The 55,552-nt window shown below is 71.4% G+C and carries 55 protein-coding genes, 3 pseudogenes and 2 riboswitches (1 of these 60 cut by a window edge); of the genes and pseudogenes, 30 read left to right on the top strand and 28 right to left on the bottom strand.

Going from position 1 to position 55,552, the window contains the following annotated elements; translation table 11 throughout:
- A protein-coding gene (locus Q2K20_RS03525) for an NAD-dependent epimerase/dehydratase family protein (RefSeq protein ID WP_269502056.1) crosses the window boundary here: on the top strand, positions 1-1,049 show its 3' portion. Its footprint begins 76 nt before the window's first position; the window shows 1,049 of its 1,125 coding nt (coding positions 77-1,125); its start codon lies beyond the left edge, outside the window; its stop codon occupies positions 1,047-1,049.
- Between the two features lie 10 nt (positions 1,050-1,059).
- Here the strand turns inward: Q2K20_RS03525 and Q2K20_RS03520 are convergent, their stop codons facing one another.
- On the bottom strand, positions 1,060-1,887 hold the full coding sequence (locus Q2K20_RS03520) for a 3'(2'),5'-bisphosphate nucleotidase CysQ (RefSeq protein ID WP_269502058.1): 828 nt from the start codon (positions 1,885-1,887) through the stop codon (positions 1,060-1,062).
- 507 nt (positions 1,888-2,394) lie between these two features.
- Between Q2K20_RS03520 and Q2K20_RS03515 the strand changes: the two genes are divergently transcribed.
- Both Q2K20_RS03515 and Q2K20_RS03510 read left to right on the top strand, forming a co-directional pair.
- Positions 2,395-3,321, top strand: a complete 927-nt coding sequence (locus Q2K20_RS03515) for a sulfite exporter TauE/SafE family protein (protein ID WP_269502060.1) — start codon at positions 2,395-2,397, stop codon at positions 3,319-3,321.
- Between the two features lie 46 nt (positions 3,322-3,367).
- Positions 3,368-3,850 carry an RrF2 family transcriptional regulator gene (locus tag Q2K20_RS03510; RefSeq protein WP_163375533.1) on the top strand — a complete coding sequence of 161 codons (483 nt, stop codon included), beginning with the start codon at positions 3,368-3,370 and terminating at the stop codon, positions 3,848-3,850.
- A 40-nt stretch (positions 3,851-3,890) separates the two neighbouring features.
- Here the strand turns inward: Q2K20_RS03510 and Q2K20_RS03505 are convergent, their stop codons facing one another.
- The 4 genes from Q2K20_RS03505 to cysD form a co-directional block, all read right to left on the bottom strand.
- Positions 3,891-5,153, bottom strand: a complete 1,263-nt coding sequence (locus Q2K20_RS03505; RefSeq protein ID WP_269502064.1) for a cation:proton antiporter — start codon at positions 5,151-5,153, stop codon at positions 3,891-3,893.
- Positions 5,154-5,242: 89 nt separating this feature from the next.
- Positions 5,243-6,160 (bottom strand): sulfite exporter TauE/SafE family protein, encoded by a 918-nt coding sequence (locus Q2K20_RS03500; protein WP_269502065.1) that lies wholly within the window; start codon positions 6,158-6,160, stop codon positions 5,243-5,245.
- 4 nt (positions 6,161-6,164) lie between these two features.
- Positions 6,165-8,105 carry an adenylyl-sulfate kinase gene (gene cysC, locus Q2K20_RS03495; protein WP_269502067.1) on the bottom strand — a complete coding sequence of 647 codons (1,941 nt, stop codon included), beginning with the start codon at positions 8,103-8,105 and terminating at the stop codon, positions 6,165-6,167.
- Positions 8,105-9,022 carry a sulfate adenylyltransferase subunit CysD gene (gene cysD / locus Q2K20_RS03490; RefSeq protein ID WP_067716962.1) on the bottom strand — a complete coding sequence of 306 codons (918 nt, stop codon included), beginning with the start codon at positions 9,020-9,022 and terminating at the stop codon, positions 8,105-8,107. The genes cysC and cysD overlap by 1 nt, the downstream gene beginning before the upstream one ends.
- A gap of 166 nt (positions 9,023-9,188) precedes the next feature.
- Here cysD and Q2K20_RS03485 point away from each other — a divergent pair, with 166 nt between their 5' ends.
- From Q2K20_RS03485 to Q2K20_RS03470, 4 genes are all read left to right on the top strand, one after another.
- Positions 9,189-10,127, top strand: coding sequence for an IclR family transcriptional regulator (locus Q2K20_RS03485; protein ID WP_067716965.1), 939 nt, complete (start codon positions 9,189-9,191; stop codon positions 10,125-10,127).
- A gap of 161 nt (positions 10,128-10,288) precedes the next feature.
- A complete protein-coding gene (locus Q2K20_RS03480; RefSeq protein WP_269502071.1) occupies positions 10,289-11,995 on the top strand; it encodes a helix-turn-helix domain-containing protein in 1,707 nt (568 codons plus the stop codon).
- Positions 11,996-12,116: 121 nt separating this feature from the next.
- Complete coding sequence (locus tag Q2K20_RS03475; protein ID WP_253695621.1) at positions 12,117-13,658, top strand: aldehyde dehydrogenase family protein; 1,542 nt, start codon at positions 12,117-12,119, stop codon at positions 13,656-13,658.
- 148 nt (positions 13,659-13,806) lie between these two features.
- Positions 13,807-14,919, top strand: coding sequence for an NDMA-dependent alcohol dehydrogenase (locus Q2K20_RS03470; protein WP_069389247.1), 1,113 nt, complete (start codon positions 13,807-13,809; stop codon positions 14,917-14,919).
- A 352-nt stretch (positions 14,920-15,271) separates the two neighbouring features.
- Here the strand turns inward: Q2K20_RS03470 and Q2K20_RS03465 are convergent, their stop codons facing one another.
- Entirely contained in the window at positions 15,272-16,171 is a 900-nt protein-coding gene (locus tag Q2K20_RS03465; protein WP_069389416.1) for an SDR family oxidoreductase, read from the bottom strand.
- A complete protein-coding gene (locus Q2K20_RS03460; protein WP_069389415.1) occupies positions 16,161-16,760 on the bottom strand; it encodes a hypothetical protein in 600 nt (199 codons plus the stop codon). Before Q2K20_RS03460 ends, Q2K20_RS03465 begins: the two co-directional genes overlap by 11 nt.
- A gap of 108 nt (positions 16,761-16,868) precedes the next feature.
- On the opposite strand from Q2K20_RS03460, the gene Q2K20_RS03455 reads away from it, so the two are divergent.
- Positions 16,869-18,476: an alpha/beta hydrolase gene (locus Q2K20_RS03455; RefSeq protein ID WP_187701599.1), complete on the top strand. Its 1,608-nt coding sequence runs from the start codon at positions 16,869-16,871 to the stop codon at positions 18,474-18,476.
- Between the two features lie 147 nt (positions 18,477-18,623).
- Positions 18,624-18,848, top strand: a complete 225-nt coding sequence (locus tag Q2K20_RS03450; RefSeq protein ID WP_007627087.1) for a hypothetical protein — start codon at positions 18,624-18,626, stop codon at positions 18,846-18,848.
- Between the two features lie 105 nt (positions 18,849-18,953).
- Here Q2K20_RS03450 and Q2K20_RS03445 read toward each other — a convergent pair whose 3' ends face one another.
- The 7 genes from Q2K20_RS03445 to Q2K20_RS03415 form a co-directional block, all read right to left on the bottom strand.
- Complete coding sequence (locus Q2K20_RS03445; RefSeq protein ID WP_096907512.1) at positions 18,954-19,598, bottom strand: response regulator transcription factor; 645 nt, start codon at positions 19,596-19,598, stop codon at positions 18,954-18,956.
- A complete protein-coding gene (locus Q2K20_RS03440) occupies positions 19,595-20,920 on the bottom strand; it encodes a sensor histidine kinase (RefSeq protein ID WP_268092444.1) in 1,326 nt (441 codons plus the stop codon). Before Q2K20_RS03440 ends, Q2K20_RS03445 begins: the two co-directional genes overlap by 4 nt.
- Positions 20,921-20,943: 23 nt before the next feature.
- A complete protein-coding gene (locus Q2K20_RS03435) occupies positions 20,944-21,690 on the bottom strand; it encodes an ABC transporter (protein WP_067716973.1) in 747 nt (248 codons plus the stop codon).
- The gene (locus Q2K20_RS03430) at positions 21,687-22,718 is read right to left on the bottom strand and encodes an ABC transporter ATP-binding protein (RefSeq protein WP_083249812.1); all 1,032 of its coding nucleotides are present in this window, start codon (positions 22,716-22,718) and stop codon (positions 21,687-21,689) included. Before Q2K20_RS03430 ends, Q2K20_RS03435 begins: the two co-directional genes overlap by 4 nt.
- A gap of 116 nt (positions 22,719-22,834) precedes the next feature.
- Positions 22,835-23,599 carry a 3-oxoacyl-ACP reductase gene (locus tag Q2K20_RS03425; RefSeq protein WP_069390117.1) on the bottom strand — a complete coding sequence of 255 codons (765 nt, stop codon included), beginning with the start codon at positions 23,597-23,599 and terminating at the stop codon, positions 22,835-22,837.
- A 128-nt stretch (positions 23,600-23,727) separates the two neighbouring features.
- Positions 23,728-23,825: riboswitch (TPP riboswitch) on the bottom strand.
- 81 nt (positions 23,826-23,906) lie between these two features.
- Positions 23,907-24,383, bottom strand: coding sequence for an SRPBCC family protein (locus Q2K20_RS03420; protein WP_069390105.1), 477 nt, complete (start codon positions 24,381-24,383; stop codon positions 23,907-23,909).
- A 127-nt stretch (positions 24,384-24,510) separates the two neighbouring features.
- The gene (locus Q2K20_RS03415; protein WP_069390106.1) at positions 24,511-24,825 is read right to left on the bottom strand and encodes a DMT family transporter; all 315 of its coding nucleotides are present in this window, start codon (positions 24,823-24,825) and stop codon (positions 24,511-24,513) included.
- Positions 24,826-24,835: 10 nt separating this feature from the next.
- Positions 24,836-24,902, bottom strand: a riboswitch (guanidine-III (ykkC-III) riboswitch).
- Between the two features lie 81 nt (positions 24,903-24,983).
- Here Q2K20_RS03415 and Q2K20_RS03410 point away from each other — a divergent pair.
- The 4 genes from Q2K20_RS03410 (at position 24,984) to Q2K20_RS03395 (ending at position 28,238) form a co-directional block, all read left to right on the top strand.
- Positions 24,984-25,847 (top strand): MOSC domain-containing protein, encoded by an 864-nt coding sequence (locus Q2K20_RS03410; RefSeq protein WP_269502095.1) that lies wholly within the window; start codon positions 24,984-24,986, stop codon positions 25,845-25,847.
- Positions 25,848-25,949: 102 nt separating this feature from the next.
- Positions 25,950-26,750: an aspartate dehydrogenase domain-containing protein gene (locus Q2K20_RS03405; RefSeq protein WP_269502097.1), complete on the top strand. Its 801-nt coding sequence runs from the start codon at positions 25,950-25,952 to the stop codon at positions 26,748-26,750.
- A 32-nt stretch (positions 26,751-26,782) separates the two neighbouring features.
- Positions 26,783-27,049 carry a DUF6480 family protein gene (locus tag Q2K20_RS03400; protein WP_069390108.1) on the top strand — a complete coding sequence of 89 codons (267 nt, stop codon included), beginning with the start codon at positions 26,783-26,785 and terminating at the stop codon, positions 27,047-27,049.
- A gap of 4 nt (positions 27,050-27,053) precedes the next feature.
- Entirely contained in the window at positions 27,054-28,238 is a 1,185-nt protein-coding gene (locus tag Q2K20_RS03395) for an NAD(P)/FAD-dependent oxidoreductase (protein WP_069390109.1), read from the top strand.
- Between the two features lie 125 nt (positions 28,239-28,363).
- On the opposite strand, the gene Q2K20_RS03390 is transcribed toward Q2K20_RS03395, so the two are convergent.
- Complete coding sequence (locus Q2K20_RS03390; RefSeq protein WP_269502100.1) at positions 28,364-29,263, bottom strand: TauD/TfdA dioxygenase family protein; 900 nt, start codon at positions 29,261-29,263, stop codon at positions 28,364-28,366.
- 116 nt (positions 29,264-29,379) lie between these two features.
- On the opposite strand from Q2K20_RS03390, the gene Q2K20_RS03385 reads away from it, so the two are divergent.
- From Q2K20_RS03385 to Q2K20_RS03375, 3 genes and pseudogenes are all read left to right on the top strand, one after another.
- On the top strand, positions 29,380-29,964 hold the full coding sequence (locus tag Q2K20_RS03385; RefSeq protein ID WP_269502101.1) for a TetR/AcrR family transcriptional regulator: 585 nt from the start codon (positions 29,380-29,382) through the stop codon (positions 29,962-29,964).
- Positions 29,965-30,010: 46 nt separating this feature from the next.
- A pseudogene (locus tag Q2K20_RS03380) lies at positions 30,011-30,157 on the top strand (formylglycine-generating enzyme family protein); the annotation flags it as partial.
- Positions 30,158-30,165: 8 nt separating this feature from the next.
- The gene (locus tag Q2K20_RS03375) at positions 30,166-30,339 is read left to right on the top strand and encodes an SUMF1/EgtB/PvdO family nonheme iron enzyme (protein ID WP_308203075.1); all 174 of its coding nucleotides are present in this window, start codon (positions 30,166-30,168) and stop codon (positions 30,337-30,339) included.
- Here Q2K20_RS03375 and Q2K20_RS03370 read toward each other — a convergent pair.
- The 3 genes from Q2K20_RS03370 to Q2K20_RS03360 form a co-directional block, all read right to left on the bottom strand.
- A complete protein-coding gene (locus Q2K20_RS03370) occupies positions 30,295-31,047 on the bottom strand; it encodes a TetR/AcrR family transcriptional regulator (RefSeq protein ID WP_069390111.1) in 753 nt (250 codons plus the stop codon). The two genes, Q2K20_RS03375 and Q2K20_RS03370, sit on opposite strands and share 45 nt — an antisense overlap.
- Before the next feature lie 82 nt (positions 31,048-31,129).
- Positions 31,130-32,047: an ABC transporter permease gene (locus Q2K20_RS03365; protein WP_269502102.1), complete on the bottom strand. Its 918-nt coding sequence runs from the start codon at positions 32,045-32,047 to the stop codon at positions 31,130-31,132.
- Positions 32,040-33,158 (bottom strand): ABC transporter permease, encoded by a 1,119-nt coding sequence (locus Q2K20_RS03360; RefSeq protein ID WP_069390113.1) that lies wholly within the window; start codon positions 33,156-33,158, stop codon positions 32,040-32,042. The genes Q2K20_RS03365 and Q2K20_RS03360 overlap by 8 nt, the downstream gene beginning before the upstream one ends.
- Before the next feature lie 242 nt (positions 33,159-33,400).
- On the opposite strand from Q2K20_RS03360, the gene Q2K20_RS03355 reads away from it, so the two are divergent.
- The 5 genes and pseudogenes from Q2K20_RS03355 (at position 33,401) to Q2K20_RS03330 (ending at position 38,754) form a co-directional block, all read left to right on the top strand.
- Positions 33,401-34,363, top strand: coding sequence for an ABC transporter ATP-binding protein (locus Q2K20_RS03355; RefSeq protein ID WP_269502104.1), 963 nt, complete (start codon positions 33,401-33,403; stop codon positions 34,361-34,363).
- Complete coding sequence (locus Q2K20_RS03350; protein ID WP_269502107.1) at positions 34,360-35,397, top strand: ABC transporter ATP-binding protein; 1,038 nt, start codon at positions 34,360-34,362, stop codon at positions 35,395-35,397. Before Q2K20_RS03355 ends, Q2K20_RS03350 begins: the two co-directional genes overlap by 4 nt.
- Complete coding sequence (locus Q2K20_RS03345; protein ID WP_269502110.1) at positions 35,394-36,998, top strand: ABC transporter substrate-binding protein; 1,605 nt, start codon at positions 35,394-35,396, stop codon at positions 36,996-36,998. The genes Q2K20_RS03350 and Q2K20_RS03345 overlap by 4 nt, the downstream gene beginning before the upstream one ends.
- Positions 36,999-37,151: 153 nt before the next feature.
- Positions 37,152-38,277 (top strand): annotated as a pseudogene (locus Q2K20_RS03340) (ABC transporter substrate-binding protein).
- 21 nt (positions 38,278-38,298) lie between these two features.
- A complete protein-coding gene (locus Q2K20_RS03330) occupies positions 38,299-38,754 on the top strand; it encodes a hypothetical protein (RefSeq protein WP_235027899.1) in 456 nt (151 codons plus the stop codon).
- Between the two features lie 444 nt (positions 38,755-39,198).
- Here Q2K20_RS03330 and Q2K20_RS03325 read toward each other — a convergent pair whose 3' ends face one another.
- The 4 genes from Q2K20_RS03325 to Q2K20_RS03310 form a co-directional block, all read right to left on the bottom strand.
- Positions 39,199-40,653 carry an amidase gene (locus Q2K20_RS03325; RefSeq protein ID WP_269502115.1) on the bottom strand — a complete coding sequence of 485 codons (1,455 nt, stop codon included), beginning with the start codon at positions 40,651-40,653 and terminating at the stop codon, positions 39,199-39,201.
- A gap of 70 nt (positions 40,654-40,723) precedes the next feature.
- On the bottom strand, positions 40,724-41,563 hold the full coding sequence (locus Q2K20_RS03320) for an SDR family NAD(P)-dependent oxidoreductase (RefSeq protein ID WP_082923918.1): 840 nt from the start codon (positions 41,561-41,563) through the stop codon (positions 40,724-40,726).
- 40 nt (positions 41,564-41,603) lie between these two features.
- Entirely contained in the window at positions 41,604-42,332 is a 729-nt protein-coding gene (locus tag Q2K20_RS03315) for a sulfite exporter TauE/SafE family protein (RefSeq protein WP_269502118.1), read from the bottom strand.
- A gap of 37 nt (positions 42,333-42,369) precedes the next feature.
- On the bottom strand, positions 42,370-42,846 hold the full coding sequence (locus Q2K20_RS03310) for a nuclear transport factor 2 family protein (RefSeq protein ID WP_067716422.1): 477 nt from the start codon (positions 42,844-42,846) through the stop codon (positions 42,370-42,372).
- Positions 42,847-42,925: 79 nt separating this feature from the next.
- Here Q2K20_RS03310 and Q2K20_RS03305 point away from each other — a divergent pair, with 79 nt between their 5' ends.
- A complete protein-coding gene (locus Q2K20_RS03305; RefSeq protein ID WP_082923917.1) occupies positions 42,926-43,588 on the top strand; it encodes a TetR/AcrR family transcriptional regulator in 663 nt (220 codons plus the stop codon).
- Positions 43,589-43,605: 17 nt separating this feature from the next.
- On the opposite strand, the gene Q2K20_RS03300 is transcribed toward Q2K20_RS03305, so the two are convergent.
- Complete coding sequence (locus Q2K20_RS03300) at positions 43,606-45,186, bottom strand: DUF4389 domain-containing protein (protein ID WP_253702044.1); 1,581 nt, start codon at positions 45,184-45,186, stop codon at positions 43,606-43,608.
- Positions 45,187-45,352: 166 nt separating this feature from the next.
- Between Q2K20_RS03300 and Q2K20_RS03295 the strand changes: the two genes are divergently transcribed.
- The gene (locus Q2K20_RS03295; protein WP_269502128.1) at positions 45,353-45,964 is read left to right on the top strand and encodes a 1-acyl-sn-glycerol-3-phosphate acyltransferase; all 612 of its coding nucleotides are present in this window, start codon (positions 45,353-45,355) and stop codon (positions 45,962-45,964) included.
- A 56-nt stretch (positions 45,965-46,020) separates the two neighbouring features.
- The gene (arfB, locus tag Q2K20_RS03290; protein WP_119193093.1) at positions 46,021-46,461 is read left to right on the top strand and encodes an alternative ribosome rescue aminoacyl-tRNA hydrolase ArfB; all 441 of its coding nucleotides are present in this window, start codon (positions 46,021-46,023) and stop codon (positions 46,459-46,461) included.
- Positions 46,462-46,485: 24 nt separating this feature from the next.
- Here arfB and Q2K20_RS03285 read toward each other — a convergent pair whose 3' ends face one another.
- Positions 46,486-47,754, bottom strand: coding sequence for a cytochrome P450 (locus Q2K20_RS03285; protein ID WP_119193092.1), 1,269 nt, complete (start codon positions 47,752-47,754; stop codon positions 46,486-46,488).
- A gap of 57 nt (positions 47,755-47,811) precedes the next feature.
- Here Q2K20_RS03285 and Q2K20_RS03280 point away from each other — a divergent pair, with 57 nt between their 5' ends.
- The 3 genes from Q2K20_RS03280 (at position 47,812) to Q2K20_RS03270 (ending at position 49,746) form a co-directional block, all read left to right on the top strand.
- On the top strand, positions 47,812-48,474 hold the full coding sequence (locus Q2K20_RS03280; RefSeq protein ID WP_269502133.1) for a TetR/AcrR family transcriptional regulator: 663 nt from the start codon (positions 47,812-47,814) through the stop codon (positions 48,472-48,474).
- Between the two features lie 85 nt (positions 48,475-48,559).
- A complete protein-coding gene (locus Q2K20_RS03275) occupies positions 48,560-48,964 on the top strand; it encodes a four-helix bundle copper-binding protein (RefSeq protein ID WP_182634664.1) in 405 nt (134 codons plus the stop codon).
- Positions 48,965-49,326: 362 nt separating this feature from the next.
- Positions 49,327-49,746, top strand: a complete 420-nt coding sequence (locus Q2K20_RS03270) for a hypothetical protein (RefSeq protein WP_269502139.1) — start codon at positions 49,327-49,329, stop codon at positions 49,744-49,746.
- 11 nt (positions 49,747-49,757) lie between these two features.
- Here the strand turns inward: Q2K20_RS03270 and Q2K20_RS03265 are convergent, their stop codons facing one another.
- Positions 49,758-49,946: a DUF6440 family protein gene (locus tag Q2K20_RS03265; RefSeq protein WP_067716403.1), complete on the bottom strand. Its 189-nt coding sequence runs from the start codon at positions 49,944-49,946 to the stop codon at positions 49,758-49,760.
- Between the two features lie 77 nt (positions 49,947-50,023).
- The gene (locus tag Q2K20_RS03260) at positions 50,024-50,416 is read right to left on the bottom strand and encodes a hypothetical protein (RefSeq protein WP_132063113.1); all 393 of its coding nucleotides are present in this window, start codon (positions 50,414-50,416) and stop codon (positions 50,024-50,026) included.
- A gap of 236 nt (positions 50,417-50,652) precedes the next feature.
- Between Q2K20_RS03260 and Q2K20_RS03255 the strand changes: the two genes are divergently transcribed.
- Positions 50,653-51,189 carry a hypothetical protein gene (locus Q2K20_RS03255; protein WP_269502142.1) on the top strand — a complete coding sequence of 179 codons (537 nt, stop codon included), beginning with the start codon at positions 50,653-50,655 and terminating at the stop codon, positions 51,187-51,189.
- 12 nt (positions 51,190-51,201) lie between these two features.
- On the opposite strand, the gene Q2K20_RS03250 is transcribed toward Q2K20_RS03255, so the two are convergent.
- Positions 51,202-51,837 (bottom strand): TetR/AcrR family transcriptional regulator, encoded by a 636-nt coding sequence (locus Q2K20_RS03250; protein WP_269502146.1) that lies wholly within the window; start codon positions 51,835-51,837, stop codon positions 51,202-51,204.
- A gap of 94 nt (positions 51,838-51,931) precedes the next feature.
- Between Q2K20_RS03250 and Q2K20_RS03245 the strand changes: the two genes are divergently transcribed.
- Both Q2K20_RS03245 and Q2K20_RS03240 read left to right on the top strand, forming a co-directional pair.
- Entirely contained in the window at positions 51,932-53,074 is a 1,143-nt protein-coding gene (locus Q2K20_RS03245; RefSeq protein WP_269502149.1) for a hypothetical protein, read from the top strand.
- Entirely contained in the window at positions 53,071-55,323 is a 2,253-nt protein-coding gene (locus tag Q2K20_RS03240; protein WP_269502150.1) for a TIGR03617 family F420-dependent LLM class oxidoreductase, read from the top strand. The genes Q2K20_RS03245 and Q2K20_RS03240 overlap by 4 nt, the downstream gene beginning before the upstream one ends.
- Before the next feature lie 43 nt (positions 55,324-55,366).
- On the opposite strand, the pseudogene Q2K20_RS03235 reads toward Q2K20_RS03240, so the two are convergent.
- Positions 55,367-55,552: pseudogene (locus Q2K20_RS03235) on the bottom strand (HNH endonuclease); the annotation flags it as partial.

The following is a 55,552-nucleotide window of genomic DNA, read 5'->3' as shown; positions in this document are numbered from 1 at the left end:
GCACCCCGCTCGTGCGGCGTCTGCTCTCCGACGGGCACGACGTGGTGGGACTGTGCCGCCGGATCCCCCCGGCCACGCCGCCCTACTACGGCGCGCGGTGGCATCGGGTGGACCTGTCGTACGCCCGCGCGGAGGACCTGGTGGAGGTCTTCCGCGGCGCGGACGCGGTGATCCACCTGGCCTGGGGCTTCCAACCGACCCGCGACGTCGACCACCACCGCCGACTGGGCGTCGGGGGGACCGCCGCGGTCGTCACCGCCTGCCGTCTGGCGGGAGTGCCGCATCTCGTGCACCAGTCCTCCGTGGGCGCCTACGCCCCGGTGTCCGACGGCGGCCCCGGGGTGTCCGTGGACACCCGCGTCAGTGAGGGCGCCGAGCTGGGTGGCGTTCCGACCGCCGCCTACAACCACCACAGGACCGCCGCCGAGCACCTGCTCGACCAGCATGAGCGCGAACATCCGGGAACCCCGACGATCGCCCGCATGCGGGCCGCGTTCATCGTGCACGGCGAGGCCGCCTCGGGCCTGGTGCGCTACTTCAGCCCCGCCTTCGCACCGGCCCGGCTGATCCGGGCCCTGCCGGTCCTGCCCGTGGACCGTCGCCTCACCGTCCCCCTGGTCCACGGCGACGACATGGCCTCGGCACTCGCCGCCGCGGCCACGACCGGCGCGCAGGGCGCGTTCAACATCGCGGCCGAACCGCCCGTCACGCGCGACATGATCGCCCGCGAGCTCGGGGCCGTTCCGGTCGGGCTCCCGTTCGGGATCCTGCGGAGGTTGGTGCACGTCAGCTGGCTGCTCCACCTCCAGCCGCTCAGCATCGGCTGGGTGGACCTCGCGTTCGGCGTCCCACTCATGCACACCACCCGGGCCCGCGCGGAGCTCGGCTGGCACCCCACGGTCGCGGCCGACGAGGCCCTGCGCGAGATCGTCGACGCCATCGCCGCCGGACGGGCCGGGACGTCCCCGCCCCTGCGCCCGCGGACCCTGCGGGATGCGCTGGCCTCACTGCGCCGCGGCGGCCCCGTCGACGTCAGGCACCTCCCCTGACCGGGACCGACTATCGGCCCGCCGCGCCCTCGTCCGCGATCGCACCGAGGATCGCGTCCGCCAGGTCGGCGCGGCACACGACGAGGTCCGGCAGGTAGGTGTCGGCCACGTTGTACTCGAGCGGCGAGCCGTCGATCCGCACCGCGACGAACCCGCGGGCCAACGCCACCCCGGCCGGCGCCGCGGAGTCCCACTGGTACTGCCCACCGGCGTGGATGTAGGCGTCCGCCTCACCGCGGACGACGGCCGCGGTCTTGGCCCCGGCCGACCCCAGCGGCACGAGATCCCCGCCCACCGCCTCGGCGACCGCATCCGCGAACCGGGGCGGACGGGAGGCCGAGAGGACGATCCGCGGTCGGGAGCCCGTACGAGGGGGAAGAAGGCCACCCCCGTCGACCCCGCCGTTGCCCACGGGTGCGGCGTAGACCTCGTCGTCGTCGACCCCCGACACCACCCCGAGCGCCGGTAGTCCGACCGCTGCGGCGGTGAGTCGTGACAACGCCGGGTCACCGCCGCGCTCCCACAGGGCGACGTGGACGGCCCAGTCCGGCCGGTCACCGAGGCCGTACTCCCGGGTGCCGTCGACGGGGTCGATGATCCACACGCGGTCGGCGTCCACCCGGGCGAGATCGTCGGCGGCCTCCTCCGACAGGACCGCGTCGTCCGGGCGCGCGGCGGCGAGCCGTTCGAGGAGCAGCGTGTTGGCGCGGCGGTCACCGATGTCGCCGAGCTCCCGACCGGTGGGGCCGGAGGAGCGCAGGTCCACCAGCAGCCTCCCGGCCTCGATGGCGAGGTCGACGGCGAGTTGCTGGTCCGGGGTACGTGTGGCGGCGGTCATGCCCCCAGCCTAGGAGGCGCACTCCGGGCGCGGCCCGGGACGCCTACCGACGGCGCGACCGCAGCCCCCGGCGCCGGCCAGTCCCGTACTGGCGGACGACGCGGGCGGGCTCGTCCGGACACCGGTGTGCGTCGGCCGCGACCCGGGCCGCGCCCCGCGACGGCAGGACGCCGCTGCGGGCGTCGCAACGGTGACAGCCCCAGACCGCGCCGTCGGTCGTTTCCTCGACGTAGCACTGCCGCTGTCCGACCTCGTTCATCGCTCCCCCAGGAGAAACTGCGTCAGCCTCCAGCCGACGCGCAGATCGCTATTGTGTCATAAATTTTTACTACTGGACAGCGAAAACATCACTGCGCCCGGCGCCCCACCCCTGCGATGCCCGATCCCGTCCTTGACGGGCGACCGAGTGATGCCCCGCCTTCGCTAGACAGGTCGGTCTAGACAGCACTTCGGCTTTATGTCTACTGTACTGATCGACTTAATCGATTCACTATTCGAGGGATACTCGTGAAGACACTCATCGTGCTCGGCGTCGTCGGCGCCATCGCCCAACTCATCGACGGCTCCCTGGGCATGGCCTACGGCGTCACGTCCACGACGCTGCTGGTCGCGGCCGGTATCGCGCCCGCCGCCGCGTCGGCCTCCGTGCACTTCGCGGAGATCGGCACCACCCTCGCCTCCGGCGTCTCCCACCACCGACTCGGCAACGTCGACTGGCGGATCGTGCGCATCCTCGCGGTGCCGGGCGCGATCGGGGCGTTCGCCGGTGCCACCCTGCTGTCCAGCCTCCCCGCCGACGTCGCCAAGCCCGTCGTGGGGGCGATCCTGCTCAGCCTGGGCCTGTACGTCCTGTACCGGTTCCTCGCACTCGGCGGCCGTCGCCCCGAGTTCCGCGGGCGGGTCCGCACCGGGTTCCTCGTCCCGCTCGGACTGGTCGGCGGCACCCTCGACTCCCTCGGCGGCGGTGGCTGGGGCCCGGTCGGCACCACCTCCCTGCTGTCCTCGGGCCGGGTCGAGCCGCGCAAGGTCGTGGGCTCCATCGACACCTCCGAGTTCGTGGTGGCCGTCGGCGGGTCGCTCGGCTTCCTCGTGGGCCTGGGCGCCGCCGGCATCAACTGGGGTTACGCGCTGGCGCTGCTGGTGGGAGGTGTGCTCGTCGCACCGCTCGCGGCGTGGCTCGTCAAGCACCTGCCCGCCCGGGTGCTCGGCACGGCGGCCGGCGGCCTGATCGTCGTCACCAACTCCCGCACCCTGCTGGTGTGGGCCGAGGTGCCCTCGTCGGCGACCACCCCGATCCTGCTGTCCCTGGTCACCGTGTGGATCGGCCTGGTCACGTGGGCCGTGCTCGCCAAGCGGAGGGCCTCCGGCGACGACGACGACGAGGCCGGCATCGACCCTGCCGCGGCCGCCGAATCCGCCCCGGCGCAGCGCTGATCCGGGCCGACGCCCGGTGAGGCGGCCCCTCTGGGAGACTGTCGGCATGAGGGTCACCGCCAAGTCCGACTATGCGCTGCGCGCACTCGTCGAACTCGCGGCGGCCCAGCTCGCCAGCCCCGACGACGATCCCCGCGACAATCCGCTGAGCGCCGAAGAGCTGGGGCGGCGTCAGGACATCCCGCACGGGTTCCTCCAGGCGATCTTGTCGGATCTGCGGCGGGCCGGGATCGTGACCAGTCGCCGGGGCAAGACGGGCGGATGGTTCCTCGGCCGGGAGGCGGGGGACATCTCGGTCGCCGATGTCCTGCGAGCCGTCGACGGCCCCCTGGTGAGCGTCTACGACGTCCGCCCGGAGTCGGTGGTCTACAACGACCGTGCCGCGATCCTGCAGCACGTGTGGATCGCCTCGCGCGCGGCCCTGCGCCGGGTCATGGACGCCGTGACGATCGCCGACCTGGCCGCCGGGCACCTGCCGGGCGAGGTCCACGAGTTGACCCTCGACACCGACGCGTGGGAGCCCCGCTAGTCGGACGCCGGTTCCGCCGCCCGGTCCGCTCCCGCCGGACTCAGGTCGCCTGCTCGCGCCCGCGGTGGCGGTCGAGCCAGGACACGGCCGGGGACGACGCCGCGCCGTGCAGGACGATGGACGCGACGATGACCAGCGACACCGCGGGCCACAGCGACCAGCCGTCGTCCTTGGAGAAGTACTCCATGGCGTAGCAGAGGTAGAACAACGAACCCACGCCCCGCACTCCGAACGCCGAGACGAACAGGCGCTCGGGGGATCGGAGCCTGCTGTCGCCGATCAGGGCGATCCAGGCGGTGAGGGGCCTGATCACGAACAGCACGCCGACCGCCACCGCGGCGTGCGACCACTCCAGCCGGAAGACCGCGTCTGAGATGAACGACGCCCCGATCACCAGCAGGACCAGCAGGGTGAGCACGTGCTCGGTGTACTCGACGAACTCGTGGGCCCGGGCGTGCTTCTCGTCGGCACGCTCGGCCGACCGGACGCCGAGCGCGGCACAGAACACGGCGAGGAAACCCCACCCACCGACGAGTTCGCCGGCCCCGTAGGCCAGCAGCAGGGTGGCCACCGCGGCCGCGGGATCGGCGAAGCCGACCAGTCGGGAGTCACCGATGCGGACGCGGTAGAGCGCCGCGCCCACGAGCCGGCCGATCACCCAGCCGACCACGGCGCCGATCAGCGTCTTGCCGACGAGGTCCCAGGCCAGCCAGGTCCAGATCCACTCGCTCGGCGCGCCCTTGGTGGCCAGGAAGATCGCCAGATAGACAAAGGGGAAGGCGAGCGCGTCGTTGAGGCCCGCCTCCGAGGTGAGGGCGAAGCGGGCCTCGTCGTGTTCGTCATCGGCCTCCTCCCCCGTCCCCGGCCCCTCCACCTGGACGTCCGAGGCGAGGACCGGGTCGGTCGGGGCGAGTACGGCGCCGAGAAGTACCGCGACCGCGGGGGTCACGCCCAGTGCCCACCACCCCAGGACCGCGACCCCGGCGATGGACAGCGGCATCCCGATCGCGAGCAGGCGCCACGTGCTGGTCCAGCCGCGGAAGGACAGGGGACGATCGAGCGCCAGACCGACGCCGAAGAGCGCGACGATCACGGTGACCTCGGCCATCCGCTCGGCGAGCTCGGCGTGCTCGATCACGTCCACGAGCTGGGACTCGCTCGGCATGAGCCAGCCGATGAGCATGCCGACACCCACCACGATGATGGGCGCGGAGAGGACTCGTCCGCGGAGCAGCCGGGGCAGGAGGGAGCCCACGAGCAGAGCCGCCCCGATGACCGCGTACATGAGATCGGTGTTGGCCACCGAAGGAGTGTGGACCCCCCGGCCGCCGGTGCGCCACCGGAACACGAGCACTCCCTCCGGCCCGGGGGTCGGGCCGGAGGGAGGCGGGGTCAGGTGCGCGCTGCCGACTGCTCCGCGGGGGCACGCAGGTGCGCCGAGAACCGGCGCACCAGCACCCTCCACACCAGCGGCCCGGCCACGACGAGCACCAGGGTGATCACGCCGATCAGGGCCGGCGAGGCGCCCAGCATCGCCGACGCCGTCACGGCCAACACGATCGTGATGCCCCGGCGGATCAGCCCCTGCGGGACGCGGCTGGCGAACTTTGAGCCGAAGAACGTGCCGACCGCCCCACCGATCAGCAGGGGGACCAGCAGGTTCCAGTCGACGCCGGTGACCATGACGTGCCCGATCGCCGCCGCGATCACCAGCGGGACGGCCTGGACCAGGTCGGTGCCGACCAGTCGCAACGCCGCCAGGGTCGGGTACAGCAGCATGATGCACATCATGATGACGGTGCCCGAGCCGACCGACGTGATGCCGACCATCAGGCCGCCGATCACCCCGACCAACAGGGTGATGAGCGGCTTGACCGGGGGGTCGGGGTCGTCGCCGGTGCGGATGCGCCCGGACATCTCGAAGAACGCCCGCAGGAAGTAGGCGGTGGACGCCACGATCAGCGTCGCGCCGATGGCCTTCTTCAGCAGCCCCTGTACGTCGTCGGCTCCGATGGCGTGGACGAGCCACGCCCCCAGGTACGCCGTCGGCACCGATCCCAGGATGAGCCAGAACGCGATCTTGAGGTTGGGTTTACCGTGCCGCCAGTGCACGCCCGCGCCGACGACCTTGTTGACCGCGTTGACCACCAGGTCGTTGGCGACCGCCGCCGTCGGCGGGATGCCAACGAGAATGAGCGCCGGCGTCATCAGGGCGCCGCCGCCCATCCCCGTCAGACCGATCACCACGCCGATGACGGCGCTGACGACCAGCAGCCCCAGCGAATCGTAGGTCCAGAGGGCCTCGGGCACCGGCTCAGATTCCCAGGATGGAGCTGAGGATCCGCTGCGCGACCTCTTCCGCGGTCCCGTCCTCGGGGCGGACGTGCAGGTCGGGAGTCAGCGGCGGCTCGTACGGAGCCGACACCCCGGTGAACTCCGGGATCTCGCCGGACCGGGCCTTGGCGTACAGGCCCTTGGGGTCGCGGGCCTCGCACTCGGCGAGCGGAGTGTCCACGAAGACCTCGGTGAACGGCAGATCTGCCTTGGCGTGGACCTCGCGCGCCGCGTCGCGGTCGGCGCGCATGGGCGAGATGAGAGAACAGACGACGACGACGCCGGCGTCCGCGAACAGCGCCGCGACCTCCGCGGTGCGGCGGATGTTCTCGGCGCGATCCTCCGCCGAGAACCCGAGGTCGGCGTTGAGGCCGTGCCGCAGGTTGTCGCCGTCGAGGATGTAGGCGGGGTGCCCGGACTCGATGAGCAGTCGCTCCACCTCGGACGCGATCGTGGACTTGCCCGAGCCCGACAGGCCGGTGAGCCACAGTGTGCGGCCCTGTCCCCGGTCCCCGCGCTGGACGGCCCCGGCGTGCCAGACCACGTTGGACCCCGTGGTGGCGGGCCCGATGATCATGCCCGCGCCCACGGTGTTGCCGGTGATCTCGTCGACCATGATGAACGCACCGGTGTCGCGGTTGCGCCGGTACGGGTCGTACATCAGCGGGGTCTGCGTGCGCAGTCCGATGCGGCCGATCTCGTTGAGGTCGAGCTCTGTGGAATCCGGGTCGCGGTGCAGGGTGTTGACGTCGAGCCGGTACTCCATCCCCGTGACGATCGCCTTGGTGTCTCGGGTGGTGTGCTTGATGACGTAGCGCTTGTTCTGCTGCAGCGTGGTGGCGTCGTCGAACCAGCAGACCATCGCCTCGAGTTCGGTGCCCTGGTGCGGACGGTTGCCCGGACGGGCGATCATCTCGCCGCGGACGATGTCGATCTCGTCGTTCAGTGCGATCGTCACGGCGGCGGGCGCGGCGGCCTCGTCCAGCTCCGCCCCGCCCGGGCCCCAGATCGCCTTGACCGTGGACTGCCGACCGGACGGCATGACCACCACGTCGTCGTCGACCTTGATGATGCCGCCCGCGACGGTGCCGGCGAACGAGCGGTGATCCAGGCCGTCGGCGCGCTGGGGACGGATCACGTACTGGACCGGGAACCGGACGTCGGTGAGGTTGCGGTCCGAGGCGATGTGCACGTTCTCGAGGTGGTCCAGCAGCGCCGGCCCGGTGTACCAGGGCATGGAATCAGTCGAATCGACGGCCCCGTTGACCACATTGTCGCCCTTGAGCGCGGACAGCGGCACGAACGTGACGTCGTGGACCTCGAGCTTGGCGGCGAAGTCGGTGAACTCGGTGCGGATGGCCTCGAAGGTGGCCTCGTCGTAGTCCACCAGGTCCATCTTGTTCACGGCCACGACCAGGCGCGGTATGCCCAGCAGTGCGGAGAGGAAGGCGTGGCGGCGCGTCTGCTCGAGGACACCCTTGCGGGCGTCGACGAGGATGATCGCCACGTCGGCCGTCGAGGCGCCGGTGACCATGTTGCGCGTGTACTGCACGTGGCCCGGGGTGTCCGCGATGATGAACTTGCGCCGCGGGGTCGAGAAGTAGCGGTACGCCACGTCGATCGTGATGCCCTGCTCCCGCTCGGACCGCAGCCCGTCGGTGAGCAGCGCGAGGTCGGTGTACTCGTCGCCCCGCTTGGCGGAGGTGGCCTCGATGGAGGCGAGCTGGTCCTCGAAGATGCCCTTGGAGTCGAACAGCAGCCGACCGATGAGGGTCGACTTGCCGTCGTCGACGGAGCCGGCGGTGGCGATGCGCAGCAACTGGGCCTGGTCGGACATGGTGTGGCCGGTCTCCACGGTGGCGGCCTCGGGGTTCGGGACCGCGGTGGTGGGGGCCGAACCGGCGGTGGTCGGGGTGCTCATCAGAAGTAGCCCTCCTTCTTGCGGTCTTCCATTCCGGCCTCGGAGATCCGGTCGTCGGCGCGGGTCGCGCCGCGCTCGGTGACGCGGGTGCCCGCGACCTCGGCGACGACGGCGGCGTTGTCGGCGGCGTCGGACTCGACGCAGCCGGTGCAGGTGGCGTCGCCGACGGTGCGGAAGCGGACCAGTTCGGTGCGGGCCTCCTCGCCGGGCAGCGTCTCGAGGAACCGGGTGTTGGCCAGGAGCATGCCGTCGCGCTCGATGACCTCACGCTCGTGGGCGTAGTAGATCGGCGGCAGGTCGATGTCCTCGCGCTCGATGTACTGCCAGATGTCCAGCTCCGTCCAGTTGGACAGCGGGAAGACCCGGATGTGCTCGCCCTTGCGGTGGTTGCCGTTGTAGAGCTTCCACAGCTCCGGGCGCTGCGCGCGGGGGTCCCAGGCGCCGAACGCGTCACGGAACGAGAAGACGCGCTCCTTGGCGCGGGCCTTCTCCTCGTCGCGGCGGGCACCGCCGAAGACCGCGTCGAAGCGGTTCTCCTGGATGCCGCGCAGGAGGGCGGTGGTCTGCAGCCGGTTGCGGCTGGTGCCCGGACCGGTCTCCTCGACCACGCGGCCGGCGTCGATGTCGTCCTGGACGTGGGAGACGAGCAGCTGGACGCCGGTCTCCGCCACGACCCGGTCGCGGTACTCGATCACCTCGTCGAAGTTGTGTCCCGTGTCCACGTGCATGAGCGGGAACGGCATCGGCGCGGGCCAGAAGGCCTTGCGGGCGAGGTGGAACATCACCACCGAGTCCTTGCCGCCGGAGAAGAGCATCCCCGGGCGTTCGAACTGCGCGGCTACCTCGCGGAAGATGTGGACGGACTCCGCCTCGAGCGCGTCGAGATGCGAGAGCGTCACCGCCGACCTCGTCGTCATGCGACCTCCAGTGTCGTGGACCGTCCGGGGTACCGGGCGGCTGACGGCAGACAGATCTGTCTGCCATCGGGCATCCGCACCATCGTGCGCCCGCCGAGCCGCGATATGCACCTCGGCGAGGGCATCTGGCATACCCCTGTCGAATAACAGGCATACCCTGTCGACTATGCGACACGAACCGACCCATCGGGCGCTCTCGGTGATCGAGGCCCTCGCGAACGACGGCCCTCCCCTGCCCCTGGCCGAGCTCGCGCGCGTCGCCGGCGCCAGCCGGTCGACCCTCCACGCGGTGCTCTCCGAGATGGAGTCCCAGGCCTGGGCGGAGAAGGTCGGCGGCGGGTGGCGTGCCGGGCCGAGACTGCGCGAGGTGGGCACGGCGCTGGGCGCCGAGGTCGATCTCGTCCGGGCGGCCCGCGAGCCCCTCGAGGCCCTGGCCGACGCCACCGGCATCGCCGCCGTGGTCTTTGAGCTCCGCGACGGGATGGCCGAGGTCGTGGACTCGGTCGGTGCCGGCATGCGCACCGCCTCCCGGGAGGTCATGCCCGTCGGTCATGTGGTCCCGGTGCGTGCGCCCTTCGCCCGCGAACTGGCGGCCCGCCTCCCCGTGGTCGAGCAGCGCCGCTGGCTCGCCGACTCCGCGGGGCTCACCCCCGCCGCACGGGATCGACTCGAGACTGTCCTGCCGCAGATCGCGCGACGCGGGTGGTCGATCGAGCGACTGACCCCCGCACGACGCGAACTACTCCGGATGGCCGACTCCCTCGAGGCGTCCGGGATCGGTGCCCTGGTCCGTGACCGCGTGTCCGAACTGTTCGTGGAGCTGTCGGAACTCGACGTGACCAACGCGGAGCTCGACGCCGCCGCGGACCTGGCGGTGGCCTCGATCGCGGCACCGGTCCTGCGTGCGGACGGCCGCGCGATCGGATCGGTGGCCGTCGCCCCGGGCCGACGCATGACCGGTCGGGCCGTCGCCCGTGCCACCCGGGCGGTCAGCGCGTGCGCCGACTCGGTCTCCGCCCGGCTGGCCTCGCGCCCGGGCCGCGCCCCCGCCGTCGGCCTGCCCCCGCACCTCGTCCACCCGGCGCACGCGGCGCGCCACCCCTGAGCCCGGACCCGCCTGCCGCCGCCCCCACACCCGCCCGACCCCGCCCGACCCTCGCGGGCGCGACGACCTCCCGACCAACCGCCCACTACCGGGGGCATCACGCACGCCGCCGCGGCCGTATGGTGTAGATCACACACCCCCCGACCGGCCGGAGGCGCCCTGTGACCCAGACCGTCCGCCCCTCCTCCCCTGCCCCCGGTGAGGACCACATCGATCTGTCCTGGCGCAGATCCGCATCGTGCGGACTCACCCCGAAGAGCGCCCGGCCCGGGGCTCCCGACCCACGCGCCTCCCGCTCCCACCGGCTCGCGGAGGCCGCCCGTCCGGTCATGGACGACCTGGACGAGGTCCTCAAGGACACCGGGGCGATGCTCCTGCTCGCCGACCGTGAGGGTCGGGTCATCCGCTCGGTGCGCGACAACGCCCGGATCTCCCGCATGCTGCTGCGGCGAGGGGTCGACGACGGGGCGACCCTGACCGAGGACGCGGTGGGCAACAACGGAATCGGCACGGCCCTCGAGACCCGCGCCGGGGTGTTCATCCACGGCGAGCAACACTTCGCCGAGGTCCTGCGCGACTTCGCCTGTTACGGGCACCCGATCATCGACCCGCTCACGCGACGCCTGGTCGGCGCGGTGGATCTGACGGGTATGAGCGCCGACGCCTCCCGCATGTTCGCGCCGTTCGTACGGAAGATCGTCGCGGACATCGAGGCCCGCTACGTCGACACCGCCCGTGCCGACGACCGCGAACTGTGGCACCGCTTCGTCGAACGCACCCGCACCTCCGACACCGCGACCTGCGCGTTCGGCGACGAGGTCGTACTGGCCTCGCACTCGAGCCTGGAACGGCTGGACTCCCGCGACCTCGGCAGGCTCCGGCGCCTGGTCGACCGGGACGAGCTGGGCGACTCCGTGGAGCTGTCGGTGGGTACGGTCGGGGTGCTCTCGAGCCGTGTCGGCCGCCGTGGGCACCTGCTCGACCTGGTGTTCCCGGACCAACAGCACCCGGCCGTGCCCGTCCTGGGCAGCACCCGGCCTGCCTCCACTGCCGCCATGGCCGCGTCCACCCCGGGGAGGTCGGCGATGCCCGCCGCGTCCACGCCCGGCTCCTCCAGCGGGGCCACCGGGCGGGCCCACGCCGTGGTCGGCCCCTCCGGGTCCGGACGATCGACGACGGCGCGGGACATCGCCGGCCCGGGCGCCCTGCACGTCCGTCTCGCGGAAGCCGACAGCGCGGACGCCGCGTGGATCGGGCTCGTGGTGCCCGCCCTACGTGACCAGGGCGATCAGGGCAGGCCGCTGGTCCTGGACGACATCGACCTCCTCGACGACGCCGACCTGCGCCGCCTGGCAGCACGCCTACGGTCGGCGGAGGCCGCCCTCGTCGTCGTCACCAGTCGCGAGGACCCCCGCGCGGCGGTGACGGAGGCACTGGACGCGTGCGGGACGAGGACCGTTCTGCGGCCGCTGCACGAACGGGGGGCCGAGAGCGCCGAGATCGTCGCCCGGATGGTGACGGAACTGACCGCCGAGAAGGGGCTCGGCCCGACCGTGCCCACAGCGCGCTTCACGGACGCCGTCTGCGCCCTGGACCTGCCCAACGGACTGATCTCCCTGCGGTCGATCCTGAGCGAATGCCTCACCGAATCCGGGCACAGGGGATCGACGACCCTCGACGTGGACTCACTGCCGTCCCGCGCCCGCACCGGACGCCCGCCCCGGGCCGGGGAGCTGGCGAGAGGCGAGTACGACGCGATCGTCGCCGCCCTGGCCGAATGCGACGGCGTCCGGTCACGCGCCGCCAAACGGCTGGGCATCAGCAGGACCACCCTGTACGCCCGGATGCGGGAGTTCGGGCTGTCCTGACGCGCACACGGCGCCCGCCGTCACCGTGTCCAGAAACTGAACACTCCGGAGGGCCGACTCGCCCCCAGGATGAGTTGTGATCAGCCTCACAACCGAGGCGGTCGGATCTTCGGAGGAAATTATGACCGGCACACTCTCCCGCGACACCGGCTCGGGCACCGACTCCGGCGCGCACGTCGACGAGCGCCTGGGCGCCGAGGCCCGCGACTTCCTGGCCCGTCCGCATCGCCTGCTCATCGGCGGACAGTGGGTCGACGCCGCCGACGGCCGCACCTTCGCCACCCACGACCCTGCGACCGGTGCCGAGATCACCCGGGTCGCCCACGGCGGGCCCGAGGACGTCAACCGGGCCGTGGCCGCCGCACGCCGCGCATTCGACGACGGCGCCTGGGCCACCATGAAGCCGCGCGAGCGCGAGCAGATCCTGTGGCGCATCGGCGACCTGCTCGACGCCAAGGCCGAACTGTTCGGTCAGATCGAGGCGCTCGACAACGGCAAGTCCGTCGCGATCGCCACCGCCGTCGACGTGGCCTGGGCCGCGGACGTGTTCCGCTACTACGCCGGCTGGGCCACCAAGATCGAGGGCTCCACCGTCCCGGTGTCCATGCCGTTCGCCGGTGACAAGCAGTTCCACGCCTACACCCAGCGCGTGCCCGTGGGCGTGTGCGGGCAGATCATCCCGTGGAACTTCCCGCTGCTCATGGCCGCGTGGAAGCTCGGCCCCGCCCTGGCCACCGGCAACACCCTCGTTCTCAAGCCGGCCGAGCAGACCCCGCTCACCGCCCTCCTGCTCGGCGAGGTCTGCCAGGAGGCAGGCGTGCCCGACGGCGTGGTCAACATCATCACCGGCTTCGGCGACGCCGGCGCCGCCATCTCCGGCCACGACGACGTGGACAAGGTGGCCTTCACCGGCTCCACCGAGGTCGGCAAGCTCATCGTGGACGCCGCCAAGGGCAACCTCAAGAAGGTCTCCCTCGAGCTGGGCGGCAAGAGCGCCAACATCGTCTTCGCCGACTGCGACTGGGACGCCGCCGTGGCCGGCTCCGTCGCCGCGTGGATGTTCAACCACGGCCAGGCGTGCACCGCCGGCACCCGCCTCTACGTGGAGGACTCGATCTACGACGAGTTCACCCAGGCGGTGGCCGACGCCGCGTCCCAGGCCACCATCGGCCACGGACTCGACCCCGACACGGTGCTCGGACCCGTCGTGGACCAGGACCAGTTCGACAAGGTCTCCTACTACCTGCGCGCCGGCATCGAGGACGGCGGCCGCGCCCTGACCGGCGGGGCCCGCCATGGCGACACCGGCTTCTTCATCCAGCCGACGGTGTTCGTGGACGTCAAGCCCGAGGACCGGGTCGTGAAGGAGGAGATCTTCGGCCCCGTCGTGGCCGCCCTGCGGTTCTCCGACGTCGACGACGCCGTCCGCCAGGCCAACGACTCGATGTACGGCCTCGCCGCCGGCGTCTGGACCAAGGACCTGTCCAAGGCCCACCATGTCGCCAGCCGCCTCCAGGCCGGATCCGTGTGGGTCAACCAGTACAACGGCTTCGACACGGCCATGCCGTTCGGCGGGTTCAAGCAGTCCGGGTGGGGTCGCGAGCTCGGCGCCGGCGCGCTCGACCTCTACACCCAGACCCGGTCGGTCAACATCCAGCTCTGACACGACCGGCCCGCCCAGACCGGACCGCCCCCAGACCGGGACCCGGCGTCCCCGTGACCACTCCGGGGACGCCGGAGTCCCCCCCTTCCCACACCGTCGCCCTTCCCACACCGTCCCCTTCCCGCACGCCCCCGAAAGGACCACCACCGTGAAGACCAAGGCCGCCGTACTGTTCGACACCCACAAGCCGTTCGAGATCATCGAGCTCGACCTGGACGACCCGGGCCCCGGCGAGGTGCTCATCAAGTACACGGCCGCGGGCCTGTGCCACTCGGATCTACACCTGTCCGATGGCTCACTGCCGCCCCGCTTCCCGATCGTCGGCGGTCACGAGGGCGCCGGGATCATCGAAGCCGTCGGCGAGGGCGTCACCAAGGTCAAGCCCGGCGACCACGTGGTGTGCTCGTTCATCCCCAACTGCGGCGTCTGCCGCTACTGCTCGACCGGCCGGCAGAGTCTGTGCGACATGGGCGCCACGATCCTCGACGGCCACATGCCCGACGGCACCTTCCGCTTCCACTCCGGCGGGCAGGACTTCGGCGCCATGTGCATGCTCGGCACCTTCTCGGAACGCTCGGTCATCTCACAGCACTCGGTGGTCAAGGTCGACGACTGGCTGCCGCTGGACAAGGCCGTGCTCGTGGGATGCGGGGTGCCCTCGGGCTGGGGCACCTCGGTCTATGCCGGCGGAGTCCGTCAAGGCGACACCGTGGTGATCTACGGCATCGGCGGCCTGGGCATCAACGCCGTGCAGGGCGCCGTTCACTCCGGCGCCCGCCACGTCGTGGTGGTGGACCCCGTGCAGTTCAAGCGGGACGAGGCGCTGAAGTTCGGCGCCACCCACGCGTTCGCGAGCGCGGCCGAGGCCCACGCCGAGGTCGAGAAGCTCACCTGGGGTCAGATGGCCGACCAGGCGCTGATTCTCGTGGGCACCGTCGAGGAGCAGGTCGTCTCCGACGCGTTCGACGTGATCGGCAAGGGCGGCCGGGTGGTCATCACCGGCCTGGGCAACATGACGGACAAGACCGTGCAGGTCAGCGGCACCATGATGGCCCTGTTCGGCAAGACCATCACCGGCACGCTCTTCGGCTCCGCCAACCCGCAGTACGACATCGTCAAGCTCCTGCGGCTGTACGACGAGGGCAAGCTCAAGCTCGACGAGCTCATCACCACCACGTACACGCTCGACCAGGTGAACCAGGGTTACCAGGATCTGCAGGACGGGAAGATCATGCGCGGCGTGATCATCCACGACTCCTGATCCGGCCGTAGCCCCCATAGACCGGAGCCGGTCGGGCCGGGCGGGACGGCGCCCCCGCCCTCCCCATCCGACCGACTCCTCCCCCGACGCGCGTCGCCTCACCCCCTGGGCGGCGCGCGTCGGTGCGTCAGCCGGCAGCCGCTCCCGCGGATGGCGTCTTGCTCCCGCCGCTGCCCGCCCAGCCCGCAGCCGCTCCTCGCCATGGCGTCCCGCTCCCGCCGCTGCCCGGCAGCCGCTCCCGCGGATGGCGTCTTGCTCCCGCCGCTGCCCGCCCAGCCCGCAGCCGCCCCTCACCATGGCGCCTCGCCCACCCTTCGGTGCGCGCGAGACGCCATCCCGGCGTGCGGCTGCGTCAGGGTGTGGGCGCGCCGCCGGTCACCGAGAGCGTGTTGCCGGTCGTGTACGACGACTCCTCGGAGGCCAGATATACGTACGCGCCGGCCATCTCGACCGGCTGCCCCGGCCGACCGAGCGGGTTCTTCTGCCCGAAGTACGGCAGCTTCTCCGGCTTCTGCCCGCCCGTCACCTGCAGCGCGGTCCAGAACGGGCCCGGCGCGACGGCGTTCACCCGGATCCCCCGCGGCGCGAGCTGCTGCGCCAGCGCCTTGGACATCGTGTTGACCGCGGCCCGCGAGGTCGCGTAGTCCACCAGGCCCGGCGACGGCGTGTAGGCCTGCACCGACGAGGTGAAGATGACGCTCGCACCCGGCTGCAGATGCCCGAGTGCCTCCTGCATCATCCAAAACGGCGCCGAGATGTTGACGTTCATGGTCTCCGCCCACTGCTCGGAGGTCAGGTCCTCGAGGCTCTCGACGTAGGTCTGCCGGGCGGCGTTGAGCACCAGCACGTCGATCCCTCCGAGCCCGGCCACGGCGTCGCGGACGATCCCCCGCGCGACCTCTTCGTCGCCGACGTCTCCGGGCAGCAGGACGCAGGTGCGGCCGGCCTCGCGGACCAGCCGGGCGACATCCTCGGCGTCGGACTGCTCGGAGGGCAGGTAGCCGATCGCCACGTCGGCCCCCTCGCGGGCGTACGCGATCGCCACCGCGCGACCGATGCCCGAGTCGCCACCGGTGATGAGCGCGCGGCGACCCGTGAGCCTGCCGTGTCCGACGTAGGACGTCTCACCGTGATCGGCGGGCGGCTCCAGCTCGGAGGCGAGCCCCGGCACCGGCTGCGACTGCATCGGGATGTCGACCTCGTACTTGGTGGTGGGGTCGATGAGCGGCTGGGCGTTCGGGTCAGTGGTCACGGGAGGCCTCCTCGGAAGTCGGAATCTCGACCGTACGCTCGCCCACCCCGGCGGAAGCTGAACCGACACTTCTCCGCGCGTGCGCCCTGTCCAGCCACGCCAACTCCTCTTCGATTATCGAGGTCCGCATGAGAAAGCGCGCTATCCCGCCCGGCGCCCGCGACTTGATGCCCGGCTTTCGCGAGATGTACACCTTCATGATCTCCTGCTTGAGAATCCAGGACACGAAGAACATCACAATTGCGCCCACGAAGAACACATTCGTGAGCACCAGAACCGCAGGGCCCGTCTCCCGACCAACAAGAGGGCTCACGATGTAAACGGTCGACAGCAACATCGTGTAGAACGCCGAGAAGGTCCCGAGTATGGTGAGAAATCGTACAGCCTGAGCCGCGCGATACCGGGCAACCGCCTCCGCGCTGAGCGATTCCAACTCCGCTTCCAGATGAGCGCGTCCGCTGACCCGCTCGAGCGCGGCCGACAGCCTGTCGATCTTCTGGGAGAACCGCTCTCGACCCACGGAGGCTGTGATTAAGGCCCCCACCAGAGCGGGAATCGCCACAAGAAGAGACTCGGGAATGCTCGTCATGCGGCGACGCTAACTTGGCGCTACGACATCGCTATCGTCCCCTGACAGGCAATGGCAATGTCGGACGGTCGGCAGCAACGGGGGCGCCATCCTGAAAGACTGGGCGACATGCACAGCCGCCGTTCAGCACTCCTCCCGTCCGCCGCTCGTCACGTCGCCTCGGCAGTGGCGTCGGTGCTCGTGGCGGCGGGACTCGTCGTCGTCCAGGGCGCCGCCACCACCGCACCGGCCGCGCACGCCGCGCCCACCTGGGGCGCGTGCCCCGACACCGTGTCCACTCCCGGCGCGGTCTGCACGACGGTGACCGTCCCGCAGGACTACTCGCGGCCGGATGGCGAGACCATCGACGTCACGGTGTCCAAGCTCCCGGCCCGCGACCCGGGCGCCCGGCGCGGGGTGCTGTTCGGCAACGCGGGAGGACCGGGCGGGGACTCCCTGACCTACTTCGACGACAACGAACTCTTCACCTGGCCCGATGCCCTGCGCGATGAGTGGGATCTGATCGGCGTGCAGCCCCGGGGACTCGCCCACGCCGGGCCCCTGCAGTGCGCTCCGCTGAACCCGGCGGACGTCCTGATGTTGGCGACCAACGTCGGCGGAGCGCACCGGGCGGCGTGCGAATCGGTCAGCGGCGACGACTGGCGACACCTGACCACCGAGAACACCGCCCGCGACTGGGAGCAGGTGCGACTGGCGCTCGGCGAGGAGCGGATCTCGATCCACGGCCTGTCCTACGGCACCCTGCTCGGATCCACCTATGCGACGCTGTTCCCCCAGCACACGGACAAGGTCGTGCTGGACTCGGGCGCTCACCCGGACTGGATGTGGAACCAGGTCCTGCTCGAGCAGAACGAACCGCACAAGCGGCGGGTTCACGACATGTTCGACTGGATCGCGGCCAACGACGCCACGTACGGCCTGGGCGACACCCCGCTCAAGGTGTATCAGCGCTGGACGGAGCGGGTGCTCGCCGAGGCCGGCACCACCCCGACACTGGCTCCACCGCCCGCGCGCGTGGGCGATGTGCCGGCGGAGTGGCAGGCCCTGGCGCAGGCGTGGATCGACGGTACGACGCTAACCGGCCCGGCGCGGGCGCAGCTGGAGGGCCTCGCGCGGCAGCTGCTCAACCCCGGCGCGATGCAGTCGCAGTCGATCACGCTCGCCGCGACCCGGAGCCTCGCGCCACAGTCGCAGGGCTGGCCGATACTGGCGGCGGCCCTGCGCGACGGCACGCCCTTGGGCATGGTCGATCCGGAGATGCCGGCCGTCCCCGCGGAGGCGCTGATCGCGGTGAACATGCAGTCGGCGATCCTCTGCAACGAGAACCGCGTGGCCCCGCGACCACTGGACTACCCGGCCTTCCTGTGGACCCAGTTCGTCACCGGCGACATCTTCGACGCCACCGGCCTGATGTTCAGCTCGGGCGCGGCGTGCGCGGGAGCTCCCGCCGTCACCACGCCCGTCGAGGTGAGCGGTGACGCGCTCGAGGTGCCGCCGCTGCTGATCAACTCGGTGGCGGACCCCCAGACCCCGCTGCACGGCGCCCGCGCGCTGGGGGACCGGATGGGCGCACACATGATCACCGTCGACGGCGGCGATCACGGGCAGGTCGCCAAGGGCAACGACGTCGTCGACGACGCCGTGGTCGAGTACCTGCGCACCGGGCACACCGAGACCACCTCGGCGCCCGCGCCGCCGGCACCCGTCGCGCGGTGACAGCCCGCCGTGCCCGCCCGCGGTGGCGGGGCGACCGTTGCGAGGCGGCCGGGCCGCGCGGTCGACAGGCCTCGACCGGATGCGAGACGGCGCCGGATCACCCAGACTGCGGAGACGACCGGATTCCATCGATTCGAAGGAGCACGCATGCCCCGTTACCGCGTAGTGGACCCCGACCAGAACGTGATCGAGGAGAAGGAGTTCGCTGACGACACCAAGGCTTACGACTGGTTCAAGACGGTCGAGGTGCCCGACGACGCGCTCGGGTACGCCATGGAGGTCGACATGGACGGCAAGTGGACCCGGTTCGAGATCAACGACGGCGGCACCAACACCTCCCCCGCCGCCGACGAGGGCACCGGTACCCCCTGATCGTTCACGACACGATCTGACGCGGCCGGCCGCACCCCGCTCCACCGCGGGTCGGTCGGCTCTCGCGTGTCCGGGGCCGGGGCCCGCGCCTCCGGGGCCGGGCCGTCAGAGCCAGCCGCGCGCCTGGGCCTCCCGCGCCGCCTCGCCCCGCGTGGACGTATGGGTCTTGGCGATCGCCGAGGACAGATGGTTGCGCACGGTGCCCTGCGACAGGACCAGCTCGGCGGCGATGTCGGCGACGCGGGCCCCGGACAACGCGTGACGCAGGACGTCCTTCTCCCTGGGCGTGAGGGGGTCGGGGCCGGCGACCATCGAGTCGCGGGCGAGCACCGGGTCCACGACGGTCTCACCCGCGTTCACCCTCCGCACCGCGTCCGCCAGCTCGCCGGCGGGCGTGTCCTTGACCACGAAGCCGCCGGCCCCCGACTCGAGCGCGCGGCTGACGTAGCCGGGGCGGCCGAAGGTGGTGACGATCAGGACGCGAACGCCCGGGTGCTCGTCGCGGATCCGGCGGGTGGTGGTGATGCCGTCCCCGCCGGGCATCTCGATGTCCACCACGCAGACGTCGGGCCGCAGGCGCTCGACCGCCGCCAGGAGTTCGTCCCCGCGGCCCACCTCGGCGACCACGTCGATGTCCCGTTCCAGGGCGAGCAGCGCCGCGAGACCACCTCGGACGAGCGCCTGGTCGTCGGCCAGGACGAGTCGGATCGGCGCCGCCGCGGGGGCGGAGCCGGACACGGTCTCGCTCATCGCGCCCACCCCACTGCCACGATGGTCCCGGTCTCGCGTGTGTCGGACCCGGGCCCGCCCGCCCCGGGTCCAGCCGACCCGACCCCGGCCGCCCCGACCCCGGCCACGGCGGTGCTGCGGTCACACACCTCGAACCGCGCGCCGGCGTCGGCGGCCCGCGCCGCGAGCCCCTCGAGCCCCCGTCCCGCCGTGTCGGAGCCCGCAGTGCCGGAGCCGGCCTCCCGGCGGGCGCCGATCCCCCGGCCGTCGTCGGTGACGCGCACGCCGCCGGCGGTGAACTCGACGGTGACGCGGCGGGCCCCGGAGTGTCGGGCGATGTTGGTGCCCGCTTCCCGTAGCGTCCACGCGACGAGCACCGCGTACTCCGCGGGAACGAGATCCGGGGTGCCGTCCACGCGCACGTCCATCCCGGCGGCGCGGAGGGATGCGGTGAGGTCCGCGAGCTCGCGCGCGGGATCGGCGACGCGCATCCCGGACACGGTCTGCCGCATCTCCGCCAGAGCGGTGCGGGTGAGCATCTCGATGTTCTCCAACTCGGCGCGGGTGATGTCCGGGTCGGAGTCGAGTCGGGCGCGGGCGAGCTGTGCGCGGATGGTCAGGGCGGTGAGGGTATGGCCGAGCACGTCGTGGAGGTCCCGGGCCATCCGCTCGCGCTCCTCCACCACCCCCAGCGCGCGCCGGTAGTGGCCTTCGCGGTCGCTGATGCCCACGGAGATGCGGGTGCCGATCATCGACAGGACCACCGGGATCACCAGGAAACACGGGATGAGCATGGCGACGTTGCTCTCGAACAGCGCCGCGCCACACCCGATGAGGATCAGCGCCACCGCGGCGGGCACGCTGCGTCGGAGCGGCCAGGCGGCGGCGATGAAGCAGGCGATGAACGGCAGGAAGTTGGTCGGGCCGTTGATCCCCGCGGCGGGCAGGGTGCCGAACGCGCACACCACGAGCCCGGCCAGGTAGCCGAGGCCGAGCGGCGCCGGAGGCTCCGCCGGGGGGTCGAGCCAGTTCTCATCCGCCGCGAGCGGCGACTCACCACGGGCCGCGAGCGTCGACGCATCTCGGGTGGGGCGCGCCGTCCTGCGCAGGTGTAGCGGGTAGTCGCGGGTGACGGCGGGCGAGGCGAAGCCGGCGAGGTAGACGGCGGAAAAGACGGCGACGGAGGCCAGGCCCAGCACCGTGGGTGCGGTGGGCGCGCCGGAATAGACGACGGCGAGGACCGGGTAGATCAGAAAGACCTGCCAGATCAGGGAGAACAGGACATTCGGGCTGGTGAGGGCGTCCCGGACCCGGCGCCAGGTGGTTCTGCTGCCCGTCGTCATCGACCCGACCTCCCCTGCCGTCTCTAGTCCCGGCCCCGACGGCGACGCACCAGAACTGTTGCCGTCGTCCCCAGTATGAGGGCCCACGCGGTCACATTGAGCAGCGGAAGCCACAACGGGTCGGTCACGGACTCGGTCACCACCCCGCCGGTGAGCGGGAAGCGGGCCAGCGCGTTGATCCCGTACAGCGGCGTGAACCGGGCGAGCTCCAGCGCGGTCCCCGACAGCGGGATGAACAGGTTGCCGGCCAGGGCGAACAGGACCAGGCTCCCACCGGCCACGCCCAACGCGGATTCGGAGCGGAACGCCATCCCGGCGGTCAGTCCGTACCCGGCGAACACCGCCGACCCGATCCACGCCGCGGCCAGGGCCAGCACCCACGCGAGCGGCGTGGCTTCAGCCCCCGTGAGCGCGCCGACGAGCCCCACGGAGAGGACGGGCACAGCCGCCACCGTCATGGCCACGGCGGACTTGGTGATCACGAAGCCGGTGCTGCTCCACGGGGTCAACCCGAGTTGACGTCCCCAGCCCTGGAAGCGTTCGAGAGCGGCCCCGCCGCTGATCGAGGTGGTGGCGGTGACGGCGCCGTAGACGGCCATGGAGATCATGACGACCGAGCCCACGTTGCCGTGTGCGACGGGCTCGTCCCGGTAGGACTGGGCGCTGCCGAACACCAGGTACATGATGAGCGGCAGTCCGGCGATGAAGAAGATGTTGGTGATGTCGCGCAGAGTGCGGCGCAGGTCGATGGCCCAGTAGGTGGCGTTCATCGGGCGGCCTCCTGGTCGGGGTCGGTCGTGTCGGGGTCGGTGGTGTCGGGGGCTGTGGTGTCGGGTGCGGCGGTGAGGGCGACGAAGGCGTCGTCCAGCGACCGCGGGCTGATGGTGAGGTCACGGGCGGCGGTCCCGCGCAGCAGCGCGCCCGCGGTGGCGTCGCTGTCGGTGCTGGTGAGGATGACCCGGGTGGGTGTGCGTTCCACCGCGGTGACCCCGGGCAGGTCGTGGGGTGCGGGTTCACCGGGCCCGGGGGTCCAGACCGCGGTGACGCGGGTGCCCGTGGCCATCGCACGGATCGCCTCGACCGGGCCATCGGCCACGATCCGGCCGCGGGCCATGAGCACGATGCGGTCGGCGAACGCCTCGGCCTCCTCCAGGTGGTGGGTGGCGAATAAGACGGTCGACCCGGACGTGGCCTCGGCGTGCATGGTGGACCAGAACTCACGGCGCGTGCCCACGTCCATCGCGGCGGTCGGCTCGTCGAGGATGAGCAGGTCGGGATCCGGCAGCAGCGCCAGGGCGAAGCGGAGTCGTTGCTGTTCGCCGCCCGAGCAGCGGGAGACCTTCCGGCGGCCGATCGTGGCGATCCCTGCCCGGTCGAGTACCTCGCCCACGGAGAGCGGGTCCCGGTACAGGGCCGCGATGGCCCGGACGGTCTCCTCGACCGTGAGGTCGGACAGCAGTCCCCCGGTCTGGAGGACGGCGGCGATCCGCCCGTCGGCGACGGCCTGTCTGGGGACGGCGCCGAACGCTCGGGCCCGCCCGCCGGTCGGCTCGGTGAGGCCGAGCGCGATGTCGAGGGCGGTGGTCTTGCCGGCACCGTTGGGGCCGAGCAGCGCCACCACCTCGCCGGGGTCGATCCGCAGGTCGATGCCGCGGAGGGCGTGGACCGTCTCGGCGCGAGGCCGGGTGAACGTCTGGGTCAGGTCGTGGAATTCGAGGGCGGGAGCGGGCGCGTCGGTGTCGATCACCGCGCCGACGCGGCCTGGGTCCCGGGGGCGGGTGGAGCGGTGGATAACCATGCTTCCACCCTCGCTCACCTGCGAGGACGGCCAGAAGAGCCGCCTGTCACGACTTCACCGGTGACAACTGTCATGGGTCCCGGCGTCGGCACGCGAGAGCCTCGAGCCCGGATCGGCTACCCCTTGACCAGTCCCCCGTCCACGATGAGGTTCTGCCCGGTCACGGCGCGCGCCCACGGGGAGGCGAAGAACAGCACCGCGTCGGCGAGTTCGGCCGGGGTGATCGCGCGGCGCAGCGGCGTCCCCGAGGCGATGAGGTCGAACACCTCCGCAGGCGTGGCGGCGCTCGCGTCGGTGGTGCGCAGCAGACCGCCGGAGACCATGTTCACCGTGATGCCGTCCGGCCCCAGATCGGCGGCGAGGGTCCGGGTCAGCGACAGCGCGGCGGCCTTGGCGGCGGTGTAGTCGTGGTACGGCACGACCGGGTGCTGGAACAGATTGGTGCCGATGTTCACGATCCGTCCGGAACCGGCCTCCCGCATGCCCGGCAGCGTCGCCTGGGTCGTGGCGAGGGTGGCTTTCACGGCGCCGCGGAGTTGCGAGTCGAAGTCGTGCCAGGTCAGCGTCTCGGGTCGCGGGCGGGCGTCACCGTTGAACTCGAAGTCGACCAATGCGTTGTTGACGACCGTGGTGACGGGCGCGCCGAAGTGGCGACGGGCGGCGTCGACGAGGGCGTGCACCTCGTCGTCGTCGGTGACGTCGGCGCGGAGTGCGACGGCGCGGTCCTCGCCGAGCTCACGGACGAGGTCGGCGGCGGCCGCCTCGCTGCGGTGATAGTTGACGACGACGAGAGCGCCCTCTCTGGAGAAGGCGCGACTGATGTCCGCGCCGAGCCCGCGGGCGCCGCCGGTGACGAGGACGACCTGCTCGTCGATCCGCATGAAGTTACCGAAATCCACTGCCACTCACTTCCCGGTGTTCCCGGCGAGGGTGACGATGCGGCTCCGCTCCTCGGCAGCGCAGGGCGCGGCCGATCGGCGACGGCACAGGGACCACCGTTGCGGTGGCAGCGGTGCCGTATCGACATTCCTTCGCTGGAACTACCCAGATCAGGTTCGACGGGTGTGATCTCAGCCGCCCGGATGGGCAGCACCCCGTGTCGCGGACCACCCTAGATCACCGGACGCCCCGGCGGGCGGCCCCACGTCGATCCGCTCGGTAGGTGGTCAATCCGTGGTCGTTCCGTGGTCATCCAGCGGTCTCGTACTTGGCCGCCAGCTTCGAGAGCGTCTCGGTGATGCCCGCCGCGTTCTGCTTGGACACGCCCACGATCTCGAAGAACCTGCCGAGCTTGGACGGCCGGTTGTCGAAACTCTCCACGACCTCGGTCTTCCCGCCCGGGACCTGGGTGAACTCCCAACGCCACCGGTGACCGGCGGGATGCGCCCACTCGATCACCTTCTCCTGGTAGGTGTCGCGGTATTCGGTGACCGTGCAGGTGATGCGGTACGGCACGCCGTACATCCGCATCGCGGTGGTGAACTTGGCCCCGGCGTGCAGGGTCGACGGCCCCTGGACGTTGTCCCGCACTGTTCCGGAGCCGTCGACGAGCCCGTGCTTCCGGGGATCGTTGACGAGGGCGAACAGTTCCTCGGCGGGTGCGTTCACGGTGACGCTGCGGGCGACCACGCGTGGTCCGCGGTCGACGGTGCTGATTGCGGTCATAGGAGGAGAACCTTCCTTGTGGACTCGGCCCGCTCTGGGACTCGGCGGATCGGCGAGCTCGGGTGCCGTGCAACCCACCGTACGGCCGGACTACGACATCGTGCGCTCTTCGGGCATGCCCGATGGGTCAACTGACGGCCTTGAGCCCGACCACACCGCCGATGATCATGGCCAGGAACAGCACCTTCATCGCCGAGGCGGGTTCCGCCCCGGTGGCCATGGCGTAGACGACGGTCAGCGAGGCACCGATGCCGACCCACACCGCGTACGCCGTGCCCACGGGCAGCTCGCGCATGGCATAGGCCAGACCGGCCATGCTCACGACCAGGGCGAGGCCGAACACCACCGTCGGCCAGAGTCGGGTGAACCCCTCCGAACGGCCCATCGCGGTGGCCCACACGGCCTCGAGCACCCCGGACAAGCCGAGCACGACCCACGCCATGACAGCCTCCTGCGGGCCGTCTTGTCGCACACCGGGTACGGCACCCCTCGTCCGGAGGCCCCGGGCCGGGACTCTGATCCCCAGGGTGGCAGTCCCCGTGGCTCCGGACAACGTCAGATCCGTCACCGTGATAAGTCGCGCTAACTAAGGTGGCGTTCATGCGAGTGGGAACGGTCTCGGAGCTGTGGCGCTACCCCGTGAAGTCCATGCGGGGCGACCGCGTGGACGAGACGGCGGTGACCGAGCGCTGGGGCCTGCCCGGCGACCGGGGCTGGGTGATCAGGGATGAGGACGCCGGCGAGCTCCGCAGCGCCAAGAAGTGGGCGGAGCTGTTGCAGTTCCACGCCCGCTACGTCGAGGAGCCGCAGGACGACGCGACGCCGACCATCGAGATCGACTTCCCGGACGGCTCGTCGATGCGCAGCGATGACGACACCGTCCACGAGGCCCTCTCTGCCGCGCTGGGTCGGCGCGTCACCCTATGGCCGCGTCGGCCGGTCGACGATCACGAGCACTACCACCGTCGCGCCGTCGACGAGGCCGACCTGCGTACCCAGCTCGGCCTGGGGCCCGACGACCCGTTCCCCGCATACTCGGGAATGCCCGAAGATCTGCTGACCGAGCTCAGCTACTACGCCACCCCGCGCGGGACCTACTTCGACGCGATGCCGCTGTCGCTCCTGACCTGTACCGCCATGGCGTCACTGCAGGCCGCGGTGCCGGACGCGGTGATCGATCCGCGCCGGTTCCGCAAGAACCTCATCGTCACGCACGAGCCCGGAGGCGACGGGCATCCCGAGTTCGACTGGGTCGGCCGCCGACTGATGATCGGCGAGGTGACCTGCGAGGTCGTCATGCGCATCTCCCGCTGCAGGATGGTGACCCTCCCGCAGGCGGATCTGCCCCACGACCGCAGCGTCCTCCGGTCGCTCGCGCGCGACAACGGCGCGGAGTTCGGCGTCTACCTCCGCGCGCTCTCGCCCGGCACGATCCGGGAAGGCGACGAGGTCCGGCTCCTCTGACGGCGTGGCCGACTGAACGGCTGGAGCGAGGCGGGTCCGCCCCGGGCTGGGTACGGTCGGGGCATGCCCCCTGTCCCCTCCTCGACCCAACCGAATCCTGGCTTGACACTGAAGGTGGCCGTGGTCGGCGCCGGCGCGATCGGCGGGGCCGTCATCGAGGCGTTGGAGCAGGGGCGGGTCCCGGGCGCGGAGCTCGGGGCCGTACTGCGTTCCGGCAGCTCCGAGAGCGAGACCGCGGCGGCCATCGACGCGGCCGACGTGGTGGTCGAGGCCAGCACGGTCGACGCCGCCGACGACCTGATCCCGCGGGTCACCGCCACCGGCACGGACGTCGTCGTGTGCTCGTGCGGCGTGTTCGCCCGCCACGACGACCCCCGCGACCTCCTCGCCGGAACACCGGGCGCCGGCCGCGTGCTCGTACCGGCCGGGGCCATCGGGGGACTCGACGTCCTCGGGGCGGCCGCCCGCGCCGGGGCCTCCGATGCCACGGTCCGCCACTACACGATCAAGCGACCCACGGCCCTGGACGTCGACGAGCAGCTCACCGAGCCTCGCGGGGTGTTCCGCGGCTCGGCCCGCCAGGCGGCGCTCGAGTTCCCGCGCACCTCCAACGCATCCGTGGCCCTCGCGCTGTCCACCCTCGGCCTGGACCGGACCGAGGTGATCGTGGTCGCCGACCCGGACGTCGGACGCACCCGTCACGTCGTCGAGTGGGAGTCGCCGGTGGGCCGCTACGAGCTGCAGTTCGAGAACTCCGTCGACCCCGATTCCGGTGGCCGTACATCCGCGATCACCGCCTGGTCGGTGGCCGAGGTCCTGGGCGCCCTCGCGGCCGGCGCCGGTCCGGGGGTCGTCGTGCTCACCGGCGGCCGACCGGTGGAAGGCCACGCGACGAGCCCCTAACCTGTGGGTTCCAGTCGATCGAGAGGTGCGAAATGACCAACGCCCGACCGTCAGACCCCGACCCCAGCGAGAGCCCTGACGTGGACAGCCACGGCGCGGCCCCTGCCGGCATCACGCCGGACTCCGACTCCACCTCGTTGCAGTCGGACAGCGCCACCAGCAAGCAGGGCCCGACGGAACAGCAGAGCCCGACACCCCAGCCGGGCAACAAGAGTGCCTACGTGTGGATCGCGGTCATCGCCGTCGTCGTCCTCCTCGTCGTCATCGGCCTCGTCGGCTACGCGTTCGAAGTGTTCTGACGCCATGCCCGCCGCGTTCGACACCGTGATCGTCGGGGCGGGTAACGCCGGGGTCTCCCTGGCGGCCCGCCTCAGGCGCGACGGCGTGCGCAGCGTCGCGCTCATCGACCCTAGCCCCGTGCACCGGTACCGGCCGATGCTCAACTACGCGGCGGCCGGGCAGGCCCGCATGTCCCGGTACGAACGGCTCATGGCGACCGTCGTCCCCGACGGCGTGGAGCTCCTCCCCCAGGCGGCGACCCGCGTCGACCCGGCCGAACGCACGGTCACCCTCGACACGGGCGCCACCGTCGGTTACCGCGACCTCGTGCTGTGTCCCGGCCTGACCCCGCACTGGGACGCGATCCCGGGACTGCAGGAGGGTTACGTCGACGGGTGGGCGGTATCCGCGCACGTACCCGAGTACGCCGGCCGGGCGTGCGCCGCCCTGGTCCGCGTCCGTGAGGGCACGGTGGTGTTCTCGGTGCCGCCGGAACCCGCCTCCTGCGGCGGGACCGTGCTCAAGGCGATGTTCCTGGCATGTGACCGCTGGCGGCGCGAGGGCGTCCTAGACCGGTTCGACGTGCATCTCGTGACCCCGTTCCGCGGGCTCCTCGGGCTCGAGCACGCCGACCGGAGGCTGCGCCCGTTCATCGAGCAGTACGGCATCACCGTTCACGAGCAGTCGCGCGTCGACTCCGTGGACCACCACGCCCGCACGGTGTCGGTGCACGGCCCGACGCCCGCGGCCATCGAGGACGTCCACCTGGCCTACGTCACCCCGCACACCCGTGCGCCCCGGTTCGTCGCCGACTCGGGGCTCGCCACCGACGACGTCCCCGCCCTGGTCGACGTCGACCCGCGCACCCTGCGGCACACGCGCGTCGACACGGTGTGGGGCCTGGGGGACGCCGCGACGGTCGGCACCCGCCCGTCGGGCGGTGCGCTGCGCGACCAGGTCGGGGTGGTGGCCGACAACCTGCGCGCCGCCCGCGACGGTGGGGCGCTGAAGGAATACGACGGCTACACGGTCATCCCCGTCGCCGTGAGCAGGAACCGGTTGGTGCTCGACGAGCACGACCGGGACGGTCGGCCGGCCCCCTCGGTGCGCGGGATCGACGTCACCGTGCCACGGCGGATCACGTACGCGTTCGACCGGTTCGTCCAGCCCGTCGTGTACTTCTGCAAGCTCCTGCGCGGTCGCGTCTGAGCCGGCGGGCGTACGGCCGCGCGTCCGCGCTGCTCACTGCGTGTATCCGGCACCGTCGCGGTGCGGCGTGAGTCGGCGGACCGGCAGGACATGACGGTCGGGGGTCGAGTCGTTTGGGCACCCGTTCACGCCGGCGCGCCCCCGACGATCGCCACGCGCTCCATCACGCGTCGGTGCGGGAAGTAGTCGCTACACGCGTAGTGCTGCGTGGCGCGGTTATCCCAGAACGCGACCGTGCCGGGAGCCCAGCGCAGGCGGACCTGGAAGTTGGGCATCTTCACCTGGTCCAGTAGTCGCCGCAGCAACTCGCGCCCCTCGACCGGGTCCACGCCGTCGATCTCGGTGGTGAACAGGCTGTTGACGAACAGCAGCTTGCGGCCGGTCTCCGGGTGCGTCCGGACCACGGGGTGGTGCTGCGGTGGGTAGGCCCCCTGCATCGCCACCAGCTTCTCGGGCGTCATGCCGAGCCCGAACGACGGGGTGAAGTCATGGGTGGCGGTGAGCCCGTCGCTCCGCTCCTTGATGTCGTCGGGCAGGGCGTCGTAGGCGTTGCCCATGTCCGACCAGAGGGTGTCGCCGCCGGCGTCGGGCACCTCGATCGCACGGAGCACCGAGCCCATGGGCGGGCGGTCCTTCCAGGTCACGTCGACGTGCCAGATGTTCTCCATACCCGGGTTGTCCTGGCCGCGGTCGAACCGGACGACCTCCGGGATCTCGCCCTGGTCGAGGATCGGGTGGACCTCCAGCTCGCCCCAGTGGGCGGCGAAGTCGCGGTGCTGGTGGGCGGTGAGGTGCTTCTGGTCGCGGAAGAAGAGGACCTTGCGTTCGAGGAGCGCCGTCTTGAGCTCGGCGATCTGCTGGGGCGTCGGGGCGGCGAGATCCACGCCCTCGATGTCGGCGCCGATGAACGGCGTGACCGGCCGCACGCCCATGTGTTCGTAGGTGGCGGGCGGCGCGTCGTCGGCACGAAGCCGGAGGCGCTTGGGACCGAACTCGATCTGGTGATCGCCGATGGTGACCCGCATGGGGGTTCCTCTCGTGGCCGCGGAGCGCGGGCGGTGGGCGGGAGCGACCGCCGCCGTAGACAACTGTCTACAGCCGCGCCTGCCACGACTGCAGACGCTCGTCTACAGTTACGTCCATGGAACGACCCGCTCCGGACCGCCCCGTCGGCCGTGACGCCGTCCGCCACGCCGTCCTGGGCACGGCCCGACGGGTCTTCGCCGCCCGCGGGCCGCGCGCGCCACTGCGCCTCGTGGCCGAGGCGGCGGGGGTCAACCTCGGCCTCATCCACCGGCACATCGGCAACAAGGACGACCTGCTGGCCGCCGTGCTCGAGGACGGGCTGCGCCACGGTACCGCCCGGGTGGCCGAGCACGACGACGCCGGCCGGGCCATCCGTTCGATGCTGACCGGGGCTACCGCCAACCCGGATTTCAGCCGGCTCCTGGTGTGGCTGTCGCTGGACCCCGACTCGGTGGCGCGCCCGCTCCTCGACGCCTCGACCCGCCCCGCCCGCGCGGTGGCCCGCATGACCGATCCGCCGCCCACCGGGGACCTGCAGCTCGCCCTCGCGCTCACGGTGGTCTACGCCTGGCCCGTGCTGCGCGAGCAGGTCCTCGACGTCCTGGAGATCGCGCCCGCCGACCGCGCGGACGTGGACGACCGGATGGCCGCACTGCTGTCCGAGGTGGTCACCGGTGTGAGCGTGGAGGAACGACCGTGACGACGGCGAACTACCGGTGCACGAGGTGAGCGTCCGCTCGTTCCGGATGGACGAGTGCGCGGTGTCGAACGCGCAGTTCGCCACCTTCTGCAAGGACACGGGGTATGTCACCGAGGCCGAGCGGATGGGTGTGTCCCCGGTGTTCCACCTCGCCGTCGAGGCCGACCCCGCCGACGTCCTCCACCGGCTCGACACCACGCCGTGGTGGGTGGCCGTGCGCGGGGCGGACTGGCGGCACCCCGGGGGCCGCCAAATGGCGGGTCCTACCTGTGCCACGACTCGTACTGCTACCGCTACCGGGTGGCGGCGCGGTCGGCCAACACGGCCGGGTCAGCGACCGCCATCCTCGGCTTCCGCTGCGTTCGCGACATGTGAGCCGTGGGCGGCCGAACCCTGCCCGGCCGCACCCTGCCCGGCCGAACCCTGCCCGGCCCGCAGCGCCGCCTCGATCATGTCGTAGAGGTGGGCCACGACCTCCTCGAAGTCGGTGTTGACCACGGTGCTCCTGGCGTCGCGACGGTCCTCGTAGACCGCCAGCGCGCCGGTGAACATCTGCGTGGCCAGATCGATCCGCTCGAACGCCACCCGCCGCGGCAGGTGTGAGCACACGTCGATGAGGCGCACCACCACGTCGTCGGTAGCCGTGCGCAGCCGCACCTCCGGCGCCTCCGGGCCCATCACCGGACCCACCCGCTGCAGGAAGCGCGCGTAGTGGGTGGCGTCCGGCGACGCCCGCAGCAGCTCGACGATCGGCTCGAACAGGACCCGCACCAGCGAGGCGAGGTCCGTGCCCAGGCCGTGCTCGTCGATCTCGGCGAGCCGCTGCTGCCGCACCGAGTCCAGGGCGGTCAGCCTGCGCCGCAGCACCTGGCGGATGAGCCCGTCCCGGCCCCCGAAGTGGTACTGCACCGCCGAGTTGTTCCGTTGCCCGGCGGCCGTCGCGACGTCGCGCATCGACACGCGGTCGAGGCCGCGTTCCCCGATCAGCTTCTCGGCGATCTCGATCATCGCCGTCTTGGCGTCCCTGCTCTGGGAGGCGCCGTTCGCCCCGGCGTCGTCCGGGACTTCGTTCGTCCGCTCCATCGGACCCACTCCTCTACGCCTTCATCCTCGACCGACTGCGTCACGGCCGCGTCGGCCGACCCCGGCGGGCCGGCCGTTCGGATCAGATCTTGGCCGCGCCGGGGCTCCACTTGCGGCCGGCCGCCTCGCCCAGCTGGTTGAAGCTCAGGACGGTGAGGAACAGCACGAACGCCGGGATACCTACGAGGTAGGGATACCGCTCGAAGTCGGGCTGGCCGGCGCTGATCATGTTGCCCCAGGTCGGTTCGGGGCGGGGAATGCTCAGTCCCAGGTAGCTCAGCGACGCCTCGGCCACGATGAGCACCGCGACCAGCATGAAACTGTAGGACAGCACGGGCGCCACGATGTTCGGGGCCACCTCGCGCAACATGATGCGGATCTCGCCGGCGCCGAGCGAGCGGGCGGCCGTGACGAACTCGCGGCCGGCGAAGCTCATGGCGTTGGCGCGCACGAGACGCGCGTACGAGGGCACCACCATGACACCCAGGGCGAGCGTGACGTTGAGCAGTGTCGGCTCGAGGACCGTGATGATCGCGATGAGCAGGATCAGGGACGGGAACGCGAGCAGCACGTCACTGATTATGGACACGACGCGGTCGGCCCAGCCGCCCTTGTAGCCGGCTATGAGACCGAGCGCGCCGCCGATCAGACCACCGATGACGACGCCGCCGATACCCACGGTGATGGAGACCCTGGCGCCGTAGAGCAGGCCGCCGAGGATGTCGAGACCCTGACGGTCGGTGCCCAGCGGGTGGTCCGACGCCAGGTCCGGCGGGAGCAGGGACGGCGTCATGAGCGCGAGCGCGGGGTCGCGCGCCTCCCCCAGGGGCAGGACGTCGACGATCAGGGCGCCCAGCACGATGAGGACGGTCCAGCCGAGCGCCACCCACGTGCCGAGGCCGGAGAGCTTGGGCAGCCGGAGCTTACGCCGGGCGGGTGCGTCCGCCGCGACGGTCGCGGGGGACGCGCCGCGCGGATGGGTCGTATCGATGTCAGCCACGGTGGATCCTCGGGTCGATGAGTGCGTAGGCGACGTCCACGGTCATGTTGACCAGGACGTAGAAGGCGGCGATGACGATGACGCCACCGAGCACCACGGGAAGGTTGTCGTTCTGCACGGCGTCGACGATCATCGTGCCCATCCCGGGCAGGTTGAACAGCCGCTCGACCACCACCGTGCCGCCGATGAGGCGACCGAGGCTGATGCCGGCGAGGGTGATGATGGAGACCGTCGACGGCCGCAGGGCCTCCTTGACCAGGACGTGCCCGGTGGGCATGCCCTTGGCGCGAGCCGAGAGAACGAAGTCCTGCTGAAGGGTCGAGATCATGTCGGTGCGCAGGACGCGGGTGAAGATCGCAACCTCCATGAGCGCCAGGGTGAGGGCGGGCAGCGCGATGCTGCGCAGGTTCTCCCCCAGCCCCTCGTCCGGCGGCACGTAGCCCTGGCGCGGGAACTCGGGCAGGAACGTGGCGATCAACGCGAGCACCCCGCCCACGGCGAGGCCGGCGATGAGCGCCCTGCCCCACATGACGCCGGGCGCCCCGGGATCACCCCTGCGGCCCAGCGGCGACAGCGCCACCGCGAGCCCGACCACGGCGGCGAGGCCGAGGATGAGCTGCTGCGCGAACGAGTGGTTGAACACCAGCAGGTAGATGAGTAGGAGGCCGGCCACGAAGCTGGGCACCGAGATGAACGCGAACGCCACGATCGAGGCCACCTGGTCGAACACCCCGCCGCGACGGTAGGCCGACCACACCGCGACCGGCACGGCGATCGCCAGCGACAGGATGATCGACAGGAACGCGAGCTGGATGGTCACCGGCAGGGCGTTGCCGATCATCTCGGTGACGGGCTGGTTGGGCTGGATGAGCGAGTTGCCGAGATCGAGCGAGAGCGTGCTGCCCGCCCACTCGGCGAAGCGGACCGCCAGCGGATCGTCGAGACCCAGCTCCTCCCTGGCTGCCAGGTACTGCTCCTCGGTCGCGCCCGAGCCGACGGCCGAGGCCGCGGCGTCACCGGGGACGGCCTCCATCAGGAAGAACGCGCCGATCGCGGCGAGTATGACGACGACGACCGCGTGCAGAGCGCGTTCGCCAATGAACCTGAGCACGTGGGAGGCCCCTTCGTTCAGACACCGCATGAGGCGGTTACTTAATCGCCTTGACGCAGCCACACTAGTTCGTGATACTCGTCACAGCAACACGTTCTAAGTACATGTCTTAGAGCTGGTACTCACACCAGGAGGCCGCCATCGCCGCCGCACCACCACGTGGGCCCGGGACCACGGACCTGCTACTCGAGGTCCGGAACCTGCGCACCCACATCGACACCCCGGCGGGTCGCGTCACGCCCGTGGACGGGGTCGACATCTCACTGCGTCGCGGCGAGACGATCGGCATCGTGGGCGAGTCGGGGTCGGGCAAGTCGATGCTCGTCCGGTCGATCATGGGCATCGCCCCGTCCTCCGCACGGGTCGATCCGTCCTCGACGGTCCGCTTCGACGGCCGCGACGTGCTGTCGCTCACCCGTCGTGACGCGCAGAAGTTCTGGGGTCGCGAGATCGCCATGGTCTTCCAGGATCCGCTGACCTCGCTCAACCCCATCCGGACGATCGGTCGGCAGATCATCGACCCGCTGCGCCACCACCTGGGCCTGAGCCGCAAGGACGCGGTCGACCGCGCCGTCGAGATGCTCACCCGCGTACGCATCCCGTCGCCCAGGACCCGGCTGAACGAGTACCCGCACCAGCTCTCGGGCGGCATGCGCCAGCGCGTCGGCATCGCCATCGCGCTGTCCTGCGAACCCAAGCTGCTCATCGCCGACGAGCCCACCACCGCGCTCGACGTCACCGTGCAGCACGAGATCCTCGACCTGCTGCACGGCCTGCAGACCGACTCCGACATGGCGATGATCCTCGTCAGCCACGACCTCGCCGTGGTCTCGCAGCACACCGACCGCATCGGCGTCATGTATGCCGGCCGGTTCCTCGAGGTCGGCGACACCCGCGCGCTGCTCGACGAGCCCGCGCACCCGTACACCGGTGCCCTGCTCGACTCGATCCCGCGCCCGGACCAGCCACCGCACACCGTGCTCACCGTGATCGAGGGTCGCCCGCCGAACCTGCGGGAGATGCCCGTGGGCTGCCGGTTCGCCCCCCGCTGCCCGCGCGTGGCCGACGACTGCCTGGCCGTGGACCCGCCGCTCGAGGACCTCACCGGCACGCCCGGGCTCACCGCGGAGTTCTCCGTCCACCGCGTCGGCTGTCTGCACCCGACCGTCCCCGCCCCCATGCGCACCGCCAGCGAGGCATCATGACCGCCACTCCCCCCGACCTCGCCGGACCGGCGGCCGCCGAGACCGCGGACCGGCCCGCGGACGCCAAACTCGTCGTCGACGCCGTCACCGTCGAGTACCACACCCGCAAGGGCACGGTGCACGCCGTCACCGACGTCTCCCTGGACGTCCCCCGCGGCTCCACACTGGCCCTGGTCGGCGAGTCCGGCTGCGGCAAGTCCAGCCTCGGCCGCGCGATGCTGCAGCTGCCGCGCCCCTCGGCCGGGCGCGTCATGGTCGACGACACGGACCTGTGCGCACTGTCCGGCTCCTCCCTCAAAGAGGCGCGCAAGCGGATCCAGATGGTGTTCCAGGACCCCGTGTCCTCCCTCAACCCGCGCCGCAGGGTCCGCGACATCGTGGCCGAGGGCCTCGAGATCCAGGGCGTCGACGGTGGACGCGAGGAGATCCGTCGCCGCGTCGACGCCGCCCTCGAGGCCGTCGGACTCGACCCCGAGCACGCCGGCGGCCGCCGCCCGTCGGAGTTCTCCGGCGGGCAGTGCCAGCGCATCGCCCTGGCCCGCGCACTCGTCCTGGAGCCCGAGGTGCTGGTGTGCGACGAGCCGGTCTCGGCCCTCGACGTCTCCGTGCAGGCACAGATCCTCAACCTCCTCGAGGAGATGAAGGAGCGCTACCGCCTGACGATGATCTTCATCTCCCACGACCTGTCGGTGGTGCACAACATCGCCGACCGCGTGGCGGTGATGTACCTCGGCACCGTCTGCGAGGTCGCCGACACCGAGTCGCTGTACCGGGCCCCGGCCCACCCGTACACGATGCTCCTCATCTCGTCCGCGCCCACGCTCGGCGGCACGCTCGCCGACACGCTCGGCGAGGACTCCATCACCGCGACCAGCTCCGAGCTGCCCTCGCCCCTGAACCCCCCATCCGGATGCAGATTCCGAACCCGGTGCCCACTGGCCACCGACATCTGCGCCACCGAACGCCCCCCGTTGGTCGACATCGCACCCGGCCACCAGGTCGCGTGCCACCACCCTCTCCAGGAGAATCGATGAAGCGCACCACCAGCGCCATGGCCGTCCTCGCGGCCGCCGCCCTGACCCTGTCCGCCTGCGGCGGCGGGGAGGAGTCCACCTCCGCCTCCGGCGGCGCCGAGGGCCAGGCCCCCGACCAGTCCGAGCGGTGCACCGAGGACCGGGCCGGCGGCGAGATCACCGTGGGCGAGTTCTCCATGCTCCCGTCCTTCGCGCCCGGCCAGGGCCAGTACGGTGTCCGCGGCGGCGCGCAGTCGGCGGCCGTCTACGACCGGCTCATGGTGTGGAACCCCGAGGCCGAGGAGTTCGAGCCCAAGCTCGCCGAGTCCCTCGAGGCCAACGACGACAACACCGTGTGGACCCTCACCCTGCGTGATGGCGTCACCTTCTCCAACGGCGACCCGCTCACCGCGGAGGACGTCGCGTTCACCGTCGGCCTGCACAAGGACCCCGCCACCCGCTCGGTCGCCATGACCGACGCGATGGAGATCACCGAGACCCGCGTGGTGGACCCGCTCACCGTCGAGTTCACGCTCGCCCGGCCGTGGTCCGGGTTCCCCGTCGCGCTCGCCGGCACCATCGGTGAGGTCATCCCCCAGAAGGCCTACGAGGCCGCCGACCCGCAGGACTGGGCCCGCAATCCGATCGGCGCCGGCGCGTTCACGGTCGCCAACTACATCCCCGACCAGGAGACCGTCCTGGAGCCCAACCCCGACTACTACGGCGGGCCCGTCTGCCCCACCCTGAAGTTCATCCGCATCCCCGGCTCCCAGGGCACCTACGACGCGTTCCAGACCGACGAGCTCCAGGTCGCCTTCCTGCGCGGCGCCAAGTTCCTGAACATGGCCGCGTCCGATGACGTCCGCGGCTTCGAGGAGATCATCAGCTCCGGCTCGGTGATCAACATGAACTCCGGCAAGGCCGGCTACGACGGCATCCTCACCGACGTCCGCGCCCGCCAGGCCGTCGCCGCCGCCATGGACCGCGACCTGTGGAACCAGCGCCTGTACGACGGCGAGGGCCAGCCGACCTCCGCCCTGGTCGCCGAGTCCTCCCGCCTGTACGACGGCCAGGAGGGCCCGACGTACGACGTCGAGCGTGCGAAGGCGCTCGTGGAGGAGCTCAAGGCCGACCGCCCCGACTGGGACGGCGAGCTGCGCATGCTCATCTCCGACGGCCCCGAGAATATCGAGGCCGGCGTCGTGGCCAAGGCGCTGCTGGACGCGGCCGGGTTCAACGTCCAGATCGAGAACGCCCCGGTCTCCCAGGTCACCGCGCGTCAGTTCACCGGCGACTACGAGATCGTGATCGGCGGCCTGGCCACCTCGGACGCCGACCCGGCGTCCACGTTCGCCAGCGCGTTCACCCCGACCGGCGCGACCAACCTCACGGGCATCGACGACCCCGAGCTCACCGCCGCGGTCAACGAGCTCAAGGCCGCCGCGGACCTCGACGCCCAGAAGGAGGCGATGACCCGCCTGCAGGAGGTCTTCAACGAGGTGCAGCCGTTCACCGTGATGGCCAACGCCGAGCAGTACGTGGCCGTCTCCGACACGGTCGGCGGACTCACCCCGACCCTGTCCTCGACCGTCCTGTACGACGGGGCGTTCGTGAAGGAGTGATCACTCCCCCGCGGTCCTGACGGGCCGCCCCCGTACCACACAGACGTGCCCCGGGCTCCCGCCCACCGGTGAGAGCCCGGGGCATCTCTGTGCCGGAAACACCTATGAGCGGTGGGCCGACCGGCCCGCCGCCCCTCACGATCAGGAGAACAGATGACCCGCGCCACCAGCGCCCTGGCCGTCCTCGCCGCGACCACCCTCGCGCTCACCGCATGCGGAGGAGGCGGAGCCGATCCCACCGCCTCGGCCTCCGGCGCCACCGCCCCGGACCAGTCCGAGCGCTGCACCGCCGACCGCGTCGGCGGCACCATCACCATGGGCGAGTACGCGATGCTCCCCTCGTTCGCGCCCGGCCAGGGCCAGTTCGGTGTCCGCGGGGCCACCGAGTCCGCGGCCGTCTACGACCGCCTCATGCGGTGGAACCCCGAGGCTGCCGAGTTCGAGCCCAAGCTGGCCGAGTCGCTCGAGGCGAATGACGACAACACCGTATGGACGCTCACGCTCCGCGACGGCGTCACCTTCTCCAACGGCGATCCGCTCACCGCCGAGGACGTCGCGTTCACGATCGACCTCCACAAGGACCCGAAGAACGTCTCCAACGCGATGACCGACGCGATGCAGGTGGAGCAGGCCCGCGTGGTGGACCCGCTGACCGTCGAGTTCACGCTCACCGAGCCGTGGGCCGGCTTCCCGATCCTGCTGGCCGGGACCGCGGGCGAGGTAATCCCCAAGGACGCCTACGAGGCCGCGGACCCCGCCCAGTGGGCCCGCAATCCGATCGGTGCCGGCGCGTTCACGGTCTCCGAGTACATCCCGGACCAGGAGCTGGTGCTGGAGCCCAACCCGGACTACTACGGCGGTCCCGTCTGCCCCACCCTCGAGTTCATCCGTATCCCCGGCTCCCAGGGCACCTACGAGGCGTTCCAGACCGGCGAGGTCCAGGTCGGGTTCCTGCGGGGCGCCAAGACCGTCACCGCCGCCCAGGACGCCGGCGACCGGGGTTTCGAGACCATCCACCAGCGCCGGCTCCATCGTCAACCTCAACGCCGGTAACGCCGGATACGACGGCGTCCTCACCGACGAGCGGGCCCGTCAGGCGTTCGCCATGGCGCTCGACCGGGAGCTCATCGATCAGCGCCTCACCGGCGGTCTCGGCCAGCCCACGTCCGCCATCATCGCGGAGTCCTCACGCTTCTACGACGGGCAGCAGGGCCCCGAGTTCGACGTCGAGCAGGCCACCGCTCTCATCGACGAGGTCAAGGCCGACCGTCCGGACTGAAACGGCGAGCTCACCCTGCTCGTGGCGGACAGCCCGGAGAACATGGAGTCCGGCGTGGCGGTGAAGGCGCTGCTCGACGCGGCGGGCTTCAACGTCACCATCCAGAGCCAGCCGGTCGCGCAGGTCGTGGCCCGCCAGTTCACCGGCGACTACGAGGCCGTCATCGGCGGGCTGTCCCCCTCGGACGCCGACCCGGCCTCCACCTTCGCCAGCGCCATGACCCCCGGTGGCTCACTCAACATCCCGGGCGTCGACGACCCCGAGCTCACGAAGGCCGTGACCGCGTTCAAGGCCGCCGGCGACCTCGAGGCGCAGAAGGCCGCGGCGACCGACCTGCAGGAGGTCTACAACCGGGTCGTGCCGTTCGCCGTGATGGCCAATGCGCAGGAGTACGTGGTGGTCGACGACTCCGTCAAGGGCGTCTCGCCGAGCCTCTACTCCACGATGTTCTTCGACGGGGCGTTCGTCCAGGAGTAATCGCGCGGCCCGCCCGCCTCTCGAACACCGACGGCCCCGGATCCCGGAGACATCTCCACGGGATCCGGGGCCGTCGGCTGTCCGGGGTGGCGCGAGGCGGGGTGGGGCGGGCGGGCCAGGCGGACAGCAGCCTCGCCGCTCACAGCCGCGCCGCTCACAGCCGCGCCCCAACGTGGCGTCTCGCGCGCACCGCGGGGTGGGCGAGACGCCACGGCCAGGAGCGGCTGGTGAGATCCCGTGCATTTCCGGGAGCGAGACGCCATGCCAGGGGGCGGCTGCGCCGAGATGGGCGCACTCCGGCGAGCGCGGGAAGCCAACACCGAGCGCGAGACGCCAGGCGCGGGAGCAGATGCCAGGCGTGCCGGGAGCCCAGGAGCCCAGGAACCCAGGAGCCCAGAAGCCCCGGACGCGGGCCAGCTCAGGCCACTCGTCTGGCCGGGCCCGTCACCACCCGTCGTACCCCGGCGCCACACGCTGCCAGGGCGCGGCGGCCTCGAGCTGCCCGCACAGCCGCAGCAGCAGGTCCTCCCGGGCGTAGTCGGCGACCAGCTGCACGCCCACGGGCAGGCCGCGGTCGTCGGCGCCGAGCGGAAGGGAGATCGCCGGCTGCCCGGAGAGGTTGAACATGCTGGTGCAGACGGAGAACGCGGAGGACCGGGTCCACATCGACCCCGGGTCCGTCACGTCGAGGTAGCCCAACTCCGGTGTGGTCGTGGGCAGCGTCGGCAGCATCAGCAGGTCCACGCCGTCCGGCCCGAACTGCTCGGCCACGCGCCAGCCGGTCCGGTGTGCGGTCTGCAGGGCCCGCGCGACGTCGGGCGCGGAGTGGGTCATGGCGTTGTCGAGGATCACCGTGGTCCAGGGCTCGATGTCGTCGTCGTCGAGCTCCCTCCCCAGCGCGGCGAGCCGCGCGTCGACGGTCGCGCGCAGCTGGGCGCCCATGATGGCACCCACCGCCGACATCACCTCCATCACGTCCAGGTCGAGCTCCACCTCGCGCACCTCGTGGCCCAGCTCCCCCAGGAGCGCGGCGGTGCGGTCGACGGTGGCGGTGCACGCGGGGTCGGTGGGGAACGGTCCGGGCGCGACGCGCAGCAGCCCGATGCGCAGGCGGCCGGGGTCGGCGCCGACCTCGTCGAGGAAGGGCCGCGGCGGCGTGGGGGCCCCGTAGGCGTCGCCGGGGCGGTGGCCGGCAACGGCGTCGAGCAGCGCGGCGCTGTCGCGGACGGTCGTCGTCAGAGCGTGGTGGTAGGACAGGGGCGACGACAGCGCGTCGGGGTGCGGCCACGTGGGCACGCGGCCGCGGCTGGGCTTGAGTCCCACGAGCCCGCACATCGCGGCGGGGATGCGGATGGACCCGCCGCCGTCGGTGCCGTGGGCGACCGGGACCATGCCCGCGGCCACGGCCGCCGCCGATCCGCCGCTCGACCCGCCGGTGGAGTGCGCGGTGTCCCACGGGTTGCGGCACGGCCCGTGCAGGAGCGATTCGGTGGTGGTGGTCTTGCCCATCTCGGGCACGTTGGTCGTGCCGAGCACCACCATCCCGGCGGCCTTGTAGCGCTGGACCACGGTGCTGTCCACGTCGGCCACGACGTCGGCGAACAGCCGTGAGCCGTCGGCGGCGGGCAGGCCGGCCACGTCGGTGCCGAGGGCTTTGATGACGATCGGCACGCCGCGCAGCGGGCCGTCGGGCAACCCGGCCTCGACCTCGGCGCGCGCGGCGTCGAAGCGCGTGGCGACCATCGCGTTCAGCTGCGGGTCGAGGGCCTCGATGCGCGCGATGGCGTCCTCGAGCACCTCGGCGGCGGTGGTGGCGCCGGAGGCGATGTCGGCGGCCAGGGCGAGCGCGTCGCGGCCGGGGGTGTCGGTGCCGCCGGTGGCGGCGGGGGTGTCGGTCATTGCGGGGGCCTCTCGGTGCGGGGCGTCAGGCGACGGCGGTGGGTCGGGGGGGGCGACGACGACGACGAGGTCAGCCCCAGCGGGACTGGCCGCCGTCCAACGGGATGGTCGCACCGCTCAGATACGAGGCCTCGCCGGAGCACAGCCAGGCGACGGGGCGGCCGATGTCGGCGAGGGGGTCGCCCACCCGGCCGGCGGGTATGCCCGCGACGAACTCGGCGGCCTCCTCCGGGTTGTTCTCCATCCACCAGTCGAGCCCGGGGCTGTGGGCGTGCGGGGCCACGTTGAGCGCGCGGATCCCCTCGGCGGCCCACTCGTAGGCGGCGGCGCGGGTGAGGGCGCGGACGGCTTCCTTCACTGCGGAATAGATGCCGTAGTTGGCGGCGTCCCAGCGCACGGCGGCGGAGGTGACGAGGTTGATGACCGTGCCGCCTCCGCGCTTGGCCATCTCAGGCCGGGCGAGCTTCATCAGGGTCAGCGAGACGCGGGGGCCGCCCTCGAAGGCCTTGCGGAAGTCGTCGTCCGGGTAGTCGGACAGCGGCAGGGGCATGGCCATGTTGGCGTTGTTGACGAGGATGTCCACCCCGCCGAGGCGCTCTACGGCTGTGGCGATGATCTGTTCCGGTGCACCGTCGGTGACGATGTCGGCGGCGAGGCACTCGGCGGTGCCGCCGGCGGAGCGGATCTCCTCGGCGACGCGTTCGAGCTTGTGCATCCTGCGACCGACCAGCAGGACCGCCGCGCCTGATTCGGCGAGGCCGAGCGAGATGCCGCGGCCGACGCCCTGTCCTCCGCCGGTGACGATCGCGGCCTTGCCGGCCAGGCGGTTGTCGCGGTCGGCGCCGGACTGTGCGGCCGCGCCCGGCTGGTCGGTGCCCGCCCCGGGCGTGTTCTGGGTGTTCTCGGTCATGGGGTCCTCCGTGGTTGATCGGGATCTCGGTGGGCGGCGATCACGCCGTGATGATGGTGACGAGGCCGGCGACCACCACGAGGGCGATCACCGACGAGCGGAACACGTGGGTCGGCAGACGTGTGGCGATCGCGATGCCGAGCTGGTTGAACGCCACTCCGACGACGACGGAGGCCGCGAGCATGGGCGTCAGTTCCCGCAGGTCGACGTCCGTGCCCGCCCACAACAGCGCCAGGGACACGATGCTGGTGACGACGAAGTAACCGGCGAGGTCGGCGATGAAGCTCAGTGGGGGCAGCCTGGCGCGGCTGAGCAGCAGCACCACGGGCGGCCCGTTGAGTGAGGTGGTGGTGGAGAAGTAGCCGCCGATAGCGCCTGTGACCGCGGTGAGCCGGGCCGACGGCGGGCGCGCGACGCGTGCGGTCGGAAGTGCCATGGCCAGCCCACACAGGATGGTGATGACCCCCGCCGCCGGTTTGAGGTGCTCTTCGGGCAGCATGCTCACGGTCTGCACGCCCAGCCAGGCACCCGGGAGGCTCGCCCCGCCGAGGATGGCGACGCGTCGCCACTCGATGTGCTGGCGGAGTTGGTAGGTGACGCCCACCCTCGTCACCAGCGCCACCACGAGATTGACCACGACCGTCTCGGTCAGGCCGATGCCCGCCATGAGCATGAACGGGGTCGCCATGAGCGACGTGCCGAATCCGGTCATCCCTCCTATGACCGAGGCCACTGCCACGCACCCGGCCGCGACCCAGATCAGCTCCATGACGGTCCGTCCGACCCCCTACCGGTGCCCGGTGCTGCTACTCGGCGCTCGACGGTGCGAGGTGGTTGTCGTTGAGCTGGAAGCTGGGCACGTCCTTGAGGTTGATCATCGCCTCGTAGGTGCGCTTGTAGCCGGTCTTCGTGATCATCCAGCGCCCGTCGATGCGGGCGTAGGTGTCGGAGTAGAACGCACTGCCGAAGATCATCGTGTCGAAGGCGGGGACGATCACCCGGTCCTGCAGGTACCAGCGGCCGGTGGCGGTGTCGCCGTCGACCTCGATCTCGGGGTGGTGGGCCTGGTGCTCGGTGATGACGTCGTTCGTCATCTGACCCTGCAGTCCGGAGACCACCTCGTCGCGGCCGGTGTAGGACAGGCGCTTACCGTAGGACGCGGTGACGTCGGGCGCGAGCGTCTGGGCGAGCTCGTCCCACAGCCGCAGGTCGACGCAGCGGAGGTAGCGGTACTTGAGTGACTTGATGGCGTCGATGTCGTCGCGGCGGTCGGGAGTGCTCATCGCTGGCCTTTCGCAGGGGGTCGGGGCGCGCGTGTCGCGCGCACAGCAGCGACTGTAGTCAATTGTGTACAGTTCGGGAATGGAAACCGGGAAGAATGCCGTCGGAGGCGCGCCAGGCGCCCCGAACGGGGACGGCAGCAGTGGCGACGACAACCGTGGCGACGACGACAACGCGGGCAGCCCGTCCCCCACACGCCCGACCGGCCGCGACGAGGTCCGCTCGGCGGTCATGCGGGAGGCCCGCAGGTTGCTGTCCGATCGCGGTCCGAACGTCCCGCTGCGCGATATCGCCGACGCGGCGCAGGTCAATCTCGGCCTGATCCACCGGCACATCGGGCGCAAGGACGCGCTGCTCACCGAGGTGATGCAGGATGCGGTGCGTTACGGTGCCGCCCGCCTGGAGGACCTCGACGACGCCGGTGAGGCCGCGCGCGGGATGTTGCTGGGAGCCTCGTCGCACCCGGAGATCAGCCGGTTGCTCGCGTGGCTGGCCCTGGACCGCGAGGCGGCGTTCCCGCCGATGCTCGACCCGTCGCAGCGTCCGGCGGCCGCGTTGCGGCGGATGACCTCTCCCCCGCCCGCCGGCGACGTCGAGCTGCTGCTGGTCTTCACCGCCGTGTACGCCTGGCCCGTGCTCCGGGGCGCGCTGCTCGACGCGCTGGACATCCCCGAGGCCGATCGCGAGGGCATCGACGAGCGGCTGGCGGATCTGCTGGCCCGCGTCATCACCGGCGACCGCTGAGGCCCCCGCCCGGCCCCTCAGCGGTAGGCAGGCCCGTCGGGTGTGGCGTACTCGGCGGGTGTGGCGTGCTCGGCGGCGGGTGCCGGTTCGGTCGGCCCCTGGTCGAGGCGGAACGGCGGGTACTCGTCGCGCAGCAGCAGAACGTACGACGCGACCCGGTAGACCCAGCGGTTGAGGCCGACGTTCAGTGCGAACAGGCCCGGCAGGTAGCGCCCGGTGAACAGCAGGCCGATCGCGGCGATCAGCACCAGGAGTCCCAGCAGGGTGAAGCCGACGCTGATGCCGTCGTTGTCGGTCGAGGCGTCGACCGCCGCCGCGCCACTGCCGGTGATGATGCCGACGATCAGCAGGTGCGGGATCACCAGTAGCCACCACTTGACCAGCACGAGACCCCGCGACAGACGTTCGGGGTAGACGACGTCCAGATCGGCGGGGTAGTCCGCCCGGCCCAGCGCGAAGGGCGGGTACCGGTCGGTGCCCAGGGCGGCGTAGGCGTAGAAGCCGACCCGCCAGTGCCACCGCATCGCGCCCACGATGAAGGAGAACCACGAGCGCGGGTAGCGGCCGGTGAACAGGATCGCCAGGCCCGCGGCCACCGTGACCACGACCGCGGCGAAGCCCAGGACCGCCAGCACGATGTAGTGCGGAATGGCCAGCGCCCACTTGATCAGCCACAGTGCGCGGGAGACGCCCGGATCCAGATGGCCGGTCAGCCGCAGCGGATCGGGGCCGGTCAACCTGCCCGTGACATCGGCACCCGCAGCGTCAGCGACGCCCGGATGTCGACGCTCGACGTCGCGACCCAGCCCGGCGGCACCGAGCAGGATCAGCGGGATCCCGAGCACCAGACCGACGATCCCGGCGATCAGCGTGGCCGGGTTCGCGAATCCTAACAACTCGGTGTGGGCCCCCGCCTGCACGTCCACCCACACCGGGCGGCTGCCGTCGCTGTTCATCACGACGATCACCCAGTTCCCGGACTGCAGATCCACATTGAGGGTCTGCTGGGTGGAGCCGGTAACAGAGCGCTCCCAGAACCGCTCGTCGGCGGGAGGGCCCGGCACTCGCGTCCCGGGGACCTCGTCGACGTCGTCATTCGAGCCTGATCGGCCGGTCCAGTCCGAGGCGTCCATGCCATAGCCGTCGGCCCACGGGTCGGTGCCGAACACGGCGTGGGGCACGTCCCGGAGATACTCGTCGACGGCATCGGCGGGCGCCATGCCGAGGAACACCCGTTGTCCCGGGACGACGGGGGTGGCGCGGACCCGGACGCTGATCAGGTCCTCGAGATCGACTGCGCCCGAGGAGGCGGCCTGCTCCCCGTCCAGGTCGAGGGTGAACGGGGCCGTGATGATCGCGTTGCCGACCGAGCGGAACTGCTCGGTCTCGGTGTACGCATACCGCCCGTCCCGCTGTGAGGCCTCTGCTGCGGCGAGCAGGATGCCGGCCGCCGTGAGTCCCAGGCCCAGCGCCGTGAGCAGCACCCCGGCGACGAGCATGATCCAGTTGAGTGGACGGGTCCCCTGCCCGGATCTGGGCGGGGCCGTCGAGCCGGGGTTCGGATCGGAGTGGGACGGAGCGGGTTGCGGAGCACCCATAGCGGTTCCTCAGGAGTAGGTGACACGACACTCGTCTGGATCGACGATGCCGTCGTAAAGATGACTATATCGTTATATTCGCAGTGTAACTGCGTCGATTGTGTGTTGATTTCCCGTCCGGCCTCGACCCCCTCCGCCGCACCCGGCGGTGGCCTAGGGTGACGGGGTGATCCGCCGCCTCGTCTCCCGCGCCTTCTGGTTCTTCAGCCGTTGGGAGTTGTCGACCCGACCGGCTCCGGATCGACCCACGGTGCTCTTGGGCGCACCGCACACGTCCAACTGGGATTTCGTGTTCATGCTCGGTATCGCCTGGCGACTGGGCATCGACATGCACTGGCTCGGCAAGGCCAGCCTCTTCACCGGGTGGCGCCGGCCGATCATGCGGGCGCTCGGTGGGGTTCCGGTCGATCGGGCGAACCCCGCCCGGGTCGTCGAGGACGTGGTCGGGCAGGTCCACGCGGGCGAGACGTTCGGCCTGGTCGTCGCCCCGGACGGCACCCGCGGCGGGCACACGCACTGGAAGTCGGGTTTCTACCGGATCGCCCGCGAAACCGGCATGCCGGTGACGCTGGGCTACGTCGATCGCAGCACCATGACGACCGGGCTCGGCCCGACGATCGATCTGACCGGCGACGTGGCCGCGGACATGGACCGGATCCGCGCCTTCTACGCGGACAAGGCCGGGTTCCATCCCTCAAAGCGGGTCGAGCCCCGTCTGGTCGACGAGCGCCGGGCGGCGGGCACGGATGCCGACCTGCCGCAGGAGCAGCTCGACTGACGTCCGGACTGCTGTCGGGTTCCCGACCGCGATCGTCGGTGCGGGATACTGGCTCCATGGACGGCCTGCGCGTGACTCCGGGGCCCGGCGCGCCCCGTGGCCTCACGGTGCCGGCGGGAGACCTGGTCGAGCGCTTCTCGAGGTCGTCGGGCCCCGGCGGCCAGCACGTCAACACCGCCGATTCGCGCGTGCAGCTGAGCATCGACCTGGGCACCACGACGGCGTTGGACGAGGTCCAGCGCGAACGGGCCCTGCGCACCCTCGCCCCGAAACTGTCCGGCACGGTCCTCACCGTCAGCGTCGAGGAGAACAGGTCGCAGCGACGCAACCGGGCGACGGCACGCCAGCGCCTCGGAGAGCTGTTGCGCGAAGCGGTGGCGCCGCCGGTCGCCAGGCGTGCGACCCGACCCACCCGCGGTTCGCAGCGGCGACGTGTCCAGCATGAACGCCGCCGGGCCGAGATCAAGCGCAACCGCAGACGCCCCGACCACGACTGATGCCCAGCCGTAGGTTAGGTCAGGTCAGGCCAGGCCCGTCGCGGGGAGCGAGACGAACCCCCGGGTGAACGGCGAGAGCGCCCGAACCGCCGAGTCCCGGTCGACCCCGACCGTCGGGTGCGCGGCGTAGAGCTCCTCCACCGCGATGCGTGCCTGGAGCCGCGCGAAGTGCGAGCCGATGCAGAAGTGCGGGCCGCGGGCGAACCCGAGGTGCCCGCTGATCTCGCGCGTGATGTCGAGCTGCCCGGCGGTCGGACCGAACTCGCGCTCGTCGCGGTTGGCCGAGCCGTAGAGCATCATCACCTTCTCCCCCGCCGGGATCGTCGTCCCGCCGACGGTCACCTCGCGGGTGGTCGTCCGCGCGAGCGCCTGCACGCTCGACTCGAAGCGCAGGTACTCCGAGAGCGCGCCGGGGATCAGCCCGGGGTCGGCCGCGAGCAACTCCCGCTGCCGCGGATGGGAGTCGAGCAGCGCGACGGTGTGCGAGATGAGGTTGCCGGTGATGTCGTTGCCGCCGGCGACGATGACGAAGCAGAAGCCGAGGATGTCCCAGTCGTCCAGCCGCTCGCCCTCGATCTCGGCCTGAGCCAGAGCGGAGATGAGATCGTCACCCGGGTGGGCTCTCCGCTCGGCGATGAGTTCACCGAAGTAGGCGAACATCTCCGCCACCGCGTCCACCGCCCCGCCCTCGAGGCCGGCCGGGCGGAACCCCTCCTCCTGCAGGGTCGTCAGCGCACTGACCCACGGGCCGAACAGCGGGCGGTCCGGTGCCGGCAGGTCGAACAGGTGGGCCAGCACGAACGTCGGGATCTGCGCACTGAAGTCGCGGTGGAGATCGACCACCTCGTCGTCGTCGTACCTCTCGGCCATCTCCGCCAGCCGCCCACGGACGAAGTCGCGGATCTGCGGCTCGGTGGCGGCGACGCGCTTCGGGGAGAACGCCTTGGCCAGCAGCCGCCGCTTCCCGGAGTGCTCGGGCGGGTCCATCATGACGATGGTCGGGGCCAGCCCCAGTTTCTCGATCTCGTCGCGGTAGAAGGTCAGCCCGCTGGCGGAGGAGAAGGTCCCGGGATCGCACACGGCGGCGTCGACGTCGGCGTAGCGGGACAGCGCCCAGAAGTCGGGGTGGGCGGTGGTGCCGTCGCCGCGGTGATGGTGCACCGGATCGGTCTCGCGCAGCAGCCGGTAGCCCGGGTAGGGGTCGGCGAGGTGCGCGGGGTCGAACGGGTCGAACATGGGGGCCGTCGCCGGCTGCTGGGTCATGGCGGGCTGAGGCATGGCGCGCGGGGTCATGGCACCATTTAACACGGACTGTTAAACAATGGGAAGGGCCCCTCTAGACTCGAGCGCGTGCCCCGCCCCGTTAGCCCACGCTCCACCACCCCGCGCTCCACCACCCCACGCGCCACGGCCACCCGCGACGCTCTCTACCTAGCCGGACTGCGCCGCTTCGCCTCGGACGGCTGGCGGACGGCACGGGTCCGCGACATCGTCGCCGATGCCGGCCAGGGCAACGACTCCGCGATCAACTACCACTTCGGCGGCCGCGCGGGACTGCTCCGGGAGGTCCTGGACCGCGGCGTCCTGCGGATGGAGGCCGAGCGACGCGCGGACCTGCGAACGTGGGTGTCGTCGCCGCCCGACCTCGCCGAGATCGTGCGGGCGGTGGTGTCCCCGTTGGCGGACCTGTTGGACGACGACGAGGGCCGCTGGACGCTCCGGGTGATCGGCCAGCTGGGAGCGCTCGCGGAGGTGGGCCGGACGGTCAGCACCGGTCCGGTCGCGGACACCGCACTGCAGGATCAGCTGGAGATGCTGGTCGCGGCCGCGACGGCGGCGTGCGGCCCGGACCTGGCCCGCCACCGGGTCCGGCAGTTCATCGTCATGCTCACCGCCGAACTCGCGGCGCGGGCCTGCGATCCCCCGGAGGTCGGCCCCCCGCACGGCACCTACGTGGCGGACCTGATCGACGGGTTCGCGCGAGGGCTCGCGCGGCCTGCGCCCCGATCCTAAAGGACACCTCCAAGCCCCCCACCAAGCGTTATATCGTCTTGATCTCAGGCCTTGCGCCACCGGGCGGGATCAGTAGCGTGGGGGTATGAGCACTTCCGAGATGATCACGTCCCATCCGAATCCGACCGACGGCCTCGACGTGGACCTGCTCGCCGAGGCCATCGACGCGGCCGCGTCCTGCGCCACCACCTGCACGTCGTGCGCCGACGCGTGCCTCGCCGAGGAGTCCGTCGCCGACCTGCGCGACTGCATCCGCACCGACCTCGACTGCGCGGATGTCTGCGCCGCCACCGCCGCCCTGCTGAGCCGCCGGACCGGCAGCAACCTCGAGGTCGTCAAGGCGCAGCTGACGGCGTGCCGGACGGCCTGCGCCGCCTGCGCCGACGACTGCGAGCAGCACGCCGAGATGCACGAGCACTGCAAGCACTGCGCCCAGGCCTGCCGCCGCTGCGAGAAGGCCTGCGCCGACCTGCTCGCCGCGATCGGCTGAGCTCACGATCAACAGCGCCCCCGGGTGGCAGCCGCGCGAGCCGTCTGGACCGGCGGTCACTTCCAGCCTCCCTGTTCGCAGGCCACGTCATCCGAGATCGTGAAGTAACGCTTACCAAACTCTCGGCGATGGTACTGCTGGGAGAAGGGGTGGTGAGTGTCTCCCGCAGTCGCACAGAGCCGATCCGCGGCGGTGCCTTGCCGAGGGAGACACGATGGTCGGCTTCAGGCGGTCCAGACACGGAGATCGCCGCCCTGTCGGAGACAACGCCGCCACCCGGCAGACCCCTTCCCCGGCTCACGGCACCACAAAAGGCGCTCCGCGCCCGGCCTCCCCTCCGGGGCTCGGCTGGGCCGTCCTGGGTGTGGCGCTCCTCCTCGGCCTGTTCTTCCTGGTGCCGCTGGGCCTGGAACGATCGGCTGCGGTCGACCGTCGCCGATCCGGGCCCGAACGCCGGTGACTCCGAGGCCGAGCGCGACCCGAAGGGCGCCCGCGCCACCGGGGAAGACCGGGGCGGCGTCGGCGACGGCGACGGTTCGGCGTCCGTGATCATCCGGGTCCCCGCCGCCTGCCCGACCCCTGATCCCGGGGCCGTCTCGGCGACCACCACGGCGCATTCCGCCGCGCCGCCGGGCGGGTCCTCGCTGACGTCCGCGACCGCGCCCGCGACCGTGCCGACTTGTCCGCAGCCCACCCCGACCGGGCTCGCGCCGAGGCTCGCGGAGAAGCTGGGTGCGGATCTCGGCTCGACCTCCGGCACCGGCGGGGCGTGCGCGGGCTGACCTGCGGCGAACTAGAGCCCGTACTCGATCAGCGGCTTGCCCTGGGCGTCGACGAGCACGGTGAGCCCGCCCCCGCTCCCACCGGCCGAGCGCCACAGGTAGCAGACGCCGGTGCGGGTGTCACGCAGGATCTCCGCGGTCCCGCCGAACCCCATCGACTCGGAATGGATCTTCTCGAACCGCTTGTCCTTTTTCGCCATGCGCCCATCGTGGCACCGGCGGGGTGTGCCGGACAAAGGTACGACGACGACGAGGTCATCCCGCCCCGGGATCCGATTCAGGAGTCGATGTGGCGGAACAGTCCGCGGGTGGCCTCGGCGACGGCCCGGTCCGGAGCACGGAGTTCGAACGGGATGGCGGGGTGGGGCTCGTTGTCGCGGGTGCGCACCCGGGCCTCGGTGGTCTGCGGGCGTCTGCGACCGCCGATCAGGTGAACGGCGACGACCATTCCCGCGAACACCATGACGGTGAACAGGGCGGGCAGCATCCAGGTGGTGCGGGACATCAGTGCGGCTCCGGCGGCGAGTTCGGCGGATGCGACGGTGGCGTTCAACGACGACCCGATCGTCAGCAGTCCCGTCCCCAACGCGAGGGTCGCGGCGGTGAGGCCGAGGCCGGCGAGGGCGACCGTCGTGATCGTGCTGCGGCGACGTGCGGGGACCGTGCTCATGATGGATCTCCTGTCTGGGCGTCTATACAGGATTCGGAGGCCCCCGCATTCCGGATGGGTGGCGGACCGGAATGTTCCCGAGATTCACACTGCCGCCCCCCGGATCCGCACCGCGGCCCCTCAGGGTGACCCGGATTCGACCCTGAGATCGGCCTTGACCGGTGTCAACGGGGCGGTGTTGGGGGTTATGTTGGAGGGCGTCCCATCCCGCCAGCGACCCCTCGAATCGAGCCAGCATGAACGAGCAGTACGCGCGGCGACCGGACGGGCCGTGGTCCGAGGACTGGCTCGACCGGTCCGAGATGCCGGGGCAGGCCAACCCCACCGAGCAATTCCCCACCGAGCAGTTCCCCACGGCGCAGTTCCCGCCCGCCGAGCAGCATGAACCCCAGCGCTACGAACCCCAGCGCTTCGCCCATCCGCACCAGCCGGCCCAGCCGTACGCGCGACCGCCCGAGCCACTGGCCCACGAGGGTGGGTTCCCGTACGGCATGCCGCCCGCCGCGCCCTACGGTCCGACCGCCCCGTATGGCCCCGGCCAGCAGTTCGGGTACGCCGATCAGTACATCCCGCAGCACCTGCACGTGGCGCCGCACCAGTTCCCGCAGGGCCCCTACCCGCCGCAGTTCGGCTACCCGCCCATGCAGCAGACGGTGTACGTGCACGGCGGGCAGGTCAGGCGCGTCAACCACGCCCTGCACCTGATCCTCACGCTGCTGACCTTCGGGTTGTGGCTGCCGGTCTGGATCATCCTGGCGATCGCGGGTTCCTGACCGGCTCCCGCCTCAGCCGCCGGCCTGCCACCGCCCGGTGATGAGCGCGGTCAGCTCCTCGACCCACTCGTCGTCCAGCGCGGCGTCAGGGCTCACCAGCAGCCGGAAGATCGCCGCGCCCGCGACGACCTCCGCCAGCACGGGCAGGTGGTCGTCGCTCCGGCGGGCCCGACCGAAGCGCGATTCGAACGCGGGCAGGTTGCCGGCGAGCCGGGCGATCATCCGGGCGTGCAGGTCGGCGTCGGCCACGGTGTCGGCGATGAGGCCGGGCAGCGCGACGCGCACCTCGGGCCGGTCGAACAGCACGCGGACCGTCTCGACGAGCGCGCGGATGTCGGCTTGCGGGTCCCCGACAGCGGCACCAGCCCCGCCGCCCGCGCCGTCGGGTAGCTCGAACGCCGGGATCACCTCCGCCTCGAGCACCGCCTCGTGGACGAGCTGCGCCTTGCTCGACCAGCGGCGATACAGCGCGGCGGTGGTCGTGCCGGCGCGCGCCGCGATGGCGGACAGCGTCAGCGCCGGGTAGCCCGTCTCGAGGATGAGCTCGCGGGTGGCGGCGATGATCGCGGCGTCGATCCGGCCGTCGCGCGGCCGCCCGGGCGCGGACTTCGCCGATCCGCCGCGCGCGGTGTCGCCGTCTGCTGTCATGGTCTCACCCTAGTTCCGATACGCCGCACATCGTATTCCCGCCGCCGACGCGAGACCGCGAGACGCCGCCACCCAGCACCCCAGGGAGAGCCCCGTGCACCTGAGCCCTCTCGACGAGTTCCCCATCCACCAGACGCCCGCCCCCCTGACCTGGCCGGCCACTTCGGACCGCAACTTCTACGACCGCTCCTACTTCAACGTGTTGGACCGCGAGGGCCGCTTCATGGTGCTCACCGGGATCGGCTACTACCCGCGCCTGGGCGTGAAGGACGCGTACTTCGTGGTCCGCCGCGGCGACACGCAGACCGCGGTGCGGATGAGCGACGCCATCGACGAAGACCGCCTCAACCCCCACGTCGGCGGGTACCGGCTGGAGGTGATCGAGCCACTGCGGGAGATCCGGCTGACCCTCGAGCGAACGGAGGGCATCGCCGCGGACCTGACGTGGCGCGGCCTGTTCCCCGCCGCGCTGGAGGACCCGCACTCCATGCTCACCGACCGGCGGGTGACGCTCCAGGCCAGCCGGTTCGCTCAGGTCGGCTCGTGGGAGGGGTGGATCGAGGTCGACGACGACAGGCTGGAGGTCACCCACGACTCGTCGGTGGCCGCCCGGGATCGCTCGTGGGGTATCCGCCCGGTGGGCGAGGCCGAACCGGCCGGCAGGCCCGACACGGCCTTCCGGGGCATGTGGTGGCTGTATCTCCCGCTGGCGTTCGACGACTTCCAGCTGTTCCTCATCCTGCAGGAGGACCCCGACGGCCACCGCAGTCTCTACGACTGCACCCGCCGTTGGGCCGGCGGCCGGGTCGAGCAGCTCGACGGCGTGCGCATGGCCGTCGAGTACACGCCCGGCACCCGGATCCCGACGGGCGTGCGTGTGGAGTTCATGAACCGCGCGGGCGAGCAGATCCGCCTGGAGGTCGAGTCCCGGCTGTACGCGCCGATCGCGTTCGGCTCCGGCTACGGCGGCGATTCCACGTGGGCGCACGGCAGTTGGAAAGGCGAGGGCTTCACCGACCGCGTGACCTTCGACCTCACGGACCCGCAGGTCATGGCCGGCGCGGCATTCAGTCTCATAGACCACGTGGGCCACGCGGTGTGCACGGAGGCCGACGGCACCACCCGCGAGGGTGCGGGCCTGTTCGAGCACGGGGTCATCGGCCCGCATCACCCGTCCGGGTTCCCGGACTGGACCGACGGCGCGGGGGCCGGCGCGGACTCGGGGGCGCACGCATGAAGGTCATGACGGCACTGTTCGCCCCCACCGACGCGGTCCGGCGCGCCGAGGAGCTCAGGGAGGCCGGGGCGTCCGGCGTCTTCACCTTCGAGGGACCGCACGACGTGTTCACCCCCCTCGTGTTGGCCTCGCAGGTCGGCTGCCTGGACCTGATGTCCAACGTGGCGATCGCCTTTCCCCGCAATCCCATCCAGCTGGCGCACCAGGCCCACGACCTGCAGACGCTCAGCGAGGGCCGGTTCATCCTGGGCCTGGGCACGCAGATCCGGGCGCAGATCGAGAAGCGCTACGGCACCGGGTTCGACCGGCCCGTCGATCGCATGACGGAACTGGTCGGCGCGCTGCGGGCCATCTTCGACACGTGGGCCACCGGCGAGCGCCTGAACTTCCGCGGCGAGTTCTACCGCCACACCCTCATGACCCCGACGTTCGTGCCGCCGCCCAGCCCGTACGGCCCGCCGCCCATCTACCTCGGCGCTCTCGGCCCGCGCCTGACCCGCGCGGCTGCCGAGGTCGCCGACGGGCTGCTCGTGATGCCGTTCGGCACCACGCGATTCCTCCGCGAGCACACGATGACAAACGTGCGGGCGGGACTGGCGGCCGCCGGGCGGAGCGAGGAGGAGTTCGAGGTGGTGCCCGAGGTGATCGTGTCCGTGACGGACGACAGGAGCGACGACGACGACCAGATGATCCAGGTGGTCGCCCGGGCGCAGCCGAGCTACGAGCAACCGTGGCTACAGGTGGGCTACTTCTCCGGGCACATGTTCCTCAACCTCACCGAGGGCACCGCGCTGAGCTCGGGACTGCTGGGCAATTCGCTGGAGCAGTTCTCCACGTCGATCTGCGGGCGGGTGGTCGACGAGCTCGTGCCCACACCGCCGCAGCCGCTCCCGCGGCGACTCGGTAACACGGTGCGCCTGTCGACGTTCGCCCTCACCGCGGGCCCGGCCGTGCGGGGTCTGGGCGAGCAGATCGGCGAGTTCGAGGTCCCCACCGGCTGCGACCCACTACAAGCGTGGCGCCAACTCGAGGCGGGGATGCACCTGTACTGCGAGGTGACATTGACGCACGTGCGGTCGTCATCTCGCGCGGCGGTCGCGGCCAACGTGCTGGAGAGCGTGCTCATGCGGCAGGCCGTCGCCGCGGGCGGCACCGAGGACAACGGCCGCGCCGAGGCCTCCCGGCTCATGGCCGGCGCCGCAGATGTGGAGAGTGCGCTCATGCTGGCCGAGCTCGAGTCGGTGGTGCGGGCGTTGGCTGCTGACTCCGCCGCTACCGAGCGGTTTCTCGGAGCGGATCCCGGCGCGGCAGTGGAGGCGGTGCTCGCCTCGGCTGACGGGTGGGGCGTCGCGCTGCGGCGGTTCCTGTCGCGCCATGGCCATCGCGGGTATCGCGAGCTGTGTATGCGAGACGCGTCGTGGGCCGACGATCCCGAGGGGCTGGGCGCGATCATGCAGGTCATGGTGCGGTCCACGCTCGAGCGGGGTGGGCGGGCGTCCGAGACCGCGGAGGTCCCGGAGCCGGAGTCACCCGTGATCCGCCAGCTTGCGCGGTGGGCCCGGGCCGGTGCGCGGGGCCGCGAGGAGACCAAGTCCAGGATGGCGCTGATGGCGCACTCCTTGAAGCGCGGTTATCGGCATCTGGGCGAGGTGCTCTCGGCGTCCGGGCGGCTGCCCGATGCGGATCTGGTGTTCTTCTTCGACCGGCCCGAGCTGGCGCGGATCGTCGGCGCGCCGGGCCCGGTGACCGGCGGGCTCGCGAGTCACGGCTCGGACGGCAGCGTGTCGGCCTCCCCGGAGGAGTTGGTCGCACAGGCTGTCGAGCGTCCGAAGGCGCTGGCGTTCCAGGACGCGCTCGAGTTCCCGGACGTGTCGGTGGGTCGGCCGACTGCGTTGATCGCCCGGCCGCCCCGCGAGGCTGCGGGCGGCGAGATCGTGGGCCGTCCGGCGAGCCGCGGAACGGTGGCGGGCGTGGTGCGGGTGGCCCGGTCGATCGTCGATGCCCGGGAGGTGCAGCCCGGTGAGATCCTGGTCGCGCCCGTGACGGACGTGGGCTGGACTCCGTATTTCACGGTGATCGCGGCGCTGGTCACTGATATCGGCAGTTCTGTCTCTCACGGCGCGGTGGTCGCCCGCGAGTACGGCCTGCCATGCGTGGTCAACACCATCGACGCCACCCGAACGCTGCGCACCGGCGACCGCGTACGAGTGGACGGCGACCGCGGCGTGGTGACTCGACTGGAGGGGTGAGGGCCCGGCACCCAGCTACTGCGCCGCAAACTGCGCGGTCAGGTCAGAACGGTGGTGGGTCGATGAGTTCGTCGAGGCGTTCGTGGAGTAGGGCGCGGATGCCTTTTTCGATGTCGCTGTGGTGGGGTTTGTTGCGGGCCCACCAGCGGCTGGCGCTCTCGGGGGTGGCGCTGGCGGGGGTGGCTTTCTCGGGCGTGGTGTCGGTGGCCGCGCCGGTGGTGGAGCCGGC

Source organism: Dietzia sp. IN118, from assembly GCF_032905965.1.
In the GTDB taxonomy this organism is placed as follows: Bacteria; Actinomycetota; Actinomycetes; order Mycobacteriales; family Mycobacteriaceae; genus Dietzia; species Dietzia kunjamensis.
This window is presented reverse-complemented; position numbering and strand designations above follow the sequence as displayed.

What these genes read in the sequence shown, in the direction of transcription:
- Q2K20_RS03305 (WP_082923917.1), top strand. Translation starts at nt 42,926, where the DNA reads ATGGAAACCGGGAAGAATGCCGTCGGAGGCGCGCCAGGCGCCCCGAAC.
- Q2K20_RS03300 (WP_253702044.1), bottom strand. Translation starts at nt 45,186, where the DNA reads ATGGGTGCTCCGCAACCCGCTCCGTCCCACTCCGATCCGAACCCCGGC.
- Q2K20_RS03435 (WP_067716973.1), bottom strand. Translation starts at nt 21,690, where the DNA reads ATGAACGCCACCTACTGGGCCATCGACCTGCGCCGCACTCTGCGCGAC.
- Q2K20_RS03395 (WP_069390109.1), top strand. Translation starts at nt 27,054, where the DNA reads ATGCCCGCCGCGTTCGACACCGTGATCGTCGGGGCGGGTAACGCCGGG.
- Q2K20_RS03315 (WP_269502118.1), bottom strand. Translation starts at nt 42,332, where the DNA reads ATGGAGCTGATCTGGGTCGCGGCCGGGTGCGTGGCAGTGGCCTCGGTC.
- Q2K20_RS03485 (WP_067716965.1), top strand. Translation starts at nt 9,189, where the DNA reads ATGCGACACGAACCGACCCATCGGGCGCTCTCGGTGATCGAGGCCCTC.
- Q2K20_RS03255 (WP_269502142.1), top strand. Translation starts at nt 50,653, where the DNA reads ATGAACGAGCAGTACGCGCGGCGACCGGACGGGCCGTGGTCCGAGGAC.
- Q2K20_RS03350 (WP_269502107.1), top strand. Translation starts at nt 34,360, where the DNA reads ATGACCGCCACTCCCCCCGACCTCGCCGGACCGGCGGCCGCCGAGACC.
- Q2K20_RS03250 (WP_269502146.1), bottom strand. Translation starts at nt 51,837, where the DNA reads ATGACAGCAGACGGCGACACCGCGCGCGGCGGATCGGCGAAGTCCGCG.
- Q2K20_RS03520 (WP_269502058.1), bottom strand. Translation starts at nt 1,887, where the DNA reads ATGACCGCCGCCACACGTACCCCGGACCAGCAACTCGCCGTCGACCTC.
- Q2K20_RS03410 (WP_269502095.1), top strand. Translation starts at nt 24,984, where the DNA reads ATGCGAGTGGGAACGGTCTCGGAGCTGTGGCGCTACCCCGTGAAGTCC.
- Q2K20_RS03370 (WP_069390111.1), bottom strand. Translation starts at nt 31,047, where the DNA reads ATGGAGCGGACGAACGAAGTCCCGGACGACGCCGGGGCGAACGGCGCC.
- Q2K20_RS03510 (WP_163375533.1), top strand. Translation starts at nt 3,368, where the DNA reads ATGAGGGTCACCGCCAAGTCCGACTATGCGCTGCGCGCACTCGTCGAA.
- Q2K20_RS03400 (WP_069390108.1), top strand. Translation starts at nt 26,783, where the DNA reads ATGACCAACGCCCGACCGTCAGACCCCGACCCCAGCGAGAGCCCTGAC.
- Q2K20_RS03260 (WP_132063113.1), bottom strand. Translation starts at nt 50,416, where the DNA reads ATGAGCACGGTCCCCGCACGTCGCCGCAGCACGATCACGACGGTCGCC.
- Q2K20_RS03430 (WP_083249812.1), bottom strand. Translation starts at nt 22,718, where the DNA reads ATGGTTATCCACCGCTCCACCCGCCCCCGGGACCCAGGCCGCGTCGGC.
- Q2K20_RS03420 (WP_069390105.1), bottom strand. Translation starts at nt 24,383, where the DNA reads ATGACCGCAATCAGCACCGTCGACCGCGGACCACGCGTGGTCGCCCGC.
- Q2K20_RS03425 (WP_069390117.1), bottom strand. Translation starts at nt 23,599, where the DNA reads ATGCGGATCGACGAGCAGGTCGTCCTCGTCACCGGCGGCGCCCGCGGG.
- Q2K20_RS03475 (WP_253695621.1), top strand. Translation starts at nt 12,117, where the DNA reads ATGACCGGCACACTCTCCCGCGACACCGGCTCGGGCACCGACTCCGGC.
- Q2K20_RS03390 (WP_269502100.1), bottom strand. Translation starts at nt 29,263, where the DNA reads ATGCGGGTCACCATCGGCGATCACCAGATCGAGTTCGGTCCCAAGCGC.
- Q2K20_RS03415 (WP_069390106.1), bottom strand. Translation starts at nt 24,825, where the DNA reads ATGGCGTGGGTCGTGCTCGGCTTGTCCGGGGTGCTCGAGGCCGTGTGG.
- Q2K20_RS03445 (WP_096907512.1), bottom strand. Translation starts at nt 19,598, where the DNA reads ATGAGCGAGACCGTGTCCGGCTCCGCCCCCGCGGCGGCGCCGATCCGA.
- arfB (WP_119193093.1), top strand. Translation starts at nt 46,021, where the DNA reads ATGGACGGCCTGCGCGTGACTCCGGGGCCCGGCGCGCCCCGTGGCCTC.
- Q2K20_RS03320 (WP_082923918.1), bottom strand. Translation starts at nt 41,563, where the DNA reads ATGACCGAGAACACCCAGAACACGCCCGGGGCGGGCACCGACCAGCCG.
- Q2K20_RS03450 (WP_007627087.1), top strand. Translation starts at nt 18,624, where the DNA reads ATGCCCCGTTACCGCGTAGTGGACCCCGACCAGAACGTGATCGAGGAG.
- Q2K20_RS03345 (WP_269502110.1), top strand. Translation starts at nt 35,394, where the DNA reads ATGAAGCGCACCACCAGCGCCATGGCCGTCCTCGCGGCCGCCGCCCTG.
- Q2K20_RS03285 (WP_119193092.1), bottom strand. Translation starts at nt 47,754, where the DNA reads ATGACCCCGCGCGCCATGCCTCAGCCCGCCATGACCCAGCAGCCGGCG.
- Q2K20_RS03325 (WP_269502115.1), bottom strand. Translation starts at nt 40,653, where the DNA reads ATGACCGACACCCCCGCCGCCACCGGCGGCACCGACACCCCCGGCCGC.
- Q2K20_RS03310 (WP_067716422.1), bottom strand. Translation starts at nt 42,846, where the DNA reads ATGAGCACTCCCGACCGCCGCGACGACATCGACGCCATCAAGTCACTC.
- Q2K20_RS03385 (WP_269502101.1), top strand. Translation starts at nt 29,380, where the DNA reads ATGGAACGACCCGCTCCGGACCGCCCCGTCGGCCGTGACGCCGTCCGC.
- cysC (WP_269502067.1), bottom strand. Translation starts at nt 8,105, where the DNA reads ATGAGCACCCCGACCACCGCCGGTTCGGCCCCCACCACCGCGGTCCCG.
- Q2K20_RS03265 (WP_067716403.1), bottom strand. Translation starts at nt 49,946, where the DNA reads ATGGCGAAAAAGGACAAGCGGTTCGAGAAGATCCATTCCGAGTCGATG.
- Q2K20_RS03275 (WP_182634664.1), top strand. Translation starts at nt 48,560, where the DNA reads ATGAGCACTTCCGAGATGATCACGTCCCATCCGAATCCGACCGACGGC.
- Q2K20_RS03455 (WP_187701599.1), top strand. Translation starts at nt 16,869, where the DNA reads ATGCACAGCCGCCGTTCAGCACTCCTCCCGTCCGCCGCTCGTCACGTC.
- Q2K20_RS03460 (WP_069389415.1), bottom strand. Translation starts at nt 16,760, where the DNA reads ATGACGAGCATTCCCGAGTCTCTTCTTGTGGCGATTCCCGCTCTGGTG.
- Q2K20_RS03240 (WP_269502150.1), top strand. Translation starts at nt 53,071, where the DNA reads ATGAAGGTCATGACGGCACTGTTCGCCCCCACCGACGCGGTCCGGCGC.
- cysD (WP_067716962.1), bottom strand. Translation starts at nt 9,022, where the DNA reads ATGACGACGAGGTCGGCGGTGACGCTCTCGCATCTCGACGCGCTCGAG.
- Q2K20_RS03440 (WP_268092444.1), bottom strand. Translation starts at nt 20,920, where the DNA reads ATGACGACGGGCAGCAGAACCACCTGGCGCCGGGTCCGGGACGCCCTC.